The 53,331-nt window shown below is 69.6% G+C and carries 58 protein-coding genes (2 of these 58 running past the window's edge); 31 read left to right on the top strand and 27 right to left on the bottom strand.

The annotated features are described in order from the left end of the window. The 11 genes from ACSQ1L_RS04765 to ACSQ1L_RS04715 all read left to right on the top strand — a co-directional run. On the top strand, nt 1-938 hold the 3' portion of the coding sequence (locus ACSQ1L_RS04765) for a M3 family oligoendopeptidase (protein ID WP_435992446.1). It extends 865 nt beyond the left edge of the window; the window shows 938 of its 1,803 coding nt (coding positions 866-1,803); its start codon lies off the left edge, out of view; its stop codon occupies nt 936-938. 93 nt (nt 939-1,031) lie between these two features. Continuing rightward, entirely contained in the window at nt 1,032-1,283 is a 252-nt protein-coding gene (locus tag ACSQ1L_RS04760) for an aa3-type cytochrome c oxidase subunit IV (RefSeq protein ID WP_435992444.1), read from the top strand. Between the two features lie 99 nt (nt 1,284-1,382). Beyond that, nucleotides 1,383-2,516 (top strand): Re/Si-specific NAD(P)(+) transhydrogenase subunit alpha, encoded by a 1,134-nt coding sequence (locus ACSQ1L_RS04755; RefSeq protein WP_435992442.1) that lies wholly within the window; start codon nt 1,383-1,385, stop codon nt 2,514-2,516. Continuing rightward, on the top strand, nt 2,516-2,821 hold the full coding sequence (locus tag ACSQ1L_RS04750; protein WP_435992440.1) for an NAD(P) transhydrogenase subunit alpha: 306 nt from the start codon (nt 2,516-2,518) through the stop codon (nt 2,819-2,821). Before ACSQ1L_RS04755 ends, ACSQ1L_RS04750 begins: the two co-directional genes overlap by 1 nt. Beyond that, on the top strand, nt 2,818-3,123 hold the full coding sequence (locus tag ACSQ1L_RS04745; RefSeq protein ID WP_435992438.1) for a hypothetical protein: 306 nt from the start codon (nt 2,818-2,820) through the stop codon (nt 3,121-3,123). The genes ACSQ1L_RS04750 and ACSQ1L_RS04745 overlap by 4 nt, the downstream gene beginning before the upstream one ends. Then, entirely contained in the window at nt 3,120-3,407 is a 288-nt protein-coding gene (locus ACSQ1L_RS04740; RefSeq protein WP_435992437.1) for a hypothetical protein, read from the top strand. The genes ACSQ1L_RS04745 and ACSQ1L_RS04740 overlap by 4 nt, the downstream gene beginning before the upstream one ends. A 53-nt stretch (nt 3,408-3,460) precedes the next feature. Then, entirely contained in the window at nt 3,461-3,829 is a 369-nt protein-coding gene (locus tag ACSQ1L_RS04735) for a hypothetical protein (protein ID WP_435992435.1), read from the top strand. 25 nt (nt 3,830-3,854) lie between these two features. Beyond that, on the top strand, nt 3,855-5,273 hold the full coding sequence (locus ACSQ1L_RS04730; protein ID WP_435992433.1) for an NAD(P)(+) transhydrogenase (Re/Si-specific) subunit beta: 1,419 nt from the start codon (nt 3,855-3,857) through the stop codon (nt 5,271-5,273). 4 nt (nt 5,274-5,277) lie between these two features. Continuing rightward, a complete protein-coding gene (locus tag ACSQ1L_RS04725; RefSeq protein ID WP_435992431.1) occupies nt 5,278-6,165 on the top strand; it encodes an alpha/beta hydrolase in 888 nt (295 codons plus the stop codon). Next, on the top strand, nt 6,162-6,674 hold the full coding sequence (locus ACSQ1L_RS04720) for a hypothetical protein (protein ID WP_435992429.1): 513 nt from the start codon (nt 6,162-6,164) through the stop codon (nt 6,672-6,674). Before ACSQ1L_RS04725 ends, ACSQ1L_RS04720 begins: the two co-directional genes overlap by 4 nt. Nucleotides 6,675-6,689: 15 nt before the next feature. After that, nucleotides 6,690-7,112 carry a DUF1801 domain-containing protein gene (locus ACSQ1L_RS04715; protein ID WP_435992427.1) on the top strand — a complete coding sequence of 141 codons (423 nt, stop codon included), beginning with the start codon at nt 6,690-6,692 and terminating at the stop codon, nt 7,110-7,112. On the opposite strand, the gene ACSQ1L_RS04710 is transcribed toward ACSQ1L_RS04715, so the two are convergent. After that, complete coding sequence (locus ACSQ1L_RS04710; protein ID WP_435992425.1) at nt 7,109-8,593, bottom strand: tetratricopeptide repeat-containing sulfotransferase family protein; 1,485 nt, start codon at nt 8,591-8,593, stop codon at nt 7,109-7,111. The genes ACSQ1L_RS04715 and ACSQ1L_RS04710 overlap by 4 nt on opposite strands. Nucleotides 8,594-8,662: 69 nt before the next feature. Further along, a complete protein-coding gene (locus ACSQ1L_RS04705) occupies nt 8,663-8,893 on the bottom strand; it encodes a hypothetical protein (protein ID WP_435992423.1) in 231 nt (76 codons plus the stop codon). A gap of 89 nt (nt 8,894-8,982) precedes the next feature. On the opposite strand from ACSQ1L_RS04705, the gene ACSQ1L_RS04700 reads away from it, so the two are divergent. From ACSQ1L_RS04700 to ACSQ1L_RS04685, 4 genes are all read left to right on the top strand, one after another. Beyond that, complete coding sequence (locus tag ACSQ1L_RS04700; protein ID WP_435992421.1) at nt 8,983-9,972, top strand: helix-turn-helix transcriptional regulator; 990 nt, start codon at nt 8,983-8,985, stop codon at nt 9,970-9,972. Nucleotides 9,973-10,037: 65 nt separating this feature from the next. Continuing rightward, nucleotides 10,038-11,462 (top strand): hypothetical protein, encoded by a 1,425-nt coding sequence (locus ACSQ1L_RS04695; protein WP_435992419.1) that lies wholly within the window; start codon nt 10,038-10,040, stop codon nt 11,460-11,462. Nucleotides 11,463-11,583: 121 nt separating this feature from the next. After that, nucleotides 11,584-13,515 (top strand): PAS domain S-box protein, encoded by a 1,932-nt coding sequence (locus tag ACSQ1L_RS04690; RefSeq protein ID WP_435992417.1) that lies wholly within the window; start codon nt 11,584-11,586, stop codon nt 13,513-13,515. A gap of 91 nt (nt 13,516-13,606) precedes the next feature. Further along, complete coding sequence (locus ACSQ1L_RS04685) at nt 13,607-14,056, top strand: cupin domain-containing protein (RefSeq protein WP_435992415.1); 450 nt, start codon at nt 13,607-13,609, stop codon at nt 14,054-14,056. Between the two features lie 9 nt (nt 14,057-14,065). Here ACSQ1L_RS04685 and ACSQ1L_RS04680 read toward each other — a convergent pair whose 3' ends face one another. Further along, a complete protein-coding gene (locus ACSQ1L_RS04680; protein ID WP_435992413.1) occupies nt 14,066-15,508 on the bottom strand; it encodes a helix-turn-helix domain-containing protein in 1,443 nt (480 codons plus the stop codon). A gap of 154 nt (nt 15,509-15,662) precedes the next feature. Between ACSQ1L_RS04680 and aceA the strand changes: the two genes are divergently transcribed. Together aceA and ACSQ1L_RS04670 are read left to right on the top strand one after the other, a co-directional pair. Then, nucleotides 15,663-16,943: an isocitrate lyase gene (aceA, locus tag ACSQ1L_RS04675; RefSeq protein ID WP_435992411.1), complete on the top strand. Its 1,281-nt coding sequence runs from the start codon at nt 15,663-15,665 to the stop codon at nt 16,941-16,943. A gap of 14 nt (nt 16,944-16,957) precedes the next feature. Further along, nucleotides 16,958-17,167, top strand: coding sequence for a hypothetical protein (locus ACSQ1L_RS04670; protein ID WP_435992409.1), 210 nt, complete (start codon nt 16,958-16,960; stop codon nt 17,165-17,167). Nucleotides 17,168-17,180: 13 nt separating this feature from the next. Here the strand turns inward: ACSQ1L_RS04670 and ACSQ1L_RS04665 are convergent, their stop codons facing one another. From ACSQ1L_RS04665 to ACSQ1L_RS04645, 5 genes are all read right to left on the bottom strand, one after another. Then, nucleotides 17,181-19,481, bottom strand: a complete 2,301-nt coding sequence (locus ACSQ1L_RS04665) for an ATP-binding protein (RefSeq protein ID WP_435992407.1) — start codon at nt 19,479-19,481, stop codon at nt 17,181-17,183. Nucleotides 19,482-19,601: 120 nt separating this feature from the next. Beyond that, nucleotides 19,602-20,228 (bottom strand): M23 family metallopeptidase, encoded by a 627-nt coding sequence (locus ACSQ1L_RS04660; protein ID WP_435992405.1) that lies wholly within the window; start codon nt 20,226-20,228, stop codon nt 19,602-19,604. A 265-nt stretch (nt 20,229-20,493) separates the two neighbouring features. Further along, nucleotides 20,494-22,332 (bottom strand): autotransporter domain-containing protein, encoded by a 1,839-nt coding sequence (locus ACSQ1L_RS04655; RefSeq protein WP_435992403.1) that lies wholly within the window; start codon nt 22,330-22,332, stop codon nt 20,494-20,496. 89 nt (nt 22,333-22,421) lie between these two features. After that, the gene (gene serA, locus ACSQ1L_RS04650; protein WP_435992401.1) at nt 22,422-24,311 is read right to left on the bottom strand and encodes a phosphoglycerate dehydrogenase; all 1,890 of its coding nucleotides are present in this window, start codon (nt 24,309-24,311) and stop codon (nt 22,422-22,424) included. 55 nt (nt 24,312-24,366) lie between these two features. Beyond that, nucleotides 24,367-25,773 carry an SDR family oxidoreductase gene (locus tag ACSQ1L_RS04645; protein ID WP_435992399.1) on the bottom strand — a complete coding sequence of 469 codons (1,407 nt, stop codon included), beginning with the start codon at nt 25,771-25,773 and terminating at the stop codon, nt 24,367-24,369. A gap of 149 nt (nt 25,774-25,922) precedes the next feature. Between ACSQ1L_RS04645 and ACSQ1L_RS04640 the strand changes: the two genes are divergently transcribed. Beyond that, on the top strand, nt 25,923-26,840 hold the full coding sequence (locus tag ACSQ1L_RS04640) for an Hsp33 family molecular chaperone (protein ID WP_435992397.1): 918 nt from the start codon (nt 25,923-25,925) through the stop codon (nt 26,838-26,840). A gap of 148 nt (nt 26,841-26,988) precedes the next feature. Here the strand turns inward: ACSQ1L_RS04640 and ACSQ1L_RS04635 are convergent, their stop codons facing one another. Both ACSQ1L_RS04635 and ACSQ1L_RS04630 read right to left on the bottom strand, forming a co-directional pair. Further along, a complete protein-coding gene (locus ACSQ1L_RS04635; protein ID WP_435992395.1) occupies nt 26,989-27,588 on the bottom strand; it encodes an NADPH-dependent F420 reductase in 600 nt (199 codons plus the stop codon). 43 nt (nt 27,589-27,631) lie between these two features. Beyond that, nucleotides 27,632-28,366, bottom strand: coding sequence for an SDR family NAD(P)-dependent oxidoreductase (locus tag ACSQ1L_RS04630; protein ID WP_435992393.1), 735 nt, complete (start codon nt 28,364-28,366; stop codon nt 27,632-27,634). Nucleotides 28,367-28,560: 194 nt separating this feature from the next. Between ACSQ1L_RS04630 and ACSQ1L_RS04625 the strand changes: the two genes are divergently transcribed. Further along, a complete protein-coding gene (locus ACSQ1L_RS04625; RefSeq protein ID WP_435992391.1) occupies nt 28,561-29,445 on the top strand; it encodes a LysR family transcriptional regulator in 885 nt (294 codons plus the stop codon). Between the two features lie 106 nt (nt 29,446-29,551). On the opposite strand, the gene phoB is transcribed toward ACSQ1L_RS04625, so the two are convergent. From phoB to ACSQ1L_RS04595, 6 genes are all read right to left on the bottom strand, one after another. Further along, entirely contained in the window at nt 29,552-30,241 is a 690-nt protein-coding gene (gene phoB, locus ACSQ1L_RS04620; RefSeq protein ID WP_435992389.1) for a phosphate regulon transcriptional regulator PhoB, read from the bottom strand. A gap of 16 nt (nt 30,242-30,257) precedes the next feature. Beyond that, entirely contained in the window at nt 30,258-30,980 is a 723-nt protein-coding gene (gene phoU / locus ACSQ1L_RS04615; RefSeq protein ID WP_435992387.1) for a phosphate signaling complex protein PhoU, read from the bottom strand. A 10-nt stretch (nt 30,981-30,990) separates the two neighbouring features. After that, on the bottom strand, nt 30,991-31,854 hold the full coding sequence (gene pstB, locus ACSQ1L_RS04610) for a phosphate ABC transporter ATP-binding protein PstB (protein ID WP_435992385.1): 864 nt from the start codon (nt 31,852-31,854) through the stop codon (nt 30,991-30,993). A gap of 4 nt (nt 31,855-31,858) precedes the next feature. Continuing rightward, nucleotides 31,859-33,169, bottom strand: a complete 1,311-nt coding sequence (gene pstA, locus ACSQ1L_RS04605) for a phosphate ABC transporter permease PstA (protein WP_435992383.1) — start codon at nt 33,167-33,169, stop codon at nt 31,859-31,861. Beyond that, entirely contained in the window at nt 33,162-34,406 is a 1,245-nt protein-coding gene (gene pstC / locus ACSQ1L_RS04600; protein ID WP_435992381.1) for a phosphate ABC transporter permease subunit PstC, read from the bottom strand. The genes pstA and pstC overlap by 8 nt, the downstream gene beginning before the upstream one ends. Before the next feature lie 105 nt (nt 34,407-34,511). Then, nucleotides 34,512-35,948 (bottom strand): sensor histidine kinase, encoded by a 1,437-nt coding sequence (locus ACSQ1L_RS04595; protein ID WP_435992379.1) that lies wholly within the window; start codon nt 35,946-35,948, stop codon nt 34,512-34,514. 149 nt (nt 35,949-36,097) lie between these two features. Between ACSQ1L_RS04595 and ACSQ1L_RS04590 the strand changes: the two genes are divergently transcribed. The 3 genes from ACSQ1L_RS04590 to ACSQ1L_RS04580 are packed head-to-tail and all read left to right on the top strand — an operon-like array spanning nt 36,098 to nt 38,861. After that, entirely contained in the window at nt 36,098-37,054 is a 957-nt protein-coding gene (locus ACSQ1L_RS04590; RefSeq protein ID WP_435992377.1) for an ABC transporter ATP-binding protein, read from the top strand. Beyond that, a complete protein-coding gene (locus ACSQ1L_RS04585; protein WP_435992375.1) occupies nt 37,051-38,436 on the top strand; it encodes an ABC transporter permease in 1,386 nt (461 codons plus the stop codon). Before ACSQ1L_RS04590 ends, ACSQ1L_RS04585 begins: the two co-directional genes overlap by 4 nt. A gap of 8 nt (nt 38,437-38,444) precedes the next feature. Next, nucleotides 38,445-38,861 (top strand): hypothetical protein, encoded by a 417-nt coding sequence (locus tag ACSQ1L_RS04580; protein ID WP_435992373.1) that lies wholly within the window; start codon nt 38,445-38,447, stop codon nt 38,859-38,861. 69 nt (nt 38,862-38,930) lie between these two features. On the opposite strand, the gene rpsU is transcribed toward ACSQ1L_RS04580, so the two are convergent. Further along, on the bottom strand, nt 38,931-39,185 hold the full coding sequence (rpsU, locus tag ACSQ1L_RS04575) for a 30S ribosomal protein S21 (RefSeq protein WP_168049186.1): 255 nt from the start codon (nt 39,183-39,185) through the stop codon (nt 38,931-38,933). Nucleotides 39,186-39,373: 188 nt separating this feature from the next. Between rpsU and ACSQ1L_RS04570 the strand changes: the two genes are divergently transcribed. Then, entirely contained in the window at nt 39,374-40,066 is a 693-nt protein-coding gene (locus tag ACSQ1L_RS04570) for a COQ9 family protein (protein WP_435992371.1), read from the top strand. Between the two features lie 33 nt (nt 40,067-40,099). Here the strand turns inward: ACSQ1L_RS04570 and ACSQ1L_RS04565 are convergent, their stop codons facing one another. Then, a complete protein-coding gene (locus tag ACSQ1L_RS04565; RefSeq protein ID WP_435992369.1) occupies nt 40,100-41,176 on the bottom strand; it encodes a 5-(carboxyamino)imidazole ribonucleotide synthase in 1,077 nt (358 codons plus the stop codon). Beyond that, nucleotides 41,177-41,668, bottom strand: coding sequence for a 5-(carboxyamino)imidazole ribonucleotide mutase (purE, locus tag ACSQ1L_RS04560; RefSeq protein WP_435992368.1), 492 nt, complete (start codon nt 41,666-41,668; stop codon nt 41,177-41,179). A gap of 125 nt (nt 41,669-41,793) precedes the next feature. Between purE and ACSQ1L_RS04555 the strand changes: the two genes are divergently transcribed. Next, nucleotides 41,794-42,351, top strand: a complete 558-nt coding sequence (locus ACSQ1L_RS04555; protein WP_435992366.1) for a GGDEF domain-containing protein — start codon at nt 41,794-41,796, stop codon at nt 42,349-42,351. 2 nt (nt 42,352-42,353) lie between these two features. On the opposite strand, the gene ACSQ1L_RS04550 is transcribed toward ACSQ1L_RS04555, so the two are convergent. Genes ACSQ1L_RS04550 through ACSQ1L_RS04540 form a run of 3 tightly spaced genes read right to left on the bottom strand, consistent with a single transcriptional unit; the run spans nt 42,354 to nt 43,695 of the window. After that, the gene (locus tag ACSQ1L_RS04550; RefSeq protein WP_435992364.1) at nt 42,354-42,578 is read right to left on the bottom strand and encodes a YdcH family protein; all 225 of its coding nucleotides are present in this window, start codon (nt 42,576-42,578) and stop codon (nt 42,354-42,356) included. 38 nt (nt 42,579-42,616) lie between these two features. Further along, nucleotides 42,617-43,084 carry a TIGR02444 family protein gene (locus tag ACSQ1L_RS04545; RefSeq protein WP_435992362.1) on the bottom strand — a complete coding sequence of 156 codons (468 nt, stop codon included), beginning with the start codon at nt 43,082-43,084 and terminating at the stop codon, nt 42,617-42,619. Continuing rightward, complete coding sequence (locus tag ACSQ1L_RS04540) at nt 43,081-43,695, bottom strand: UbiX family flavin prenyltransferase (protein WP_435992517.1); 615 nt, start codon at nt 43,693-43,695, stop codon at nt 43,081-43,083. The genes ACSQ1L_RS04545 and ACSQ1L_RS04540 overlap by 4 nt, the downstream gene beginning before the upstream one ends. Before the next feature lie 127 nt (nt 43,696-43,822). On the opposite strand from ACSQ1L_RS04540, the gene ACSQ1L_RS04535 reads away from it, so the two are divergent. Next, nucleotides 43,823-43,996 (top strand): YdcH family protein, encoded by a 174-nt coding sequence (locus tag ACSQ1L_RS04535; RefSeq protein WP_435992360.1) that lies wholly within the window; start codon nt 43,823-43,825, stop codon nt 43,994-43,996. Nucleotides 43,997-44,054: 58 nt separating this feature from the next. Here ACSQ1L_RS04535 and ACSQ1L_RS04530 read toward each other — a convergent pair whose 3' ends face one another. Further along, nucleotides 44,055-44,723 carry a DUF1013 domain-containing protein gene (locus ACSQ1L_RS04530; RefSeq protein ID WP_435992358.1) on the bottom strand — a complete coding sequence of 223 codons (669 nt, stop codon included), beginning with the start codon at nt 44,721-44,723 and terminating at the stop codon, nt 44,055-44,057. A gap of 215 nt (nt 44,724-44,938) precedes the next feature. Here ACSQ1L_RS04530 and ACSQ1L_RS04525 point away from each other — a divergent pair, with 215 nt between their 5' ends. Then, a complete protein-coding gene (locus tag ACSQ1L_RS04525; protein WP_435992356.1) occupies nt 44,939-45,775 on the top strand; it encodes a beta/gamma crystallin-related protein in 837 nt (278 codons plus the stop codon). Here ACSQ1L_RS04525 and ACSQ1L_RS04520 read toward each other — a convergent pair. Beyond that, nucleotides 45,772-46,743, bottom strand: coding sequence for an NAD(P)H-quinone oxidoreductase (locus tag ACSQ1L_RS04520; RefSeq protein ID WP_435992354.1), 972 nt, complete (start codon nt 46,741-46,743; stop codon nt 45,772-45,774). The two genes, ACSQ1L_RS04525 and ACSQ1L_RS04520, sit on opposite strands and share 4 nt — an antisense overlap. 60 nt (nt 46,744-46,803) lie before the next feature. Here ACSQ1L_RS04520 and ACSQ1L_RS04515 point away from each other — a divergent pair, with 60 nt between their 5' ends. The 3 genes from ACSQ1L_RS04515 (at nt 46,804) to ACSQ1L_RS04505 (ending at nt 48,009) form a co-directional block, all read left to right on the top strand. Continuing rightward, entirely contained in the window at nt 46,804-47,028 is a 225-nt protein-coding gene (locus ACSQ1L_RS04515) for a DUF1192 domain-containing protein (RefSeq protein WP_435992352.1), read from the top strand. A gap of 82 nt (nt 47,029-47,110) precedes the next feature. Beyond that, nucleotides 47,111-47,644, top strand: a complete 534-nt coding sequence (gene rcdA, locus ACSQ1L_RS04510; protein ID WP_435992350.1) for a protease adaptor protein RcdA — start codon at nt 47,111-47,113, stop codon at nt 47,642-47,644. Then, nucleotides 47,641-48,009: a hypothetical protein gene (locus tag ACSQ1L_RS04505; RefSeq protein WP_435992348.1), complete on the top strand. Its 369-nt coding sequence runs from the start codon at nt 47,641-47,643 to the stop codon at nt 48,007-48,009. Before rcdA ends, ACSQ1L_RS04505 begins: the two co-directional genes overlap by 4 nt. A gap of 3 nt (nt 48,010-48,012) precedes the next feature. On the opposite strand, the gene ACSQ1L_RS04500 is transcribed toward ACSQ1L_RS04505, so the two are convergent. Both ACSQ1L_RS04500 and rpmE read right to left on the bottom strand, forming a co-directional pair. Further along, nucleotides 48,013-49,575 (bottom strand): L,D-transpeptidase family protein, encoded by a 1,563-nt coding sequence (locus ACSQ1L_RS04500; RefSeq protein ID WP_435992346.1) that lies wholly within the window; start codon nt 49,573-49,575, stop codon nt 48,013-48,015. A gap of 160 nt (nt 49,576-49,735) precedes the next feature. Continuing rightward, the gene (rpmE, locus tag ACSQ1L_RS04495; protein WP_324775138.1) at nt 49,736-49,960 is read right to left on the bottom strand and encodes a 50S ribosomal protein L31; all 225 of its coding nucleotides are present in this window, start codon (nt 49,958-49,960) and stop codon (nt 49,736-49,738) included. A 131-nt stretch (nt 49,961-50,091) separates the two neighbouring features. On the opposite strand from rpmE, the gene ACSQ1L_RS04490 reads away from it, so the two are divergent. Continuing rightward, nucleotides 50,092-51,942, top strand: a complete 1,851-nt coding sequence (locus ACSQ1L_RS04490; RefSeq protein ID WP_435992344.1) for an ABC transporter transmembrane domain-containing protein — start codon at nt 50,092-50,094, stop codon at nt 51,940-51,942. A gap of 11 nt (nt 51,943-51,953) precedes the next feature. Here ACSQ1L_RS04490 and ACSQ1L_RS04485 read toward each other — a convergent pair whose 3' ends face one another. Further along, nucleotides 51,954-52,529 (bottom strand): superoxide dismutase family protein, encoded by a 576-nt coding sequence (locus tag ACSQ1L_RS04485; RefSeq protein ID WP_435992342.1) that lies wholly within the window; start codon nt 52,527-52,529, stop codon nt 51,954-51,956. Between the two features lie 125 nt (nt 52,530-52,654). Between ACSQ1L_RS04485 and gyrA the strand changes: the two genes are divergently transcribed. Then, nucleotides 52,655-53,331 carry the 5' portion of a DNA gyrase subunit A gene (gyrA, locus tag ACSQ1L_RS04480; protein WP_435992340.1) on the top strand. Its footprint extends 2,098 nt past the window's final position, so the window shows 677 of its 2,775 coding nt (coding positions 1-677); it begins with the start codon at nt 52,655-52,657; its stop codon lies beyond the right edge, outside the window.

Genomic DNA, 53,331 nt, shown 5'->3' with positions numbered 1-53,331 from the left:
GCTATTACGCGCTCAAGGCCCGGGCCATGGGCAAGACGACCCTGGACCAATGGGACCGCAATGCGCCGATCGAGACCAGCGCGCCGCGCGGCTACGACTGGGCGCAGGGCAAGGACCTGGTGCTGGAAAGCTTCGGCGATCTGGGCGGCGAGTTCGCCGACCGGGCGCGGGGCTTCTTCGAGCGGCCGTGGATCGACGGCAGGGCGCGGCCGGGGAAGCAGTCGGGGGCCTACGCCCATCCGGTGACCTCGGACCGGCACCCCTATGTGTTCCTGAACTGGATGGGCGAGCGGCGCGACGTGCTGACCCTGGCGCACGAGCTGGGGCATGGCGTGCACCAGACGCTGGCGGCCGGGCAGGGGTCGCTGCTGGCGGATACGCCGCTGACCCTGGCCGAGACGGCGTCGATCTTCGCCGAGGGGCTGACCTTCGACCGACTGCTGAAGACCGCGCCCACGGCCGAGCAGCGCGGCCTGCTGGCCGGACGGATCGAGGACGGGCTCAACACCGTGATCCGCCAGATCGCCTTCCACCGCTTCGAGACCCGCTTCCACGACGAACGCGCGGCGGGCGAGGTGTCGGTCGAGCGGATCGGCGAACTGTGGCTGGAGGAGATGGGCGGCTCGCTGGGTCCGGCGGTGACGCTCAACCCCGGCTATGAGCACTGGTGGAGCTATGTCGGCCACTTCGTGCACTCTCCGTTCTACGTCTACGCCTATGCGTTTGGAGACCTGCTGGTGGCGGCGCTGATGGAGACGCGGGCCAAGGACCCGGCGGGCTTCACGCCGCTGTATCGCGAACTGCTCGCGGGCGGGGGCTCGCGCGGCTATGTCGAGGCGCTGGCGCCGTTCGGGCTGAACCCGCGCGACCCGGCTTTCTGGACCATCGGCACGAAACGGCTGGAGGGGCTGATCGACCGGTTCGAGGCGCTGGTCTGAGGCCAGGCGGCGCGAATTGTCGCCGCCCGCTTGAGCGCGGCGCCGGCCCCGCTATAAGAGCGCCAACCGCTTTTCAGATTCCCGGACCCGATCATGGCCGACCCGCATCACGCCGACGCTCACGACGACTACATTCGCGGCTCGCAGAAGATCGACGAGCAGGCGTCGACGTTCGCCCTGTTCGTCGGACTGGCCAAGTGGGGCTCGCTGCTGACCGCGGCCACCCTGGTGTTCCTGGTGCTGTGGTTCCAGCCCGGCGGCAGCTTCATCGGCGGCGCGATCACCGCCTTCGTGGTTCTGGTCGCGGGCTTCTTCTTCCTGAAGTCGGGCAAGAAGTCCCACTGACAATCCTGTTCGTCTCCGCAAGGAGACGGATTCTGTCTTTTGACGGCCCCCGCTGGATAAGCCTAACCTTCCCCGTCCAGTTCTGACGGAGGGATTCGCTTGGCTGTCGCCATCGCCGTGAGCCGCGAACGCCGTGATGGCGAGACGCGCTGCGCCGTCACTCCGGAAACGGTGAAGAAGCTGATCGCCCTCGGGGCGACCGTCGCCGTCGAGGCCGGGACCGGCGCGGGCTCGTCCATTCCCGATGCGGACTATGCGGCCGCCGGGGCGGCGGTGAAGCCGGACATCAAGGCGGTGCTGGCCGGGGCCGACATCCTGTTGAAGGTGCGCGGACCGACGGCGCAGGAGACCAGCGCGTTGAAGCCGGGCGCGGTGGTCGTGGCCCTGCTCGACGCCTACCGCGACAAGGAGACGGTGACGGCGCTGGCCGGCGCGAACGTCACCGCCTTCGCCATGGAGTTCGTGCCCCGCATCAGCCGGGCGCAGGTGATGGACGCCCTGTCGTCGCAGGCCAACCTGGCCGGCTATCGCGCCGTGATCGAGGCGGCCTACGCCTTCGGCAAGGGCTTTCCGATGATGATGACGGCGGCGGGCACGGTCGCCCCGGCCAAGGTCTTCGTGATGGGCGCGGGCGTGGCGGGGCTGCAGGCCGTGGCCACGGCGCGGCGGCTGGGCGCGGTGGTCACCGCCACCGACGTGCGACCGGCCTCCAAGGAACAGGTCGAGAGCCTCGGGGCCAAGTTCGTCGCGGTCGAGGACGAGGAGTTCAAGGCCGCCGAGACCGCGGCCGGCTACGCCAAGCCGATGTCGGCCGAGTATCAGGCCAAGCAGGCCGAGCTGACCGCCAGCCACATCGTCAAGCAGGACATCGTCATCACCACCGCCCTGATCCCGGGGCGGCCCGCGCCGCGGCTGGTGACGGCGGCGCATGTGGCCTCGATGAAGCCGGGCAGCGTGCTGGTCGACCTCGCCATCGACAACGGCGGCAACGTCGAAGGAGCGAAGGCGGGCGAGGTGGTGACCACGACGGGCGGCGTGCAGATCGTCGGCTGGACCAATATGGCGGGCCGGATCGCGGCGGACGCCTCGGCCCTCTACGCGCGCAATCTAAGCGCCTTTGTCGGCCTGATGGTCAAGGACGGGGCGCTGGCGGTCGATCTGGAGGACGAGATCCTCAAGGCGGCGGCGGTGACCCACCGAGGGGCCGTGGTGCATGAGGGTGTGAAGAGCTGATGGAACACGTCGACCCCACCATCTTCCGCCTGGCCATCTTCGTGCTGGCGATCTTCGTCGGCTACTATGTGGTCTGGAGCGTCACGCCCGCGCTGCACACCCCGCTGATGGCGGTGACCAACGCCATCTCGTCGGTGATCATCGTCGGCGGGCTGATCGCGGCGGCGGCGAGCGGGAACGACGGCTGGGTCGCCAAGGGCGCCGGCGTCGCGGCCGTGACCCTGGCCAGCGTCAACATCTTCGGCGGCTTCATGGTCACCCGGCGCATGCTGGCCATGTACCGCAAGAAGGAACGGCCGAAGTGAACCGGCCGCTCGACACCTATGTCATGATCGCCATCCCGCTTGCGTTGGCCATGGTGCTCGCGCTGGTCCTTTTCAGCGGCCGGATGAAGCCGGAGACCCGGACCGGCGTCGAGCGCGTGATGGCGGCGGTCTTCTATCCGGTGGCGACATTCTACTGGCTGTGGCGCGCCGCTGAATTCCTTGGCGAAGGATCACTGCTCAAGTCGGCCGAGATGGCGATTGTGGCGGCCGTCTTCATCGGGCTCGGCTTCAAGGCCATTCGCGCCGGCCGACTGGCGCCGGGCTCGAAGGCCGGCGAATGACCTTCGACATCCAGCAGTTCGCGGTCGGCGCGTCATGGGTCGCCACGGCGATCGGGGCGGCGCTGTGGCTGTGGAGCTGGCTCGGCGAGAAGAACGCCATCCGCAAGCTGCGCTTTCTCGACTGCGGCGTGGTGCTGCTGTTCTCGTCGATCCTGCTGCGCATCGTGGCGCAGGAGCGGCCGATGAGCATCTGGGACTGGGCCGTGGTTTTCGTCGGTCCGCTGTTCATCGCCGCCGCCCTGTGGCGGCTGGCGCGGACGGCCTGCCCGCCGCCGGGGCGCTGACCATGACGGCCGGGGCTCATGGGATCGATCACAGGCGGACCGGACTCCTGGCCGTGCTCGCGGCCCTCCCTGTTCTCGGCTCCGCCTCTCCGGCGGGCGCGCAGACCTGGGTCGGGGACAGTATCGAAGACGGCATGCACTGGCACGTCTCCGCCCCGGAAGGCGCGAACTGGCGTCTGGTGTGCCGGTTTCCGCCGGTCACCTACTATCGCAGCGTCTACAACCAGAAAGCCTGGATCAACAGGTTCGAGCGCAGCGGCCGCGGACCGGATTCCGGGCGTCTGCCCCTGAACGTCGGCCACTGCCACGTCTGGAAGACCGGCGGCCGCGGCGCGGTCGCCATCGCCCTGTCGCGCCCCGGCGAGACCGTTGCCGACGCCACCCGGGACCCGGCGGCCCCCGCCGCGGTCGGCTTCCTGTGAAGACGCCCCCCTTGAGAGGATCAGCATGAACGCATCGATCGCGGCCCTGGCCTATCTGGTCTCCGGCGTCCTGTTCATTCTCAGCCTGCGCGGCCTGTCGAGCCCGGAGACGAGCCGGCGCGGCAATACGCTGGGCATGGTCGGCATGGCGCTGGCCGTGGGCGTGACGCTGGCCACCCTGTGGTCGAGCGGGACGCTGGACCCGCTGACCCTCGCCCTGATCGCCGGCGGCGTGGTGGTCGGCGGCGGGGCGGGCGCGCTGATCGCGGCGCGGGTGCAGATGACCCAGATGCCCCAGCTGGTGGCGGCCTTCCACAGCCTGGTCGGCATGGCGGCCTGTCTGGTGGCGGTGGGGGCGGTCTATGCGCCCGAGAGCTTCGGCATCGCCACGGCCGCGGGCGGCATCAAGACGATCTCGATCATCGAGCTCAGCCTCGGCGTCGCCATCGGCGCGGTGACCTTCACCGGCTCGGTGATCGCCTTCGCCAAGCTGAACGGCAATATGAGCGGAGCGCCGATCCTGTTGCCGGCGCGGCACCTGATCAACATCGCCCTGGCGCTCGGGCTGGTGCTGCTGATCGGCGTCATGATCGCCTCGGGCGGTACGGCGACCTGGGCCTTCTGGGGCGTGTTCCTGATCGCCCTGATCCTCGGCGCCACCCTGATCATCCCCATCGGGGGCGCCGACATGCCGGTGGTGGTGTCGATGCTCAACTCCTACTCCGGCTGGGCCGCGGCGGCGCTGGGCTTCACCCTCGAGAACATCGCCCTGATCATCACCGGGGCGCTGGTCGGCAGTTCGGGCGCGATCCTCAGCTACATCATGTGCAAGGGCATGAACCGCAGCTTCGTCTCGGTGATCCTCGGCGGCTTCGGCGGAGGGGACGCGGCGGCCGGAGCGGGCGGGGCGGCCGAAACCCGCCCGGTCAAGCAGGGCTCGGCGGAAGACGCGGCCTTCATCATGAAGAACGCCTCGAAGGTCATTATCGTCCCCGGCTACGGCATGGCCGTGGCCCAGGCCCAGCACGCCCTGCGCGAGATGGCCGATGCGCTGAAGGAGGAGGGGGTCGAGGTCAAATACGCCATCCACCCCGTCGCCGGCCGCATGCCCGGCCACATGAACGTGCTGCTGGCCGAGGCCAATGTGCCCTATGACGAGGTGTTCGAGCTGGAGGACATCAACAGCGAGTTCAGCTCCTGCGACGTGGCCTTCGTCATCGGCGCCAACGACGTCACCAACCCCGCCGCCAAGACCGACCCGCAGAGCCCGATCTACGGCATGCCGGTGCTGGACGTGGAGAAGGCGGGAACGGTGCTGTTCATCAAGCGCGGCATGGGCAGCGGCTATGCCGGGGTGGAGAACGAGCTGTTCTTCCGCGACAACACCATGATGCTGTTCGCCGACGCCAAGAAGATGGTCGAGGGGATCGTGAAGGCGCTGTGAGGCTATGACCTCGATCCGTTGGGGACGCGGGGTCCTGTCGGTCCTCGCCGGCATCGTCGCCGTCTATGTGATCGTGCTCGGCGCGATGTTCTTCATGCAGCGCGACCTGCTCTACTATCCGGTCGCGGCGGGGGCTTCGCCGGATCCCGGCGGGCCGTCGATACAGGTCGTTCAGATCGACACAGAGGACGGCGAGCGTCTGGTGGGCTGGTGGCTGCCGCCCGAAGCCGACAATCCGACAATCCTGTTCTTCAACGGCAACGCCGCGGGCTTGGCCGTCCAGGAAGGGCGCTGGCGGCGCATTGCGGACAGGGGCGTCGGCTTCCTCGCCATCGGCTACCGCGGCTATGACGGCTCCACCGGCCGACCGACCGAGGCGGGGCTGCACAAGGACGCCGATGCCGCCTACGAGTGGTTGGCCCGGCGCGTCGAACCGTCCCGGATCGTCATTCACGGCTTCTCGCTGGGCAGCGGGGTGGCCGTCCGGCTCGCCAGCCAGAGACCGGCCCGCGCGGTCGTGCTGGAAGCGCCCTATACCTCGACGGTCGATGTCGCCGCCAAGGCCTATCCGTGGGCGCCGGTGAGCCTGCTGATGCTCGACCAATACCGTTCGCGGGACATCATCGACCGGATCGACGCGCCGGTTCTGGTGATCCATGGCGACGCGGACGAGGTGATTCCCTTCGAGCAGGGATGGGCCCTGTATCGGATGGCCCGACCGCCGAAGGCCTTCGTGCGCATGGTCGGCTCGAACCACAGCACGCTCGTGCGCGACGGCGCCTACGACCATATCTGGCGCTTCCTGGACCTGCCGCCGGGACCGCCGAGCGCCGCCGAGGGCCATCAGGCGCGCTCGGCGATAGTCGCCGACGGGTTGGAGCTCTCGCGATGACCGACCCCGCCGCCCTCGGCTTCCTGAAGCCGGAGAAATACGCCGCGGTGGAGCGGGAGCGGCGCTGGCTGTGCGCGGGCTTGCCCGGTCTGCCGGTGCTGCGGGCCGAGGCGATCCGGGACCTGTATGTCGAGGGTTCGCGCCTGCGGCTGCGCGAGGCGAGGCCGGTCGGGGGCGGTCCGACCATCTACCGGTTGTCGAAGAAGGCCGATCTGGCCCCGGAGCGCCGCCTGATCACCACCCTGTATCTGACCCAAGCCGAGTTCGCCCTGTTCGCCGGCCTGCCGGGGCGTGTGCTGGAGAAGACCCGCCACTATTACGCCGCCGACGGCGCGACCCTGTCGGTGGATCGGTTCGAGGGGGCGCTGGGCGGCCTGTTCCTGGCCGAGGCGGAGTTCGCCGACGATGACGCCATGGCCGCCTTCCCGCACCCGGATTTCGCCGTGCGTGAGGTCACCGACGATCCGCGCTATACAGGCGGGGAACTGGTCCGGGCCGGGGTTCCCTGACCGACGGGGTGATGCATGGCTGCTGAAGCCAAGACCAGGCCGACCGCCGTCTCCGTCGCCGATTTCATCGCGGCGGTGGAGGATCCGAAGCGGCGCGCGGACGCCGAGGCGGCCTGCACCCTGCTGGCCGGGGCGACCGGGGAGCCGCCAGTGATGTGGGGGCCGTCGATCGTCGGCTTCGGCGCGTACCATTACCGCTACGCCAGCGGCCACGAGGGCGATGCGCCGCTGGTCGGGTTCTCGCCGCGCAAGGCCAACCTGGTCTTCTATCTGTCCGGCTGCGACGAGGGACGGGGCGACCTGCTGGCCCGCCTGGGCAAGCACAAGGCGGGCAAGGGCTGCGTCTACGTCAACAGGCTCTCGGACGTGGACCCGGCCGTGTTGAAGGACATGGCGGTCGCCACCGCCGACCAGTTGCGCGCGAGTTATCCCGGCTAGCGGCCGTACGCGTCGAAGAACGGCTTCAGATGCGTCTCATACCGCTTCCACGCCTCCTTGGACGAGGCGTACATCGGCTTCCTGACCTGGGCGAAGCTGGCGGTGGTGACGGCGCGCTCGGTCTTGTGGAAGTCGCGGACCCCTTCTTCCCACTCCAGCCCGGCGTGCTCGATGATCCGCCGCATCCAGGTGTCCGGATCGTCGACCAGCCCCTCGTAGGGCACGGTCAGCAGGCTGTCGCCCAGCACCGCCGACCAGTGGGCGTGCAGCCGGTCCTCGCCCTTGAAATAGGCGGCGATGTCGGTCAGCGAGCGGGTCCAGTCGACCCCCTTGGCGAAACGGGTGCGGTAGCAGGACCAGGCGATCCCGGCGGGGGCGCGGCGCAGCCAGATCAGCCTGGCCTTGGGCAGCACCTGATGGATCAGGCCGAGATAGCGGGTCTGGTTCAGCGTCTTGTCGACGATCCGCCCGGTCTTGCCGAAGCGCTCGTCGACCAGATGCAGATAGGCCCGGGCGATACGGTTGGGCAGGCTCGCCGCGTCAGGCCGGTCGAACGAGGCGCGGACCTCGTCCGGCGTGTAGCCCTTGATGGCCATGGCGGCGGGCCGGAACAGATTGGCCTCGGCCCCGTCGACCACCTGGGAATGGCTGACCAGGATCTGCTCGACCAGGGTGGTGCCCGAGCGCGGCAGGCCCAGCACGAAGATCGGCCGGTCGCTGTCGATCGTGCTCTTTGGCAGGCTGTCCATGAAGGCGCGGTCGTAGCCGCCGACCACGGCGTCGACGAACGCGTCGGCCTGGGCGGCGTTGAAGACGCTGTCGACCTTCTGCAGCCGGGCCGCCTCATCGAAACAGGCGAAGGCGCGGTCCGTCTGACCGGCGTCGTCCAGCGCCTTGCCCAGCGCGTAGAGCATGACGATGCGGCTCTGGCTGTTGGCCGCCGAGGTCCCGATGCGCTCCAGCATCGTCTCCATCTGCGCGAGGTCGGGATCGTCCGGGGTGAATTTCTTGATGTCGGCGAGCACGTGCCAGGCATTCTCGGCCCCAAGGTGCACGGTCGGCAGGGCGATGATGCGGCGAAGGTTGGCGACGGCGGCGTCGTGATCGCCCAGCTGCACCTGGCAGGTGGCGAGGAAGTGCAGGGCGGCCGGGTCGTTGGGCCGCTCGCGGGCCAGGGCCGCGCCCTCGCGCAGGGCGTCCTGCGTCCGTCCGCTCTGGATCAGCAGCTGGGCATAGGCCAGTCGCGCCTCGGCGGTCGGGGTGGCGGCGACGTGTTTGCGCGCGGCGGCCAGCGCCAGGGTGATCTCGCCGATGGTGGCGGCCAGCCGCGACACCGAGGCCCAGCGCGCGCCCAGCGGCGGGTCGGCCTGCACGGCCTTGGCCAGCAGGTAGGCGGCGTCGTCGCGCTCGCGGGCCTGGAATGCGGCCAGCGCGCCGTTGACCAGCTGCGCTCCATCCACCGTCTGCGTCGCCATGCTCATTCACCGTCCTCCCGAGACAGGAGCAGGGCTAGCGGCCCACGGCGCCCGCCGCAAGCCGCACGGCGGAGATCAGGCGGCGATACGGAAGTCCTCGGCCGGGTCGAAGGCCGGACGGGCTTCGTCCCACAGGGCGTCCTCATCGGCGTAGCGGGCCGACAGGCCGGCGTCGATGACGTCGATCACCTGTTCTTCAAGTCGATCCCAGATCACGGCGAGATCGCCGTAGCCGTCGGCCTCGCAGGGCACGATCAGATAGCGGGAGGCGGCGACGGCGGCGTGGGGGGCGAAGGTGCGGGCCATGGAAGGAACTCCTGAAGCGGTGTTTCTGTCGATGGTTGGATCATGCGGCAGCGTTGCGTCAAAATCGGACGTATGCTTCAGTGACCGGCATGAGACACGACAAGGCGGCCATGGTCATCGACCTCGCCCGGCGCATGGCGGCCAGCGCCGAGGGCCTGACGCTGGAGGAGATGTCGCGCGAGCTGGACATGGGGCGGCGCACCGCCGAACGCCTGCGCGACGCGGTGATCATGCTGTTCCCCCAGACCGAGGAGGTCTCGGACCCGCCGAACAAGCGCTGGCGCATCCGCGGCGGACTGTCGGCGTTCGAACAGGCCCCGACCGCGACCGAACTGATCGAGCTGACCAAGGCGGCGCAGGCGCTCCGGGCCAGCGGGGAGCCGGGGCGGGCGGCGGCGCTGGAAGGGCTGGAGCGCAAGCTGAAGTCGGCCATGCGTTCGACCACGCTGAACCGTCTGGCTCCCGACCTGGAGGCGCTGGTGCGGGCCGAGACCATCGCCGTGCAGGCCGGACCGCGGCCCTCGGCCGACGAGGCGGTGCTGGCCGAGATCCGCCAGGCCGTGCTGGCCGGGCGGCCGCTGGGCTTCATCTACAGCCGGCCCGGCGCCGAGGCGCGCCGCCGCAGCGTGGCCCCCTGCGGGGTGATGTTCGGCCGCGCCAACTATCTGGTCGCCGCCGACCGCGAGAGCGGCCGCATCCAGACCTTCCGCCTCGACCGGATGAGCGCCGTCCATGCGGAAGAGGGGGTGGCGTCGCCGCCGCCGGACTTCGACCTGCAGGCCTTCGCCAGCCAGTCGTTCGGCATCTATCAGGACGAGATCGAGGATGTGGTGCTGAGGGTCTCGCCCGACGGCGCGGCCGAGGCCCGCGCCTGGCGCTGGCACCCGACCCAGAGCCTTGAGGACCAGCCGGACGGCGGGGTCGTCGTGCGCTTCCGCGCCTCGGGCATGCGCGAACTGGCGTGGCATCTGTTCACCTGGGGCGAGCAGGTGACGATCGTCGCGCCCGAACGGCTGAAGGCGGCGATGCGGAGCGAACTCGAGGGCTCCGCCCGCGCCCTTGATCGGACCCAAGCCTGACCAAAGCTTAAGCTGACGAACGCCGGTCGATCGGGCTATGCCGCAACCAAAGGGGGGACCTTCGGATGCTCAGGCCCGGACTGGCCGCGCTCGCGGCGTTGACGCTGCCGCTGGGCGCTTGCGCCACGGTCACGTCCGAAGAGGCGACCGCTCCGGCGAGCGCGGGCCCGGCCGTGACCGTGACCCGTGACGGCGAGTCGTGGACCGCCGACTATGTCCTCGACCGCGACGCCCCTGTGTGGGGGTTCTACCGCTCATCATTGATCGACGGATCGCGCCGGCCCTGGCGGCTCGAACAATGGCGCGTGCTGACGCCCGGCGTGGTGCTGGAGCGGATGGGCGACCGGGACGTGCTGCGGGCCGTCGACGGCGGGCCGGTGCCCCGGGCCGTCCGCATCGCCTTTACGCCCAGGGCCGAGAACCTTGAGGCGGACTATGGCGTCCTGGTCTTCTCCGACGGATCGGTGGCCCTGCCCGACGGCCAGTTCGACCTCTTCCCGCTCGCCTCCGTCGAGGCCGTGTCGGCCCTGCCCGACGATCTCAACGGACATCCGATGGACGCCGGCCCGGTCACCGTCACCTGGCGCGACCGCGGGGGGCCGATCCTGTTCCGCGGCCAGCGCGTCGCCGAGGCGACCGAAGCCGGGGCCGACACCTATGTCCTGTTCGGGCGGGCCGACCTGGTCGAGGGGCCTCGACTGACCACGGTGTCCGATCCGGAGCTGCCAGGCTGGATCGGGGGCGCTATCGAGGACTTCGCCCCGCGGGTCGCGGACTATTACGCCGGGCGGCTCGGGCCCGGACAGACGGCGCAGCCGACGATCATGGTCAGCTGGAACGGCCCGACCTCCGAGCTGATGTCGATGGGCGGCAGCGTCATGCCGGGACTGATCGTAATGGCCTTCGAGGGCGAGGGCGTGGTCGAACCGTCCGGGCAGGTGCTGGGCATGGCGCGCTGGTTCATCGGGCACGAGAGCGCGCATTTCTGGCTCGGCCAGACGGTGCGTTACGAGCGGGCGCGGGACGCGTGGATCACTGAGGGCGGGGCCGACCTGATGGCCATCCGCGCCCTGAAGGGGATCGATCCCGTGTGGGACGACCGCCGCGAACTCCAGAAGGAGGTGGATGACTGCGTCGGTCTGGCTGACCAGCCGGTCGCCGACGCCGGCGCGCGCGGTGAGCACCGCGCCTACTACGCCTGCGGCGCGGTCTTCGCCCTGGCGGCCGAGGCGGTCCAGAACCGGGCCACCGGCGGGGACTGGTTCGACTTCCTGCAGCCGTTGATTGCTGACAATCGGGAGGACGGGGTCCTCAGCCGCGACGAATGGCTATCGGCCCTGGACCGCGTCTCGAGCGACCCGGCGCTGCGCCGCGAGATCGAGACCCTGCTGGACGAGGGCTCGGCCGATCCCGCCAGCCGGATCGCCATGCTGCTCGACCGCGCGGGCGTGGCCCACAGGCGGGAAGGCCCGCGCGTCGTCCTTCTCTAGCGCGCCGATCCCGGAAATTCGGTGGCCGGCCCCGGGCGTGGAACCGCTGCGGCCAGCAGACGTTACCGCCTGTTCCGCGACACACCGCCAGCGGGGGCAAGACGTGGGTTTTGAGGAAAAGTTGGCTTCGCTTCCGCCTGTCGAGGACCGCTACCGGCTGCTGGTCGACGCCATCACCGACTATGCCATCTACATGCTGGACGGCGACGGCTTCGTCACCAGCTGGAACGCCGGGGCGCAGCGGTTCAAGGGCTATGCCCCGGCCGAGATACTCGGCGAGCATTTCTCCCGCTTCTACACCGACGAGGACCGCGCGGCGGGCACACCGGCGCGGGCGCTGCGAACCGCCGCCGAAGAGGGCCGTTTTGAACAGGAGGGGTGGAGGGTCCGCAAGGACGGCGCGCAATTCTGGGCCCATGTCGTCATCGATCCGGTGCGTTCGCCGTCCGGGGAGCTGGTGGGTTTCGCCAAGATCACCCGTGACCTGACCGAGCGGAAGAAGGCGGAGGAAACCCTGCGCCGCAGCGAGCAGCAGTTCAAACTGCTGATCCAGGGGGTGACCGACTACGCCATCTACATGCTGGATCCGACGGGCCGGGTGAACAGCTGGAACGCCGGCGCGGCGCGGATCAAGGGCTATGCGCCCGACGAGATCATCGGCGAGCATTTCTCACGGTTCTACACCGAGGAGGATCGCGAGGCCGGCGATCCGGCCAGGGCGCTGGCCACCGCAGCCGCCGAGGGTCGGTTCGAGAAGGAGGCGTGGCGGGTCCGCAAGGACGGCAGCCGCTTCTGGGCCCATGTGGTCATAGATGCGATCCGGGACGACGAGGGTGACGTCATAGCCTTCGCCAAGGTGACCCGCGACATCACGGAGCGGATGGAGAACCAGCGCGCGCTGGAGGAGGCGCGCGAGGCGCTCTTCCAGTCGCAGAAAATGGAGGCCATTGGCCAGCTCACTGGCGGTATCGCCCATGATTTCAATAACCTGTTGATGGCGGTGCTGGGCAGTCTCGAACTGGTCAAGAAGCGGACGCCCTACGATCCCCGCATCACGCCGTTGATCGACAACGCCATGCAGGGGGCCCAGCGCGGCGCCGTCCTGACCCAGCGGATGCTGGCCTTCGCCCGCAAGCAGGAGCTGAAGATGGAGGTGGTCGATGTGCCGTCGCTGGTCCGTGGCCTGATGAACTTCCTCGACCGCACCATCGGGCCGAACATCGAGGTCAACATGCGCTTTCCGGGCGACCTGCCCCGGGCGCACACCGATCCGTATCAGCTCGAGGCGGCGCTGATGAATCTGGCCGTAAACGCCCGGGACGCCATGCCGGCCGGCGGCTCCATCACCATCAGCGCCAAGGCCGAGCGGCTCGGCGACCACGCCACCCTGGCGCCCGGAGACTACGTCCGGCTCACCGTCGCCGACACGGGCAATGGCATGGACGCGGAAACGCTGGCTCGGGCCACCGAACCCTTTTTCACCACCAAGGGAGTCGGCAAGGGAACCGGGCTCGGCCTCTCCATGGTGCACGGCCTGGCCGCCCAGTCCGGCGGCTGTCTGTCGATGACCAGCCGCCCGGGGGAGGGCACGCAGGTAGAACTCTGGCTGCCGGTCGCGACCGCGGCGGGCCTGGGCGTCCCGGCCGTTGAGGCGCAGGATTCCCTGGCCGGAACCGGACGGCGGCTGCTGATCCTCGCCGTCGACGACGACAACCTGGTGCTGACCAACACCGCCGCCATGCTGGACGACCTCGGCCACGAGGTCATCGTCGCCTCGTCGGGCAGGGAAGCCCTCGAGATCCTGCGCGGCCGGCCCGATATCGACCTGATCGTCAGCGACGAAGTGATGCCCAACATGACCGGCTCCCAGTTCGCCCAGGCCGTTCGGCGCGCCCATCCTGGCCTGCCGGTCATCATCACCTCCGGCTATGCGGACCTTCCCCCCGACGCGGCGAGCGCCGGCCTGCCGCGTCTGGCCAAGCCGTTCGGCCAGACGGACCTGGCGCTTTTCGTCAACGAGATCATGGACCGTCAGGTCGCCGGGGCGGCGTAGGCGCGCGCGATTCAGTCCCTGAACTGGAGTCGCCCCGGGGGCGGGTGAAGGATGGAGTTTCCGATCGCCACACGGCGTCGAGGAGGATCCCATGAAAGCGCCCCGCACCATGATATTCGCGGCCCTCGCCCTGCTCGCGAGCGTCGCGTCCGCCGCGACTGAACGCCCGCTGGCCATAGATCCTGCCGACCCCGCTCTCGCCTGGTCCGGCTGTCCGGCGATCTTCCCCGCGGGTTGCGAACTGTCGGTGCTGCATGGCGATCCGGCCCGTCCGAACGCCGACCTGCTCCTGCGCGTTCCCGGGGGCTCCGCCCTGCCGGCGCACAGCCACACCAGCGCCGAGCGCATGATGCTGGCGGCGGGTCGCCTGAGCGTGAAATACCTCGGTGCGCCCGAGCGGACCCTGACGGGCGGAACCTACGCCTACGGTCCTGCGGGCCTGCCGCACAGCGCGACCTGCGTCAGCGAGGAGCCCTGTGTGCTGTTCATCGCCTTCGAGGGGCCGGTCGACGCGAACGCCTTCGCGGGTTCGCTGGACTAGAGGGCGTTTTCAGCCCTCGGCGAACGGCCAGGGGCTGACCGACTTGGACCAGTCGTCGACCGTCAGCGGCCGGTCGACCGGCGGCGCCGCGCGTTCGGCGCAGGGGTGGCGGTGGCACAGGCGGCAGGCGGGGCCGATGGGAGTCACCTCCGGGGCGGCGAGGTCGAGGCCGCGGGCGTAGGCCAGTCGGTGCGCGTGCTTCAGTTCGCAGCCCAGGCCGATGGCGAGGTCGTGCCCCTCGGTGAAGGCGTCGTGGCCCTGACGGTCGACGGTGCGGGCGAGGGTGAACCAGCGCTGGCCTTCCTTGCCGTCCTCGGGCGGAGTCTCGATGATCTGGGTTATGACGCGACCGGGCGTGCGGAAGGCGCTGTGCAGCCGCCAGCGCGGGCAGGCTCCGCCGAAGCGTGAGAACGGAAAGGCTCCGGAGGCGAAACGCTTGGAGATGTTTCCGGCCTGGTCGACCCGCATCAGGAAGAAGGGCACGCCCCGGGCCGTCGGTCGCGACAGGGTGGTGAGACGGTGAGCCGCCTGTTCGAACGACACGCCGAAGCGGGCCTGCAGCCGCGCCAGGTCGTTGCCGGTCTCCTCCGCCGTCTGCTGGAAGGCGGGGTAGGGCATCAGCAGGGCGGCGGCGAGGGTGTTGGTCAGGGACACCTTGAGCAGCCGGCGGGCGGGCTCGTCGGGCGGCGCCGCCGCCTCGGTCAGGGCGGTCAGCTCGGCGTCATGCTCGGACAGGGCCAGCTGGAAGGCCACGGCGAAGGCGCGGGAGGAGGGACCCAGCGTCTCGGACAGCAGCAGCCGCTTGCGGTGCGGGTCGTAGCGGCGGGTCCACTCCACCATGACCTCGGCCGGCAGGGTGCGGACCGCGAGGCCGTGGCGGGCGAGCAGGCGGGCCCTCGCCCGCATCTCGAACGACTCCCCCGGCGTCTCGGCCTCGAGGATGTCGGCCAGCGCCTCACCCAGCGCATCCAGTTCCGGGAAGTGGTTGCGACGGCCCTGGACGTATTCGCGCACCCAGTCGGCGGGGCTGTCGTCGTCGCCGCCGCCGGTGATGTCCGCCTCGGCGCGGTCGCGGGCGCGGCGGTCGGCGAAGGCGCGGTAGAGCCGCAGCAGGGCGTCGGCGGCGGCGGGCTGGTCCTCGGCCAGCTGGACGATCTCATGGCGCGGCACCGGCAGGCCCTGGAACAGGGGATCGGCGAAGGCCTCGGCCAGTTCCGACTCGGTCGCGGGACCACCGGACTGGCCGAGCGTGCGCAGATCGACGTCGTAGGTGTCGGCCAGACGCAGCAGAAGTTGCGCCGAGACCGGTCGCTGGTTGCGTTCGATGTGGTTGAGATAGCTGGGGGAAACGCCCAGGTCGGCGGCCATGGCGGTCTGGGTCAGCGCCAGGTCGCGTCGTAGCCGCTTGAGGCGGCCTCCCAGGAACAGCTTGCGGTCGGCGGTCGCTTCCATGATCGCATCATGTCATAAAATGACTTAACGGTAAGTGTCATATCATGACTCAGTGACACGAAAGGCGTCTCTCATGATGTGTCATTCGTGACTGGCGCGTGTTTCCCTCTGGATCACCCGCGGCCGATCCGCCGCGACCAGGCAGGGCCCGACCATGACCACATTCGCCGATCTCGTCCCTTCGCCCTACGGCCGCTTCGACGGCATAGAGCGGCCCTATACGCCCGAGGACGTCCAGCGCCTGCGCGGCTCGGTTCCCGTCACCCACACCCTGGCGACGCGCGGGGCCAACCGGCTATGGGAGCTGCTGCAGGACGAGCCGTTCGTGAACGCCCTGGGCGCGGTCACCGGCAACCAGGCCATGCAGATGGTCCGTGCCGGGCTGAAGGCGATCTACCTGTCGGGCTGGCAGGTCGCCGCCGACGCCAACACCGCCGGGGCCATGTACCCGGACCAGTCGCTGTATCCGGCCAACGCCGCGCCCGAGCTGTGCCGCCGGATCAACCGCACCCTGCAGCGCGCCGACCAGATCGAGCATGCGGAGGGCGGGGCGAAGCGCGACTGGTTCGCTCCCATCGTCGCCGACGCCGAGGCCGGCTTCGGCGGGCCGCTGAACAGCTTCGAGATCATGAAGGCCTTCATCGAGGCCGGGGCCGCCGGCGTCCATTTCGAGGACCAGCTGGCCAGCGAAAAGAAGTGCGGCCATCTGGGCGGCAAGGTGCTGATCCCCACGGCGGCGCACGAGCGCAACCTGATCGCGGCCCGCCTGGCCGCCGACGTCATGGGCACGCCGACCCTCACCGTGGCCCGCACCGACGCCGAGAGCGCCCAGCTGATCACCTCGGACGTCGATGAACGCGACCATCCCTTCATCGCGCGGGACCAGCGCACGCCGGAAGGCTTCTTCCGCCTGAAACCGGGAACGGGCCTCGACCACTGCATCGCCCGCGGCCTGGCCTATGCGAAATACGCCGACGTGCTGTGGTGGGAGACCTCCCACCCCGACCTCGACGACGCCCGTCGTTTCGCCGAGGCGGTCCAGCGCGAGCACCCCGGCAAGCTGATGGCCTATAACTGCTCGCCGTCCTTCAACTGGAAGGCCAAACTGGACGACGCCACCATCGCCAAATTCCAGCGCGAACTGGGGGCCATGGGCTACAAGTTCCAGTTCGTCACCCTGGCGGGCTTCCACGCCCTCAACAACTCGATGTTCGAGCTGGCCGACGGCTACCGCGACCGCGGCATGGCCGCCTATTCCGAGCTGCAGCAGCGCGAGTTCGCCAACGAGGCCGCCGGCTACACCGCCACCCGCCACCAGCGCGAGGTCGGCACCGGCTATTTCGACCAGGTCGCCACTGTCATCTCCAACGGCCGGTCCTCGACCACGGCGATGAAGGAATCCACCGAGGCCGCTCAATTCCTCGCGGCCGAATGACCAGGAGACTCCCCATGGAACCCATGTCCCGACCCCAGGCCATCATCGACTTCTGCCTCGACCCGCTGAAGCTCGACACCGGATCGGAGGCCGAACGGGAGGTCCGCCGCCGGCTCGAGCACGTCATCAAGACCTTCCAGCGCAAGCTGGCCCAGCCCGTCGCCGTCGACTTCTCGTCGATGCCCTCACAGGTCATCAACGAGACCGCTCACGGCTACGAATAGGCCGGCGCGTCCGTCAGGCCGCCATCGACTTGGCTACCGCCCGCGGCAGGGTGACCAGCAGGTTCAGCAGGTCCGCGGCGTCGAACGGCTTGGCCAGGTGCAGGTCGGCGCCGGCGGCCTCGGCGGCGGCGATATGTTCGGCCAGGGCGTTGGCGGTGAGCATGACGATCGGCGTCCGCGCCAGGCCCATGGCCGTCTCGTGCAGCCGGATTTCCCGCGTCGCAGTCAGGCCGTCCATGACGGGCATCTGCATGTCCATCAGGATCAGGTCGTAGTCGGCGTCCCGCGCCGCCTGGACGGCCTCGGCGCCATCCTCGACGGAGGTCAGGGCCACGTCGGCCTGGGCGAGGATCATTTCGACCACGCGGCGGTTCACAGGATGATCGTCGGCCAGCAGCACGTGGAGCGTGCGGCGCTCGCCCGCCTCGTCCTCGGCCAGCGCCGCGCCGGACATCGCCGGCGCCTCGGCCGCCCGGAACGGTACGGTCAGGAGGAAGGCCGAGCCGCCGCCCGGCTCGCTTTCGCAGTCGAGGTCGCCGCCCATCATTTCCGCCAGCTGACGCGAGATGGCCAGGCCGAGGCCCGAGCCGCCGAATTTCCGGGTGATCGCCCCGTCGGCCTGTTCGAAGCGGCTGAACAGCCGCTCGCGGGTCTGGCGGTCGAAGCCGATGCCGGTGTCCTCGACCGAGAAGCGCAGGGTGGGCGCGCCGTCCCGCGCCGGGCCGGCCGCGGCGGTCAGGCTGACGAGGCCCTCATCGGTGAACTTCACCGCGTTGGAGACCAGATTGGTCAGGATCTGCTTCAGCCGCACCACGTCGCCGGCGATCCAGCAATCGGCTTCGGGCGCGATCTCGACGAAGAACTGCAGGCCCTTCTCCCGGGCCGAGGCCTCATAGAGCTGGGCGGCGTCGCGCACGGCGCGGCCGAGGTCGAAGGCTTCGTCCGACAGCTCCAGACGCCCGGACTCGACCCGCGCCAGGTCGAGGATGTCGCTGAGCAGCACCTGGAGCGTCCGCCCCGATGACTGGATCAGCTCCAGCATTTCCGTCTGCTGCGCCGACAGGTCGGTGCCGGCCAGCGCCTGGGCCACCCCGATGACCCCGTTCAGCGGCGTGCGGATCTCGTGGCTCATATTGGCCAGGAACTGGCTCTTGGCGGCGTTGGCCGCCTGGGCGGCGTCGCGGGCCTCGGCCAGGGCCCTGGCGTCGTTCTTGAGGTCCGTGATGTCGGTGCAGACGGTGACGATGCCCCCGGCCGCGGTGCGCCGGTCGGCAACGCGCAGCCAGCGGTCGCCGGCGATCCGCTGTTCCATCATGGCGGAGAGGGCGCGGCGCGAGTTCATGCGCTCGACGATCCAGGCCTCCTCGCGGCCCTCGGCCTCCGCGTACAGGCCCTCGTTCAGGCCGATCTGGATGATCTCGCGAAAGGTCATGCCGGCCTGAAGATTCGACGACAGCTCCGGATTCACCTCGTCATAGCGGTTGTTCCACAGCACCAGCCGGTCCTCGGCGTCGAAGAAGGCCAGGCCGTCCGGCATGGCGTCGATGGCCTCGCGGATCTGGTTCAGGGCGCTGGCCCGCGAGAAATAGCCCATCCAGGCGACAGCGCCGGCGACGGCGACGATGCCCATGACCATGACGGTCAGCACGGCCAGCATGGCGGAGGCGGAGAAGCTCGGGCCCAGGCCCCCGGTCGCGGCGAGCGCCCCGGCCGTCGGCGTGACCGCCATGGCGCTCATGGCCGTGAAATGAAGGAAGATGATCGATGACGCCCCGGCTGCGCAGGTGGCGGCGAACCGGACGGGGCCCCGGCCGTAGACGAGCGCGCCGGTCAACAGCGCGATGGCCAGGCCGCCGACGACGGCGAGGGCCGCCAGCATGGGATCCCAGCCGATCGATCGGCTCGGCAACTCCAGCGCCGCGACGCCGACGAAATGCATGGCGGCCACGCCCGACAGGCCGACCATGCCGCCGAACCCGCGGTACAGCCGATTGGCCTTGATCATCAGAATGAGAGAGCCGAGCGCCACCCCGCCGACGCCGAGGGCCAGCGAGGCGAGCGTCAACGACAGGCCGTAGCGAACCTCGCCGCCGGCGTCATAACCCTGCATGGCCACGAAATGGGTGGAGAAGGCCGCCACGCCGCCGACGACGGCGCCGACCAGGGCGACTTCACGCCGACGGGCGCGCTGGAGGCCCTGGGCCTCGACGAGCAGACGAAAGGCGGTCCCGAGTCCGAAGATGCACAGCGCTGCGGCCGCCAGCGTCCAGCGCCAGTCGTGCTCGATCGTCAGGCAGTACAGGATCCGGTCCAAATCGATCCCCTTCGGCCGGAGAGCATCCGGCAAAGGGGTGAAGAAACCGTGGCCGTGGCGGCGCGCGGCGGGAGCGAACCCGGTCCTTGCCGGACGCCGTCCGGCAAGGCCTTTTTCGCCTTAGACGGCGGCGGGATCGACCTTGATCTCGAAGGCCTGGCCCAGCACCGTGGTCGGATTGACCTGGGCGCTGTTGCGACGGACTTCGAAATGCAGGTGCGGGCCGGTCGAACGGCCGGTCGAACCGACCAGACCGATACGCTCGTCGGCGCTCACGCGATCACCGGTGGCGACGTCGATGCGGCTGAGGTGAGCGTACAGCGTGCTCATGCCGTTCGGGTGGGCCACCTCGATGAAGCGGCCGTAGCCGCCGGCGTCATAGCCGGTGCGCAGGACCTCGCCCTCGCAGGCGACGAAGACGCTGGTGCCGGCCGGGGCGGCCATGTCGACGCCCTTGTGATGGCGCGCCCGGGCCTCGCCGGCGAGGCGACGCAGGCCGAAGGCGGAATTGATGGCGTAGCCCTTCAGCGGAGCGACGAAGGCGATCAGTCGGGTGATCGGGCCGGCCGGCTGGGCCACGGCGGTCACCGGCGGCGCCTCCGGCACGGCCAGCACGGCGTCGGACGGCGCGTAATAGGGCTCCGGCGCCGGAGCGGCGGCCATGGCCAGCACGGCGACCGCGCTCAGGGCGGCGGCTTGGCCAGAGTGAAACAGGAACGACCGGGCGGTCGGCAACAGGCGTCGCATGGCGGCGTCAGCTCCGTCTTTTCGGCTCAAATTGAGCGGTGAAGGCGCCGGCGGGCCGCGAAACACGCGACGCTCGCGGCCGACGACCGGGAGGACGGTCTTTCTACGGGCCGGGCTGGGCGACTTTGGGGCCGAAAAGGTTCCCCCGGGGTGACAGGAGGTCGCAGCTGTGCCGCAAAAAGTCGCATGAATTCAACGAAATCGCGCACACGAAAAAGGCGCGCCGCTCAGGAGCGACGCGCCTGATCCGCAATTCCGCGCTCGATTACTGGAGCGGCAGGCGGAAGGTTATGGCGCCGACGTGACTGTCGGCGGCGTCGCCGAAACGACCCCGATAGCCGATTGACACCGTGCCCGGACCGACGTCGGCCTCAAGCCCGGCCGAGGCGATCATCGACCCGCCGAACGGATCGTCGATGTCGCGCTCGAGCACATGGGCCGGGTTGCCGGCGATGCCGACCCGGACCGCGTCGCTGCTGTCGCCGAAGGTGTCGCGGTAGCCGCCCTCGATCCAGAAGCCGAGGCCTTCGCCGCCGCCCTCGGCGCGCAGCGAGACTTCGCCGCTCGCCGCTTGCACGGTGCGGTCCTCATACTGGTACTGGGCCGCGACGCCCTGTTCGACGTAGCCGTTGACGTCCGTGGACACGAAGCTGACCGCTGCGCGCGGCGACAGGGCGATGCCGCCCATCTCGAACCACGTCCCGGCCTGCAGGCGGGCGCCGAGGCTGCCGCCGTCCGTTTCGCCCGTGTGGACGATCGGCGCCAGCGCCGTGACACGGGTGATTTCGTCATACTGGTCGATCGAGCCGCCGGCTGTGGCGTTGACGAACACGCCGCCCGAGCGCCAGCCCGCGTAGATGTCGAAGGCGTAGGTCTCGACGTCGAACGCCGTCGGCCCGGCCTCGACGTCGGCGGTGCGGAAGGTGCCGGCCATGCCGAAGCGCAGGCTGTCCGACATGACGTGGTCCAGGCCGACCCGGCCGCCCCAGCCGGTGGCTTCGGTCTCGGCCACGACGCCGCGGGCGTCGGTCTCGACGCTGTCGGCGATGGCGCCGAAGGTCATCTGGGTGCCGGCCTGCCAGGATCCCCGCGCCGACAGACCCTCGCTGGCGAGGTCCAGCAGGTCCTCGCGCTGGCGGAAGCCGGTCTCGGCCTGGACCGTCGATTGGGCCCCGAGGTCGCCGTAGTAGAGGTAGTCGTTGGCCAGGGCGGCGATCAGCCGGTGCCCCGCGGCGGTGGGATGCACGCCGTCCCAGTACAGGTAGCTGTCCGGGTTGGCGCAGACCGTCACGCCGTTGAAGCAGGAGTCGTGGGCGTTGGTCAGGCCGAACGCGCCCGGGTTGCCCGCCAGCGGGTCGCTGATCTTGTAGAGGTCCATCAGGATGATGTTGGAGCCGGGGTTCGCCGCCGCGACGCCGAACAGGCCCGCCGACAGCGCCGAGTTAAAGCTCGTTCCGGCGAAGTCCGCCAGCGGCCCCAGCGGCGCGGCCGGCCCCTGGTTGAACTGCGGCGTGATGCCGAGCCGCGGCAGGTTCGACACCAGGATGGTGCCCGCGCCTGCGCCGGCCACCGAGTTGACGATGAAGTTGATGTCCGCAGCCGCCGCGATCGCCGTCGGCTGCATGAAGGCCTGCGGGTTGGTCACGGCCTGTTGCGCGGGCGGCAGGATCGCGAAGGCGTTGAGCCGCTGGAAGATATTGTTGGCGCCGCCGAGGATGCTGACCAGGTCGTTGGAGCCGAACGTGCCGCCGGCGCCGGTGTAGGCCAGAAGCTGGTTGCGCATGCCGGGCGGCATGGCCGACATGTCCGTCCGGGCGCCGCCGAAGGCGTAGTTGACGCTGCCGGTCACCGGCGCCCCGGCGGTATAGCGGCCGGCGTCGAAGCCCAGCAGTTCCGTGAACACCGGGCCGTTCGAGAACCGGCCCTGATAGTAGGGCGGGGACGTGGGCTGGCCCGCTATGGCGTACAGGTTGCCGTTGTCGCTCAGGCTGTCTCCGAACACGACCAGGCGGTCGTAGCTCTGGGCGCTGGCGGTCGAAGCGACCGCACCGACGGCGGCGACGGCCAGCGCGGCGGCGGCCGCGTTGCGCAGGAAACGAGACATCGATGATCCTCCCTCGGCCGTCATCATGCGACCGTTGCGGGTACTCTGCGCCCGTTTTCGACGTGCGCAAGATGCCGCCGGGGAAGCTTTCAGTGCAGCATCCGGAAGCGCAGCGTTCCGGCCACACTCCTCAGCGCCCGCAGCGCGGCCGGGTCGTAGTCGCGATCGACGTCGGTGATGACGTAGCCGGTGCGCTCGTCGGTCTTCAGATGCTGGCCGAGGATGTTCAGTCCCGCCGCCGCCAGCGCCCGGTTCAGCTCGGCCAGCACGCCCGGCTGGTTGCGGTGGATGTGCAGGATCCGGTGCGCGCCGGAAACCTCGGCCAGCTGCACGTTCGGCAGGTTGACGCAGAAGGTGGTGTCGCCGCGGTTCAGATAGCCCAGCAGCCGTTCGGCCGCGAACTCGGCGATCGCCTCCTGCGCCTCTTCGGTCGAGCCGCCGATATGCGGCGTCAGGATGACGTTCTTCAGGCCGCGCAGCGGACTGTCGAACGGATCGGCGTTGGTCGCCGGCTCGTCCGGGAAGACGTCCAGCGCCGCCCCGCCGATCCGGCCGGCGCCCAGCGCCTGGGCCAGGGCGCCGATGTCCACGACGTGACCCCGCGACAGGTTCAGCAGCAAGGCTCCCGGCTTCATTCGAGACAGCTGCGCGGCGCCGATCAGGGCCGTATTCTCGGTGCGGCCGTCGACATGCAGGCTGACCACGTCGCTCTCGGCCAGCAGGGCCTCCAGCGACGGCGTCCGCCGCGCGTTGCCCAGCGCCAACCGCTCGGTCAGGTCGTGGAAGATCACCCGCATGCCCAGCGCCTCGGCCAGCACTGACAACTGCGAGCCGATGGCCCCGTAGCCGATGATGCCCAGGGTCTTGCCGCGCAGCTCGCGCGAGCCGGTGGCCGACTTGTTCCATTCGCCCCGGTGCATGGCCGCCGACTTGTCGGTCACGTCGCGCAGCAGGGCAATGGTCAGGCCCACCGCCAACTCGACCACCGAGCGGGTGTTGGAGTAGGGCGCGTTGAACACCGCCACACCGCGTTCGGCGGCGGCGTCGAGGTCGATCTGGTTGGTCCCGATGCAGAAGGCGGCCACCGCCATCAACCTGTCGGCAGCGTCCAGCACCCGGGCGCTGACCTGCGTCTTGGAGCGGACGCCCAGCACGTGCACGCCCTTGATGCGTTCGATCAGCGCGCTCTCGCCGAGCGCGCCCTTGACCGTCTCGACCTGGTAGCCGGCGTCCCCCAGGCGCTCGACCGCGGCCGGATGGATGTTCTCGAGCAGCAGCATCCGCATGCGGCTGCGCGGGTACGACCAGCGACCGGTCAGGCCCTCGATGTGCAGCAGTTCGTCCAGCGAGCGGACCTCGGCGTCGGCGGCGGCCACGACCGGCGGGCGGCGGACGATCTCGGTGAAGGCGTAGAAGCGGTCGGCGGCCCCAGCCTGCCTGACCTCGGCGTCGGTCCAGCCGTCGCCGACCATGACCACCGGGGCGGCGAGGTCGAGCGCCTTCAGCGCCTCGGCCTTGCCGCCGGCGCGCGACAGGGGGTTGGCCTCGTCGACGCCCGTGACGCGATCCTCGGCGTCATAGACAAGGTCGTTGCACAGCACGCGTTCCGGCCCGACGCCGAGCCGTTCGGCGACAGGGGCGATGATCTCGCGGAAGCCGCCCGAGACGATGACGATCCGCCCGGGGTTGTCGCGGAAGAAGGCGAGGTTCTTGCGCACCGACGGCGTGCCCTCGTCGAGTATCCGCCCGGCCAGGGTCCGGACGTGGTCCCGCGTCAGCGGCAGCAGGGCGAGACGGCGGCGCAGCGCCTCGCCGAACTCGATCTCGCCGGCCATGGCCTGGTCGGTCAGCCGTCCGATCTCGGCCCGGACCGCTTCCGCGTCCGGCGACCCGGCCAGGGCGAGATCAGCCAGGGCCTCGAGCGTCTCGATCCGCACGAGCGTGGAGTCAAAGTCGAAAACATAGGTCGCGTCGGCCATGGCGGGACCTTGGCCGACGTTCGCAGTTGCAGCAATGCCCGAACGTAGGGCGCGGTCAGAACCGGCCTAGGCTGCGCAGCCTGCTGTCCGGCCGCCGGGCGTCGAGCGCCGCCGCGCCGACCGCCGCCGCGATGGTGGCCAGCGCCAGGATCGCGCCGCCTTCCTTCGCATGATCCCGCGCATAGACGCCGGCCTCGCCAGCGTAGTGGCGGGCGCGCTTGCCGTGCTTCTTCAGGGCCTTGCGCGAGGCATGGCGGGTGTCGTGCAGGAAGCGCCGCGAGCGGTGGCTGGCCTCGTCGCCCAACTCCGCGGCGCGTTCGCCGGCCCCGGTCAGGCCGTGGCGCATCGTTTCGGTCAGATCCTCGAAGCGGGTGCGCAGGCCGCTGGCGTCGACCCACCGGCCCGGGCTCACCCGGCCGCGCAGGGCCTGCAGCCGGGTCGGCCCGGTACGCTGATTGAGCAACAGGGTGGCCAAGCCGACGCCGGCCAGGATGGCGACCACGCCGGCGGTGACGCCCGGATGCTTGCGGACTTCGGCGAGGGCGGAAAACTGTCGGACCATCGGATAATAGACCTCTTCATCGAGACCGTCCTCGGTCGGGTCGTAGAGCCCGTCCTCGTCCGGCTGCCACGCGGAACGCCTGTCCCGCATAAGGCTAGGAGCGAACCGGGCCATAAGAGGTTCCGCCACGCCCGGCAGCACCGAATAGAAACTGGCGATCAGCCGGCTGCCGCCGCCGACGGTGATCTCGCGGATCGGATGCTCGGCGCAGTACAGGATGGTGTCGGCCACCACATGGGTCGCATAGACGGGCTGCGGGTTGTGCATCGCGTAGCCGGTCAGGTTGCGGGCGTGCTTGTTGTAGGGCGTGTCGATCGCCCCCGGCTTGACCAGGCTGACGGTGATCGGGGCTTCCTCGCGCATCAGCTCCATGCGCAGGGCGTTGGTGAAACCCTTCACCGCGTGCTTGGAGGCGGAGTAGGCGCCCTGGATCGGGATCGGCGCGTCCGACAGGATCGAGCCGACGTTGACGATGGCCCCGCCGCCCGGCCGTTCGCGCAGATGCTCGGCCGCGACCAGCGACCCGTTGACCACGCCCCAGTAGTTGGTCTCGAACAGTCGCCGCTGGTCCTCCAGCGTGGTCTCGCGCAGGGCCCCGAAGATCGAGATGCCGGCGTTGTTGACCCAGGTGTCGAAACCGCCGAACAGCCGCCGGCACTTGTCCGCCGCCTCGGCCAGGGCGTCGTAGTCGGCGACGTCGGCGACCGCCCAGGCCGCTCGCGCCCCACTGGCCTGCAGCTCCTCGGTCAGCGCCTTCAGATCGCTCTCGCCGCGCGCGATCAGGAAGACGCAGGCTCCCGCCCGCGCCGCCCGCCGGGCCACCGCCAGTCCGATGCCCGAGGTGGCGCCGGTGACCACGATGGCCTGCTGTTTCAAGGGCTTGAGCGTCGCTTTGGTCATGAAACCGCCGGCTGGATAGGGTCTGTGAGAGGCCTTCAGGAACGGGGCCGCGACCCCGCCGGTTCCTGCTCTAGCATGCCGCCCTTACCAATCGCGATACGGGCGCCTATCTTGCGGCGCTTCCGCACAACCCCCTTTCGAGGACCGCCGTGACCGATCACGCGCCCGCCGCCGCGCCGTCTGACAATCTCGCCGCCGCCTTCCAGATCGAGGGCTGGCCGGTGCGCGGCCGCCTGGTCCGTCTCGGCTCGACCATTGACGCCATCCTGTCGGCCCACGCCTATCCCGAGCCGGTCGCCGCCCTGCTGGGCGAGGCCTGCGCCCTGGCCGCCCTGATCGGCTCGGCCCTGAAGTTCGAGGGCCGGCTGATCGTCCAGGCCCAGGGCGATGGCCCGGTCCGCTATGTCGTCGCCGACTACGACACCCAGGGCCACCTGCGCGGCTACTGCCGTTTCGACGAGGCCGAGGTCGCCGCCGCCTCGCAGGGCTTTTCCCGCCCGGGCGCGAAGACGCTGCTGGGCGAGGGCGTGTTCGTCATGACGCTGGACCGCGGCCCCGACTTCGAACGCACCCAGGGCATCACCCCGATCGAGGGCGAGAGCCTGTCGCTGGCCGCCGAACACTATTTCCAGCAGTCGGAGCAGATCCCGACCAGGGTCCGGCTGGCGGTCGGCTCGGTCACATCGGATGCGGGCACGGCCTGGCGGGCCGGCGGGGCGCTGATCCAGCTGATCGCCGGCGACGACGCCCGGGGGTCGACCGAGGAGGCGTGGGACCGGTCGCGCGCCCTGTTCCAGACGCTGGCCGACGACGAGCTGATCGACCCGACCGTGTCGCCCGAGACCCTGCTGTTCCGCCTGTTCCACGAGGACGGCGTCCGCCTCGAGGACGCCCGTGCCCTGGAGGCCGTCTGCCGCTGCTCGAAGGACCGCATCGGGGCTGTGCTGGCCTCGTTCGGACCGGAGGAGCGCGCCGACATGGTCGAGCCCGATGGCAAGATCCGCGTCACCTGCGAATACTGCGCGACGGTGTATGAGCTCGAGCCGGAGGAGATCGTGGCGGGGTGACCCACTGCGGGAGGCGGACGAGCTCAATGTCCGCAATGGGTGGAAAGCGGACATTGACGCCGTCGTCGCTCCCGGACTCCGGACCATGACCGGGCCGCCGTGACTCTCATGGACGGGGGCCGGGCGGCACCAGCGGGCGGCAGACCCGTTACGGCTCCTTCCTGAACAGGTCCTGGAAGATCAGCGGGCCCCAGGTGCGGTCGCGTGCGTGAACCAGCGCGCCACCCTCGTTGAGCTTTCCCAGTTCGACAGGTGCGAACCCGAGTTCTCTGGCCAGGGCCGCCACGGGAACGGTGGCGCCGTCGTCGTCGCTGGACAGGAAGACGACCCGATGGCCGCCCTCGACGACCGGATCGGCCGCCAGGGTGGCGGCGAGCAGGTGGTTGAAGCCCTTGACGAGTTTGGCGCCGGTGAAGGCCTTCGCAACAACGGCGGAGGACGGGAGACCGTTCAGCTCGTCAGGGACCGGAAACAGGTTCATCGCGTCGACGATGGTCTTGCCGGCCCAGCTGGGCAGGGCCCTGGCGACATCCGGGTGGGCCTCGAAACGGACCGCCAGGAAGATGGTGTCGGCCTTGACCGCTTCCGCCAGTGTTTTGGGGATGATGGTGGGGCCGATGGCGGCCGCTTGGGCTGCGAAGCTTTCCGGGTCGCGCGTGGCGGCGACGGACACTTCGATGCCCTTGCGGGCGAAGGCGTGGGCGAGGGCCTGGCCGATCTTGCCGAAGCCGATGATGGCGTAGGTCATGGGAGATCTCCTTGGTTTGGGGGGTGGGGTTTGGGGGTTGGGGTCAGATTTGCGCCAGGCCGCCATCGACGGCGACCTCGCTGCCAGTCATGAAGCTGCTGTCCGATGATGCGAGGAAGGCCGCCGCCGCCGCGACTTCCGACGGGTCGCCCATGCGCTGGAACGCCGTCATCGAGCCGTAGACCTGCAGGCCCTCAGCGCCGAGCGCTTCCCTCACGAGTTCCGTCGCCGTCGCTCCGGGCGACAGAACGTTGACGCGGATGCCCGTGCCCTTCAGGTCCTCCGTCCAGGTTCGCGCGAGGTTGCGCACCGCCGCCTTGCTGGCGCTGTAGGCGGTGAAGGCCGGGGCGCCCGTCGTGCCGGCGCTGGATCCGGTCAGGATGATCGAACCGCCCTGGCCCATCAGCGGCAGCGCCTTCTGGACCGTGAAGATCGTACCCTTCACATTGACGTCGAAAGTTTCGTCAATGTGCTCGGCGGTGATCTTGCCGAGCGCAAGCTGGCTTCCTACCCCGGCATTGGCGAAGACAATGTCGAGGGTTCCACGCTCGGCCTTCACCGCCGCGTACAGCCGATCCAGGTCGGCCTCATCGGAGACCGAGCCCCTCACCGCGCGGGCATTGGGCCCGAGGTCAGCCACAGCGGCGTCGAGCGCGTCCTGCCGACGACCGAAGATGAAGACGACGGCGCCCTCCTCGATGAAGCGCTTTGCGGCGGCGCGGCCGATGCCCGTAGCGCCGCCGGTGATCACCGCGGTCTTTCCATTCAGTCTGGTCATGACTGCATCCTTCCTTGTCCGGGGTCGTCCCGAGGCGATGGAAGTGGGTCTGCCGGTGTCAGGCGTGGAGTGCGGAAGCGCGCACATCTGTGGTGCAAAAACGATCCGACCAAGGCATGAAGTCCGCCCGTGCGGAGGTTGGATGTGCTAGCAACATGCGTTGGAAGGGGCGCCATGCGGTGCCGAATTGCACCATGATCGACTGGGATGACGTCCGCTACTTTCTCGCCGTCGCGCGCGGCGGCTCGGTGCGGGCCGCCGCCCAGCGCCTCGGGGTGAACCACTCGACCGTGCTGCGGCGCATCGCCCAGCTGGAGAAACGTCTCGGGGCGCGGATGTTCGAAAAGCGGCCTTCGGGCTATCGCCTGACGGATGCGGGCGAGGAGGTCCTCGAGCTCGCCAACCAGATGGAAGCGTCGTCGCACCAGCTGGAGACCCGTGTCTTCGGTCGCGACCAGAGTGTGCGCGGGCTTTTGCGGGTGACCTTGGCGCCGACCCTCGCGACCCACCTGCTCATGCCGGACCTCGCCGATTTCGCGCGTCTGCATCCGGACATCGAACTGGACATCCTGTCGTACGGCGAACTGGCGAACCTGACCAACCGGGAGGCCGATGTCGCGCTCCGCGTCGTCTACGACCGCAAGACCCTCCCGCTCAATCTTCACGGCCTGAAGGGGCCGGAGCTATTCGGAAGCGTCTACATGTCTCGTGATCGACTGGCCGCGTGGCGTGCAGGGGTTCTCGACGCCATCCGATGGATCGTCATTAGCTCTGACGGAATCCAGGACTGGGCCCGTGGGGGTGAGGTTGGCGCGACGGGGGCTCCGTTCAGGGTCACCGACGGCGAGGCGCAGATCGTCGCGGTCCGGCAAGGGCTCGGGATCACGACCCTTCCGTGCTTCGTTGGAGACGCCGACCCCCAGTTGGTGAGGGTTCCGGGCGCTGGCCTGCACCTGTACGGAACGCTCTGGCTTCTCACACAGGGGGAGACTCGCAAGACGAAGCGCGTCCAGCTCTTTACCGAGTTCGTATCCCGCAGGTTGGCTGTCTACGCCCCGCTTCTCGCCGGGCTGCGCTGAGAAGAACGAAGGCATGGCGGTAGACGGTGCTTCGGCAGCTGTGGGTCTGCGGTTACGATGAACCCCTCGGGCGATGGGCAACGGCCCGTCCGGTCGGTCCGCTTTCTCAACCCCCAAGGTCCAGGGAATAGCCCGCCGAGCGCACCGTCCGGATCGGGTTGACGGTGCCCTCGATGTTCAGCGCCTTGCGCAGGCGGCCGACATGCACGTCGACGGTGCGCGCCTCGACATAGACGTCCGAGCCCCACACCGCGTCGAGCAGCTGTTCGCGGCTGAACACCCGGCCGGGGTGCTGCATCAGGTGGTCGAGCAGGCGGAACTCGGTGGGCCCCAGGTGGATCTCGGTCCCGGCCCGGCGGACCCGGTGGGCGACGCGGTCGATGACGATGTCGCCGTGGTTCAGGCGGTCGTCGGCCAGACCGGGGCGGATGCGGCGCAGCACCGCCCGGATGCGGGCGTTGAGCTCGACCATCGAGAACGGCTTGGTCATGTAGTCGTCGGCGCCGGTGTCCAGCCCGCGCACCCGGTCGGTCTCCTCGCCGCGCGCGGTCAGCATGATGATCGGCAGATTACGGGTCTCGGCCTTGCCGCGGATGCGGCGGCACACCTCGATGCCCGACAGCTTGGGCAGCATCCAGTCCAGCAGCACGAGGTCGGGTAGCCGCTCCTCGATCTGCAGCATGCCCTCCTCGCCGTCGGCGGCGACGACGACCCGGTAGCCTTCCTTTTCAAGGTTGTACTGGACGAGGGTCGCCAGGGCGTCCTCGTCTTCCATCACCAGAACATAGGGCTGCACGGCGGTTCTCCGGAATTCAGGCGGGCGTCGGCGGTTCGGGGGACTCTTCGGCGGCGTCGGGATTCCAGCGTGGGCGTTCGCCGGTGAACTCCTGGCCGGTGACTTCGTAGTAGATGGTCTCGGCGATGTTGGTGGCGTGGTCGCCGATCCGCTCGAGGTTCTTGGCCATGAACAGCAGGTGGGTGCAGGCGCTGATCGTGCGCGGATCGCCCATCATGTAGGTCAGCAGCTCGCGGAACAGGCTGTTGTAGTGTTCGTCGACCTCGTCGTCGGTGTTCCAGACCGCGACGGCCCGGTCGATCTCGCTGGCGGCGTAGGCGTCCAGCACGTCGCGCAGCCGCATCGAGACCAGCTTGCCCATCCGCTCGATCGAGCGGGTCAGCGGCTGCATCGGCTGGCCTTCGGCCAGGACCAGGCCGCGCTTGGCGATGTTCTTGCCCAGGTCGCCGGTGCGTTCGAGGTCCGTGGCCAGCTTCATGGCCGACAGGGTGCGGCGCAGGTCCGAGGCGACCGGCTGGCGCAGGGCGATCAGGCGGATGGCCTTCTTCTCGATCTCGCGGTGCAAGGCGTCGAGCTTGTGGTCGCGCTCGATCACGGCGCGGCCGAGGGCGACGTCGCGGCGGGCGACGGACTCGATGGCGTCGGCGACCTGGGCCTCGGCCAGGCCGCCCATGCGGGCGACCTCGGCGGTCAGCTGGTCCAGTTCGTCTCCATAGGCCTTGACGGTGTGCTGGGTCATGGGCGGGCTCCTAGCCGAAGCGGCCGGTGATGTAGTCGAGCGTGCGCCGTTCGCGCGGGTTGGTGAAGATGTCCTCGGTGTCGCCCATCTCGATCAGCCGGCCAAGGTGGAAGAAGGCGGTGCGCTGGCTGACCCGCGCCGCCTGGGCCATGGAGTGGGTGACGATGACGATGCAGTAGCGCTCGCGCAGCTCGTCGATCAGCTCCTCGATCCTGGCCGTGGCGATGGGATCCAGGGCCGAGCACGGCTCGTCCATCAGGATGACCTCCGGCTCGACGGCGATGGCGCGGGCGATGACCAGCCGCTGCTGCTGGCCGCCGGACAGGCCGGTGCCGGGCGAGTGCAGGCGGTCGGCGACCTCGTCCCACAGGCCGGCGCGCTTCAGCGAGGCCTCGACGATGCCGTCCAGCTCGGCCTTGCCGTCGGCCAGGCCGTGGATGCGCGGGCCGTAGGCGACGTTCTCGTAGATGGTCTTGGGGAAGGGGTTCGGCTTCTGGAACACCATGCCGACCCGGGCGCGCAGCAGGACGGGGTCGACCGACTTCGCATTGACGTCCTCGCCGTCGATCTCGATCCGTCCGGACACCCGGGCGCCGGAGATGGTGTCGTTCATGCGGTTCATGGTCCGCAGAAAGGTCGACTTGCCGCAGCCGGACGGGCCGATCAGGGCGGTGACGGTCTTGTCGGCGATGTCGATCGAGACGTCGAACAGGGCCTGCTTGTCGCCGTAGAAGACCGACACGTCGCGCGCGGCGATCTTGACCGGCGCGTCCGGGTCGGCGCTGTGCAGGACGGGCGGCGGGGCGATCACCGCCTCGTCGGCGGGGGAACCGCCCGAGGCGCCGTCGGGGGCACGAAAGAGCTTGAACTTCATAGGACTACCACCGGCGTTCGAAGCGGCGCCGCAGGAGCACGGCGGCGGCGTTCATGACGACCATAAAGGCGAGGAGGACGAGGATGGCGGCGGCGGTGCGCTCGTGGAAGGCGCGCTCCGAGGCGTTCTCCCAGATATAGACCAGCGAGGGCAGAGCGCCGGTGGGCTCGGTCAGGGCGTGGGGGATGCCCGGCACGAAGCTGACCATGCCGATCAGCAGCAGCGGGGCCGTCTCGCCCAGGGCGTGGGCCATGGAGATGATGGCGCCGGTCATCACGCCGGGCATGGCCAGCGGCAGGGTGTGCTGGAACACGGTCTGGGTCTTCGACGCGCCCATGGCCAGCGCCGCCTCGCGGATCGACGGCGGCACCGCCTTCAGCGACGAGCGGGTGGCGATGATGATGGTCGGCAGGGCCATCAGGGCCAGCACCAGCCCCCCGACCAGCGGGCTGGCCCGCGGCAGGTGCATCCAGTTGATGAACAGGGCCAGGCCGAGCAGGCCGTAGATGATCGACGGCACGGCGGCCAGGTTATTGATGTTGACCTCGATCAGGTCGGTCAGCCGGCCCTTGGGCGCGAACTCCTCCAGATACAGGGCCGCGCCGACGCCGAGCGGAATGGCGATGACGGCGGTGACCAGCAGCATCAGGGCCGAGCCGATCACGGCGCCCAGCACCCCCGCCAGTTCCGGCTCGGTGGAATCGCCCTTGGTGAACAGGGCGGTGTTGAAGTGGCTCTCGACCCGGCCGTCGGCCTGCATCTGGTCCAGCCAGGCGATCTGCTGGTCGGACAGGCGACGCTGGGCGGCGGGTGTGTCGAGCGAGATCTCGCCCTTCAAATACAGGTCCGCGTCGTCCGACAGCGGCGCGGTGATCGATACGGTCTGGCCGACCAGATCCGGGTTCTGCTCGATCCGCCCGGCGGCGATGAATTTGAGCTCGGACGAGAACAGGCCGCGCATGGCCGTCGCCTTGGCGCCCTCGGCGTCGTCGGGGATCCCCAGCCGCGCCAGCGCCTGCTCGGCGGCCAGCAGCTCGAAATTGGTCCCCTGCGGGTAGGACCGGTCGATGCGGGCGGGGTCCATGTAGACCGGCACGGTCATGGAGTGGGCGTAGAAGGCCGTGTGGCCCTGTTCGATGATCCGGCCGAGCAGCAGCAGCAGGAAGGCCACCGCCACGCCGATGGCCAGCAGGCCGTACAGCTTGAACCGGCCCTCACGGGCGTAGCGCCGCTTCAGGCCGGCGCGCAGCCGGTCTGTGCGGACGGAGCCGTTCGCGCGGGCCGTCTCCGGCGGGGTCAGGGTCGCCTCAGTCATACTGCTGCCGATAGGTCTGGACGATGCGCTGGGCGACGATGTTCAGCGCCAGCGTCACCAGGAACAGGGTCAGGCCGAGGCCGAAGGCGGCGAGCGTCTTGGGGCTGTCGAACTCCTGGTCGCCGGTCAGCAGGGTGACGATCTGCACCGTCACCGTGGTCACGGTGTCGAGCGGATTGAGCGTCAGCCGCGCCGCCAGGCCCGCGGCCATGGTCACGATCATGGTCTCGCCGATGGCCCGCGACATGGCCAGCAGCATGGCGCCTGCCACGCCGGGCAGGGCGGCGGGCAGCAGCACCCGCTTGACCGTCTCGGACTTGGTCGCCCCCATGGCGTAGGAGCCGTCGCGCAGGGATTGCGGCACCGCGTTGATGATGTCGTCCGACAGCGAGCTGACGAACGGGATCAGCATGATCCCCATGACGCCCCCGGCCACCAGGGCCATCTGGTTCTGGACCAGCATCAGGTACTGGCCGAGTCCGTCCAGCGGTCCGCCGACCAGCTGGCTCCCGATGCCGTTGAAGAACTCCCGGAACGCCGGTCCCACGGTCAGGGCGGCGAAGAAGCCGTAGACCACGGTCGGCACCCCCGCGAGCACCTCCAGCACTGGCTTGACCGTCGCGCGGAACACCGGACCGGCGTACTCCGACAGGTAGATGGCCGCGAACAGGCCCACCGGGGCGGCCACGGTCATGGCGATGAGCATGATCAGGAAGGTGCCGGCGAACAGCGGCAGGGCTCCGAACGCCCCGCTCGAGCCGACCTGATCGGCCCGGATCGCCGTCTGCGGGCTCCACTGGGTCCCGAACAGGAATTCGCCGATCGGCACCGAGGCGAAGAAGCGCAGCGAATCGAACACCAGGGCGGCGATGATGCCGACGGTGATCAGCACGGCGATGGCCGAGCTGGCGAACAGCAGGCCGACGATCCACGCCTCGACCCGGTTACGGGCGCGCAGTTCGGGCCGGATGCGGCTGAAGGCGAACAGGGCGCCCAGCAGCGCTGCCAGCGCCGCGCCGGCCGCCGTCGCCGCGGCGCCGACGGAGGGGGTGAGGATGGCCGCGCCGACCAGCACCGCCAGCGCCGGAACCACGGCCCAGATCAGCGCATAGGCGCCGTGCTGGCCGGGGCGCGAATGGGCCCGCTCCCCCTGTTGTCGCCGACGCGCAAGCGCGCGTCCGCCCACATAGGCGGCGACGGCGGCGGCGATCAGCAGCGGCGGGAAAAGCCAGGTCATGTGGATCCGGAACCGGGAATCGGAACGCGCCGGTCGCCCGGTTCGTACCGGGCGGAAACTGCCTGCGAATGGTCAGCGGATTACGACGACGCCATGACAGTTCTGTTACGGTGTGCGGCCGCCCGTTTCGGCCTCTCCGGCCATGGCCTTGCGCGTCGCCACCGGGAAGTAGGCGGTGAAGGCCGCGCCCTCGCCGGGGGCGCTCTCCACCGTCAGCCCGCCGCGGTGGCGGTTGACGATATGCTTGACGATGGCCAGCCCCAGCCCCGTGCCCGCCCGTTCGCCGCTCTTCTGGCCCTCGACCCGGTAGAACCGCTCGGTCAAGCGCGGCAGGTGCTCGCGATCCATGCCCGGCCCGTGGTCGCGCACGGTGACGGCGGCGTAGCGGATCCCCGGCTCGCGATCCGGCGTCACCAGCGGCAGCCGCGTCGCCCCTTCGCCCCGGCTGCCCCCGGACCACGGGGCCGAGACCTGGTCCAGCGTCACCGTCGGCTGGATGACGATCTCGACCGTGTCGCCCCCGGCCGAGTATTTGATGGCGTTGTCGACCAGGTTCTGGACCACCTGCACGATTTCATCGCGGTCGCCGTGCACCGGCGCGCTGGTCGCCCGGTCCTGCAACACGACCCGCACCTGGCGCTCCGCCGAGAGCACGCTGACCGCATCGACCACGTCCGAGGCGGCCAGGGCCAGATCGACCCGGCCGGCGGGCGGGATGTGCTCGTTCAGCTCGATCCGGCTCAGCGACAGCAGGTCGGCGACCAGCCGCCCCATCCGCTCCGCCTGCGTCGCCATGATGTCGAGGAATTTGTCGCGCGCCTTCGGATCGTCCCGGGCATGGCCCTTCAGCGTCTCGATGAAGCCGGCCAGCGAGGCCAGCGGCGTGCGCAGCTCGTGGCTGGCGTTGGCGAGGAAGTCGACCCGCATCAGCTCGATGCGCCGCACCTCGGTCTCGTCGCGCAGCACCATCAGGGCCAGCGCCCGCCCGTCGGTCGAGGGAAGGGAGCGGGTCAGGGCCCGCCAGTGGCGGGCCTGCGCCCCGACGCCGCCGTAGTCGGTGCTCCGCGCCACGCCGCCGAACAGGGCCTCGTCGACCGCCTCCAGCACCGCCGGGTCGCGCAGGGCCGAGACCAGCAGCGCCCCCTCGCGTGGAATCCGCAGCAGCTCCCGCGCGGCGGCGTTGGCCAGCACGACCCGGCGATCTCCGATGTCGTCCGCCTCGCCCCCCGACACCACCAGCACCGGGTCCGCCAGCGCCTCGAACAGGCTGTCGAGCAGGGCCCGGTCCGCGGCCGATTCGGTCCGCGTCGCTTCCGACGCCGCCCCCGCCGGCCGGGCGGGCCGATCGGCCATCCGCCGCGCCACCGCCCAGGTCGTCAGCCCCACCAGCGCCGCTCCGGCCAGCAGATAGCCGGCGCTGTCCGGTTGCAGCACCGCCACCCCCAGCAGCACGGCGATCGACACGCCCGCGCTGGCCCCCGTCGTCCACAGGCGGGATCCGGAGGGCGGCGCGACAGGCGAGGGCGGGGATTCGTAGGGCATTCAGGATTCCGGTCGGCTCGCCGCCTCTATCGCCCGAACATGACACGGATTTCATGACAAAGGCACAGCCGGCGGGGGTCGGGGCGGTTGTCAAACGTCCTTTACAACCCTACCACTGTCCGCACGGATCGACATGGGGCGGGACACATATGGCGGCGGCATTGACGCTCGACGGGGTCAGCAAGCGCTACGGCGACTTCCAGGCCGTGCGCGACCTCAGCTTCCAGGTCGAGAAGGGCACGATCTGCGGCTTCCTGGGTCCCAACGGCGCGGGCAAGACCTCGACCATCCGCATGATCCTCGGCCTGCAGGCCGTCACCTCGGGCCGCATCACCATCCTCGGCGCCGACGATGGCCGCAAGGTCCGCGACCGGCTGGGCTTCCTCCCGGAGGAGCGCGGGCTCTACAAGAAGATGACGCCGGTCGACGCCATCGCCTTCTTCGGCGCGCTGAAGGGCCTGCCGACCGGCGAGGGCCGCCGCCGCGCCCGCGAGATGCTCGATGCCCAGGGCCTCGGCGACGCCAAACGCAAGAAGATGAAGGAACTGTCCAAGGGCATGTCGCAGAAGGTGCAGCTGATCGCCTCGGTGGTGCACCGGCCCGAGTTCGTCATCCTCGACGAGCCCTTTTCCGGCCTCGACCCGGTCAACCAGCAGGGGCTGGAAGAAGTGATCCGCCAGTTGGCTGCCGACGGGGCCACCGTGCTGTTCTCGACCCATGTGATGCAGCACGCCGAGCGGCTGTGCGACAAGGTCGTTCTGCTGGCCCGGGGCAAGAAGGCGTTCGAGGGCACGGTGGCCGAAGCCCGCGCCACGGCGCCGCGTTTCCTCGAACTGGAGGGCGCCATCGCCCCGGAGCAGGCGTCCGGCCTGCCGGGCGTCAGCGGCGTGCAGGTGATTTCCGACGTCGATGGCGTCCGGGTGCTCAAGGCCGCCCTTTCTCCCGGCGGCCGGGGCCAGGACGCCCTCAAGGCCGCCTTCCTCGGGGGTCTGGACGTGCGCCGCTTCGAACTGCGCGAGCCCGGCCTGCACGACGCCTTTATCGGCCTGACCGGCGACAACCCCGATCAGGACCAGTCCGTCAAAGCCGCGGAGGCCGCCCGATGAAACGCACCCTGCTGATCGCCCGCCGCGAGTTCGCCGCCTATGCCAAGACGGTGGGCTTCTGGCTGTCGCTGCTGGCCTTTCCGGTCTTCGGCGTCCTCGGCGGCGCCGTTCCGATCCTGATGAAGACCAGCGAGCCGATGCGCGAGGTGGTGGTGATCGAGGAGGGGCCGCAGGCCGCCGGCCTCGCCGCCGCCGTCCAGACCGCCCTGCGCGAGGACAGCGAACGCCGTCAGCGACGCAGCCGGGAGGCCGCCGCTGAGGCGCAGAAGACCGGTGGCCAGTCGGGAGCCGCCGCCGCGGGCGGCGCCCTCGATCAACTGGGGGCGCTGAAGATGCGCATCGTCGCCCCGCCGGCTGATCTGGCGGCCGCCGCGCCCGGACAGGCCCGCGAGGACCTCGCCCGCCACTATCTCGGCGATGAGGTTCCGGAAGAGGCGCGGCTCGACTCCGTGGTGCTGCTCGACCGGACCGACGGCAAGCCGACCGCCCGGGTGTGGACGCGCCGCGCCACCGACGACACGGTCGAGGATTTCGTGCGGGAGGCCCTCAAACAGGCCAACCGGCGCGAGGTTTTCGCGGCCGTGGGCATCGATCCGAGCGTGGTCGAGGCGGCCAACCGCTTCGAGCCCGAGGTCACCGCCCTGTCGCCGAGATCCTCCAGCGGCGGGGAGGTCTCCTTCCGCGACCAACTGCCCGGCATCATCGGCCTGGCCTCCGGCTTCATCCTGTGGTCGCTGATCATCACCGGGGCCTCGATCCTGCTGAACAGCGTGATGGAGGAGAAGTCGAACAAGATCCTCGAGGTGCTGTTGTCCTCGGCGTCTGCGACGGAAATCCTCACCGGCAAGGTGCTGGGCGTGGCCCTGCTGACGATCACCGTGCTGCTGGTCTGGGGCGGCATCGCCGCGGCGGGTCTGATCGGGGGCCTGCCGCAGTACGCCGGCATGGTCGGGGAGGTGCTGCTCGAGGGCGGGCTGATCGGCTATTTCCTGGCCTACGCCGTGGGCGGCTATCTGATGTACGCGGTGCTGTTCGCCGCCATCGGGGCCTTCTGCGAGACGCCGCGCGACGCCCAGACCCTGATGGGGCCGATCATGATGATCCTCATCGTGCCGCTGCTGGTCATGCAGCTGGCCATCCGCACGCCGGACGCGCCGGTGGTGCAGATCATGTCGTGGGTGCCGTTCTTCACGCCGTTCCTGATGAGCGCCCGGGCCCCGTCCGAGCCGCCGATGATCGAGATCGTCGGCACCATGGCCGGCATGTTCGCCTTCGCCCTGCTGATGGTCTGGATCGCCGGCCGGGCCTTCCGGGCGGGCGCGCTGTCGGACGTGAAGCTCAGCTGGAAGGCGTTCGCGGGCGCGATCGGCCGGGGGCGGTAGGGGTTACGATGGTGCGCTTCTCTGCGACTATTGCGGCATGCTTGGCGGCCATGTTGCTGGCTCCCGGAACGTCTCACGCCGAGGATCAGTGCAGACTCCTGTCTCGCTATGATCCGGCAAACCCGCCTCCGCCGACGCATCTTGTTTCTTTCATCTTCACCGGGGTGGAAGACGAACTGGTCGTGCTGAATGTTGATGAGGCGCCCCTATTCGAGGCCCAGCTTACGACTAAGGACTGGTCGACGGAATTCTCGGGCGCGACCCAATGCCTGATGGCGGGGCGATATTGGGTTAATCTGAAGATCGGAGGGGCGGAGGGAAATCTCCACTTCGAGGTCTTCGAGAACACGACCCTCTATCTCTCGGCGCGTGATGGCGTCCTGACCTTCAATATCTGGGGGCCGGACGCACCCGGACTCGACTGAGATTCCGCATGGAAAAGGCCGCCCCGGGTTCCCGGGGCGGCCTTTTGATCTTCAGTTCGTAACGTCGGCTTAGCCGCGGGCCGGACCGGCGCCCGGGACGCGGGGCTTCGGCGGCGGCAGCAGGCCTTCGCGCTGGGCGCGCTTGCGGGCCAGCTTGCGGGCGCGGCGCACGGCCTCGGCCTTCTGGCGGGCGCGCTTCTCCGAGGGCTTCTCGTAGTGCACGTGGCGCTTCATCTCGCGGAAGCTGCCTTCGCGCTGCATCTTCTTCTTGAGGGCCTTCAGTGCTTGATCGACGTTATTATCGCGAACGAAAATCTGTACCAGGTTGAACTCTCCTTTGGCCGCCCGCCGCGTCCTGTGAGGGAGACGGGCAGACAAATAAATCTCATCCTCGTCAGACGGGGGTCCGCGAGTGAAGGCGGGCTGATACACGAGCGGCCCCGCCCTGTCCAGATCGTCGCGGCAAGATGTGAAGGGTCGAAACGCCCGCCGGACGGGCATATGCTGGCGCCATGACCGACGCGCCACACCTGTCGAACGACCGGCCGGAAGGGGAGGCTCCCAAAGCCGACTGGGCCGACCGCATGGAGCAGGCGGTGCTGGACGCCGCCGTCGAGCGCGCGCCGGGGCTGGGCTGGAACGGCCGCATGGTCCGCGCCGCCTGCGACGCGAACGGCTTGTCGCTGGGGGACGAGGAGTTGCTGTTTCCCAACGGGGCGCGGGATCTGGCCGCCCTGCTGTCGCGGCGACATGACGACCGGGCGCTGGCGTCGCTGGCGGAGATCGATCCCAAATTCCTGAAGATCCGCGAGCGAATCGCCCGCGCCGTCTCGGCCCGCATGGAGGCCGGCGCCGCCGATCTCGAGGCCACCCGCCGCTGCGCCGTCTTCCTGGCCCTGCCGGTCAACGCCGATCTGGGGCTGAAGCTGGCGTGGGAAACGGCGGACGACCTGTGGAACTGGGCGGGCGACACGGCCACCGACTGGAACCACTACTCCAAGCGGGCGATCCTGTCGGGCATCCTGATCCCGGCCCTGACGATGCGCTGGTTCGACGGCAGGGACGCCGCCGAGGTCTTCGTCGCCCGCCGCATCGAAAACGTCATGGCCTTCGAGAAATGGAAGGCCGGCAAGGACTTCGACGCCCCGCTCCGGAAGGTTGCGGATGCGCTCAGCCGGATGCGCTACGGCGCGAAGGTCGAGTAACCCTCTCCCAACGGGAGAGGCTCTGAAGCAGGGTCAGACCAGCGGCTTCACCCGATTCACATGCCCCATCTTGCGGCCCGGCCGGGCCTCGGCCTTGCCGTAGAGGTGCAGGCGGGCGTCGGGCTCGGCGGAGAGCGCCGTCCACTGTTCGACCTCGTCGCCCAGCAGGTTGGTCATCTCGACCCGGGCGTGCGCCGCGGTCGGCCCCAGCGGCCAGCCTGCGATGGCTCGGACGTGCTGCTCGAACTGGTCGCAGGCGCAGCCGTCCTGGGTCCAGTGGCCGGTGTTGTGGACGCGCGGCGCGATCTCGTTGACCAGCAGCGCGCCGTTTCCGAGGTCGAACAGCTCGACGCCCAGAACGCCGACGTACTCGAGGCCCTCGAGAACGGCGGTGGCGATGGCGCTTGCCCGCGCTTCCGTCGTCGCATCGACCCCGGCCGGCGCGATCGTGGTCTTCAGCACGCCGCCCGCGTGGACGTTCTCGCCCAGCGGATAGACGGCGATGGCGCCGTCCCGGCCTCGCGCCGCGATCACCGACAGCTCGCGCGTGAAATCGGCCTTCGCCTCCAGGATCGCCGGGCGCTCGCCGATGGCTTGCCAGGCGTCGGCGGCCATCTCCGCCGAGCGCACCCAGACCTGGCCCTTGCCGTCATAGCCCTCGCGGCGGGTCTTCAGCAGGGCCGGCGTCCCCAGCCGCTCCAGACCGGCCAGCAGGTTGTCGAGGTTGTCGACGGCGACGAAATCGACGGTGGTGGCCCCGACGCCGTTCAGGAAGGTCTTCTCGTCGACGCGGTCCTGCGCCACGGCCAGGGCCTTGGGGCCGGGCGCGACGAGGGCGCCGCCCTCGGCCAGCGTCGCCACCGAGGCCGCGGGCACGTTCTCGAACTCGAAGGTCACCGCCTGCGCCACCCGGCCCAGCACGGTCAGGGCGGTGGGATCGTCATAGGCGGCGACGATCTGGCCCTGCGACACCCGGGCCGCCGGGCAGTTCTCCTCCGGATCGAGGATGACCACGTTGAAGCCCAGCCGGGACGCCGCCTGGCTGAGCATCCGCCCCAGCTGGCCGCCGCCGAGAATGCCGAGGGTCGATCCGGGGGGGAGAACCGCCACTCAGTCCTCGACCGTCTCGTGAACCGCCTCGGTCTGGGCCTCGCGGAAGGCCGTCAGCCGGCCGGCCAGCACCGCGTCCGAGAGGGCGAGGATCTGGGCCGCCAGTATGCCGGCGTTCTTCGCGCCGGGCTCGCCGATGGCCAGCGTCGCCACCGGCACGCCGCCGGGCATCTGGGCGATCGACAGCAGGCTGTCCATGCCCTTCAGGGCCTTGGATTCGACCGGCACGCCCAACACGGGCAGTTCGGTCATAGAGGCCGCCATGCCGGGCAGGTGGGCGGCGCCGCCGGCCCCGGCGATGATCACCTTGTAGCCTGCGGCCCGGGCTCCGGTGGCGAAGTCGAACAGGCGCTGCGGGGTGCGGTGGGCGCTGACCACCCTGGCCTCCCAGGCCACGCCCAGCCGGTCCAGCGCGTCGGCGGCGTGCTTCATCGTCGGCCAGTCCGAGCGGCTGCCCATGATGATCGCCACTTGAGGCGTCGCAGTCGTCATGAGTCGTAGCCCTTTCCGACGAAAGCGGCGCGATACAGGACTCGCGTTGCGCCCGCAACCGACGGCGTTAGGCTGAACGCAGGTCGGCGCCCGGTGAGTCGCCGGCCGGGGGAGCCTATTCGACCGTGACCGACGTCATCGATCCCATCGCCGAGATCGAGCGCCTGCGCGCCGAGGTCGAGGCCCTGCGCCGCCGCGCCGAGGCGGCGGAGGCGGCGGCCGACCACGACGTCCTCACTCCCGCCCTGAACCGCCGCGGCTTCGTCGCCGCCATGAAGAGCGCCATGGCCTTCTGCCAGCGCCACGACGTGCCCGCGGTGCTGCTCTATCTCGACCTCGACGGCTTCAAGGGCGTCAACGACAGCCTCGGCCACGCCGCCGGCGACGCGGCCCTGATCCACGTGGCCGAGATGATGCGGTCCAACCTGCGCGAGTCCGACGCCGTCGGGCGGCTCGGCGGCGACGAGTTCGGCCTGCTGATGCTCAGCGCCGGCCTTGAGGAGGGCCGCGAAAAGGCTCGCCGGCTGGCCGAGACGCTGGAGAAGGTCCCGTTCGAATGGGAGGGCCGGTCGGCGGGGCTGGGCGGTTCGTTCGGCGTCCGCGCCCTCGCCGGTCACACCGATCCCGAGGTCTGGCTGGCCGAGGCCGACGCCGCCATGTGGGTACGCAAGAAGGGCCGCTGATCTCAGGCGATGATGTCGGGCAGGACGATGGCCTCGATCTTCACGATCTCGTCGCGCAGGGTGAGCTTCTTCCGCTTCAGCCGCGCGACCATCAGCTGGTCCGGTTGCGGCAACCGCAGCAGCGCCTCGATCGAGGCGTCGAGGTCGGAGTGTTCGAGGCGCAGCTCCTTGAGCCGGGCGTGAAGCGCCTTTTCTTCCTCGCTTAGAAACGGATCGTCGTCATTCATCATCGGGCCCCGAACGCGGGCTTATAGCGCGCGCCGGCTCACGCCGGAAGCCGTTCGGCCAGCTCGACCAGGCCCGCCCGCGGCGTCATCGGCGACCAGCGCCGCGCGACCGCGACCAGCGCCTCCAGCACCGGGGCCGGCGCGGCTCCGGGCGGCGGCGAAAGCGCCTCGAGCGCGGCCAGCAGACGACGCTCCGCCTCCAGTTCGACGGCCTTGACCTGGGTCCGCACCGCTTCCCGGTCGGCGTTCTCCAGATCCGGATTGGGGCCCTTCAGCGTGCGGCGCACGGCGCGCAGCGGCGCGATGGCCGCGTCCTGCCAGGCCCGGGCGATGTCGCAGCCGGCTTCCAGCGTGTCGGCGTCCGGGGTCCGCCCGGTGCGCGCGGCCCACGCCGCCCACAGCAGCAGCGGCGCGTTCTGTCCGGCCGCGTCCTGCAGATGCAGGCAGGCGTCGCTGACGCCTTCGGCCGCGTAGGCCCGCACGGCCCAGTCCCACAGGTCGCTCATTCGGTCGTCACGCCTTTCAGCCCCGCCCAGCGGCGCACGCCCGACCATTCGAGCCCGAACAGGTCCAGCGCCCGCCCGACCGACTGGTCGACCATCTCCTCGATCGACGCCGGTTTCGCGTAGAGGGCGGGCAGGGGCGGGGCGATGATCGCGCCCATCTCCGTCAGCGCGGTCATGGTGCGCAGATGGCCCAGGTGCAGCGGCGTCTCGCGCACCATCAGCACCAGCGGCCGCCGCTCCTTCAGGACGACGTCGGCGGCGCGGGTCAGCAGGGTCGAGGTCACGCCGGTGGCGATCTCGCTCATGGTCCGCACCGAGCAGGGCGCGACGATCATGCCCATGGTCCGGAACGAACCCGAGGCGATCGAGGCGCCGACGTCGTTCAGCCGGTGCGTCACGTCGGCGCGGCCTGTCAGGTCGTCGGCGGACAGATCGGTCTCCTGCGACAGGGTCAGCAGGGCGGCGCGGGTGACGACGAGGTGGCTCTCGACCCCCAGTTCGCGTAGCGCGTCCAGCGTCCGGACGCCGTAAGCCACGCCGGACGCACCGGAAATTCCGACGACGAGGCGTTGGGGGTTCGAGGGGGGCGGGGTCCGCGCCGCTCCGTGCACATCTTCGGCCAATTGGGGCTCCAGGGTGGTCCGTGTCCGGACGCCGGCGGGTCACCGGAATGTGATTCTACAGCCGGTTCAGCCGGGCGCTCAATCTAGTGGTCCCTTAGACATGGAGGCGCAAGCCATGACCATCGAAGCTCGTATCCGCGAACTGGGAAACCGTCACCGCAACCTGGATGAAACCATCCAGCGCGAAATGACCCACCCGGCGGCGGACTCGCTTCGCGTCAGGGAGCTCAAGCAACAGAAGCTCCGGCTCAAGGAACAGATCACCAGCCTGGAGGCCCGAGCGCACTAGCGAAGGCCTCCCGCACAAGGAAAGACGGCCCCGGAGCGATCCGGGGCCGTTTTCATTTTCAGTCCTTCTTGCCGAAGACCGACTCGGCGGTCGGCTCGGCGCCGCGGCGCTCGCGGGCTTCCGGCACGAATTCCGGCTCGGCGGGCTCGGCGGCGTCGGCGGGCTGCAGGGTGGCGCCGCCCTTCTTGGCGTCGTCCTTCGCCTTCTTGTCGGCGGCCTTCTTGACCAGTTCGTCCAGCGCCAGCTGCCCGACCAGGCCCAGCGTCACCGGATCGACCGGCTTGATGTTGGCGCTGTTCCAGTGGGTGCGGTTGCGCACGCTCTCGATGGTGGACTTGGTGGTGCCCAGCAGCTTGGCGATCTGGGCGTCGGTCACCTCGGGGTGGTTGCGCACGAACCAGGCGATGGCGTCTGGGCGGTCCTGACGGCGCGACACCGGCGTGTATTTCGGGGCCGGCTTGTGGCTCTTCAGCAGTTCGGCGTGGCGGCTGACCACGGCCTGCATGCGGTAGCTGGAATCGTTCTGGGCCTTGTCCAGCTCCTCGCGGGTCAGCTGGCCGTTGACCAGCGGATCGGCGCCGCGGATGTCGCGGGCCACGTCGCCGTCGGCGATGCCGCGCACTTCCAGCGGGTGCAGGCCGCAGAAATCGGCGATCTGCTCGAAGGTCAGGGAGGTGTTGTCGACCAGCCAGACCGCGGTGGCCTTGGGCATCAGAATGTCGGTCATGGGCGTCTTCTGCTTCTTGGTTGGACCCGCCGCGGCAGGTTCCGGATACGACGGCGCCCGACCTTTCGGCCGGGCGCGGAAGTCACCGATATAGGCTTATTCGCGACAAAAGAAAACGAAAGCCGACATCATCATACAGCCAAGGTTCATCCGGGCTGCTGAACAGTGGCCCCGCAGACGCGTTGTGCGTCCATGAAACCCCATGGGAGGGACCCATGCTGATCGAAACACTCGCCGCCATGGCCATGATGTCCGGCGCCACCACCCAGGAACTCGGGGTGCGTGTGGCGCCACGAGGCGACTATCGCGACAGCTGCAGCGGCGAATACGTCAACCGCGGCCGGCTGTACGCCGACTGCCGCGACGACCGGAACCGGATTCGCGGCACCTCGATCGAACTGAACCGCTGCTCGGACTACGAGATCCGCAACCGCGACGGCTTGCTGGTCTGCGGTCCCCATCGCGGTCAGTACGAGGATGGGTCCGGCGGCGACGACTGGAACCCGGGCGGTCCTGGGCCGGGACGCGGCGAGATCGTGGTCTATCGGGACGACGGTTTCCGCGGGCGGTCCGAGTCGTTCCGGGGCGCCATGCCCGACCTTCGTCGCTCGGGCATGGAAAACGCCATCAGCTCCATGCGGATGCGGGGAGACTGGATCGCGTGCACCGACGCCAACTTCCGCGGTGAGTGCCAGACCTTCTCCGGCGACGTCAGCAGCCTGCGGGCGGCGGGCATGAACGACCGGATATTGTCCCTGCGTCCGGGTCGCTACGGCGGTGGCGGCGGCGGCGGCTGGGGGAACATGTCGATCACCGTCTACGCCGACGCCATGTATCGCGGCGAATCCGAGAGCTTCAGCCACGAAATCCCCAACATGCGCAACAGCGGCCTGAACGACCGCATCAGCTCGATCCAGGTCCGCGGTCCGTGGCAGGTCTGCACGGACGCCTACTTCCGCGGCCAGTGCCAGACCATCAACGAGGACGTCTGGAACCTGGAGCAGTGGCGGATGAACGACCGCATCTCGTCGATGCGCCCGCTCGCCCGCTAGGTCGTCAGCACGATCTTGCCGACGTGGTCGCCCGCCTCGAGCCTGAGGTGGGCGGCCGACGCCTGCTCCAGCGGGAAGGTCGCCTCGACCGGCGGCCGGACCAGCCCCGCGGCCACCCACGGCCAGGCGGTCGCCTCGACGGCTGCGATCAGCCGCGCCTTCTCGTCGGCGGGGCGACTCCGCAGGGTCGAGCCGGTCAGGACGATCCGCTTCATCATCAGCCGGGCCAGATCGACCTCGGCCAGTGAACCGGACAGGGTGGCGATGACCACCCAGCGGCCGAAGGGCTTCAGCACAGCCTGATGCAGGGCGGCGTAGTCGGCGCCGACCATGTCCAGCACCACGTCGACGCCGCCGAACGCCTTGATCGCGCCCTCCAGATCGTCGGAGCGGGCGTCGAGGCTGAGGTCGGCGCCGAGCGCGCGCGCCGCCTCGGCCTTGTCGGCGCCGCGCGAGGTGGCGACGACCCGGGCGCCGGCCGCCCGGGCCATCTGGATGGCGGTGAAGCCGATGCCGCTGGTCGCGCCGTGGATCAGCAGCGTTTCGCCGGTCTTCAGCGCGCCGGACTCGAATACATTGGCGAAAACGGTGCAGACCGTCTCGGGCAGGGCGCCGGCCTGGATCAGGTCGAGGCCGGCCGGGACGGGCAGGGCGTGGCGGGCGTCGACCACGGCGTACTCCGCATAACCACCGCCGCCCAGCAGGGCGCAGACCTGGTCGCCCGGACCCCAGCGGCCGACGCCGTCGCCGATCTGGTCCACCTCGCCGGCGACTTCCAGGCCCAGGATGTCGGAGGCTCCGGGCGGAGCCGGGTATCGACCCTGGCGCTGCGCGATGTCCGGCCGATTCACGCCGGCGGCGCGAACGCGGATGCGAATCTGGCCGGGACCGGCGACCGGGTCGGGACGTTCCGCCGGCGTCAGGGCCTCGGCGGAACCCGTTCCGCCGGAGATTTCAACAACCCGCATCCGCTTCCCGTTCTTGCAATCGTCCGTATCCGGGCGTTCAGATAGGCGCTTGCCTGTCGCTTGGCCAAGAAGGAGGCGGTGATGTTCGAGGATCTGGAGCCCCGTCCGGCGCGGGGAGCGCCCCTGATCGCCCTCACGCGCGAGGACCTGGACGGCTATTCGGTCGAGGACCTCAAGCAGCGCATCGCTGGTCTGGAGGCGGAGATCGCCCGTTCCAAGGCCGCTATCGAAGGCAAGTCGTCCCAGCGTAACGCCGCCGACGCCATGTTCAACTTCCGCTCCTGAATCAGTCTGTTGGCATGGCCGTTGCAGACGCCCTGAACACCGCGCGAAACCGTGCCGGCCGTGATACGGATGCGCCTGCCACATGAGTCTGACCGAGTTGATGCCCAGCGACGAACCCATCCCCTCGCCCGCCGGACGCAGCCGCGCGGCCGTGGTCGACGATTTCGCCCGGTCGGAGCTGTTCGACCGGACCTTCCGCGAAGGCATGGAGCTGGTCGAGGAGACCGCCGCCTATCTCGACGGGGACGGCCGGCGGGAATCCAAGCTGCTGTCCCGGGCCACGGCCCTGGCCTACGCCGGCGAAAGCATGAAGCTGACCACCCGGCTGATGCAGATCGCCTCCTGGCTGCTGGTCCAGCGCGCGGTGCGCGAGGGCGACATGACCGCGACCACGGCGTGCGAGCCCCGTTATCGCCTCGCCGACCGGAGGGTCGAGACCGAACCGACCCATCCCGAACTGCCCATCGCGCTGATCGAGTATGTGGTGCGGGCCGAGAAGCTCTATGATCGCGTGCTGCACCTCGACCGGCGCATGTACCAGGACGCGCCCGAGGAAGAGGCGGTCAATCCGGTGCAGAGCCAGCTGGACCGGCTGGCGGCCGCGTTCAGGCAGTGAGGAAGCTGCGCTGGCTGCTGGTCGCAGTCGCCGTAGCGGTGACGGGCGTGGTCGTTGCGGCGGGCTCTCTGGTGGTCAGCGAACGGTCGCTGATTATCATTGAGAACCGGAGCAACTCAGCCGTTGAGCTGTCTATCGGGATGGCCAATCCGGGCCAATTTTCCTGGGCGGGCAGGCTGCGACCGGGCGAGCGCGTCATCCGGACCAGCCGGTTCTCCGACAACAGCTTCGTGACGGCCTGCCGGGATGAAACCGGCGTCCACCAATCGGAGGGCGGCTACGTCACGAACGGCTGGCCCCAGCGGATAGATATCGTGGTGGACGGCTGCCCAGCGGTGTCCGTCGACGTCGAAACCCTGCCCTAGGCTTTACGGCCCGACGTCGTTGGCCACGTTGCGGCCGTCGTCGACCGGCTTGGGCAGGCTGACGGCGATGCCGAGCGCCTCGGCCAGCTTGTCGTCGCGGCCGTAGACGTCCTCGCGGAAGGCGACGCGGCCCTGACCGTCGACGAAGGCGGTCCAGTACAGCAGGCGGACGGTGATCTCGCGGCCGGTCTGGATGCGCTTGGTCTCGCGCGTGTCCTGGGCCTCGTCGAAATCGGCCAGCAGGGCGGGATCGGGCGACAGCAGCAGGCGGGCGAAGTCGACGGCGTTCTCGACCCGCACGCAGCCGTGGCTGCGCTGGCGCATGGCCAGGTTGAAGGCGGCCTTGGTCGGCGTGTCGTGCAGGAAGATGGCGTAGCTGTCGCGCAGCTCGAATTTCACATAGCCCAGCGCCGCCGTCGGTCCGGCGCGCTGCACCACGGTGCCCGAGTCCGTGATGAACATGTTGTTGGCGCGAAGGTAGCCGGGCCCCTTGGGCAGGATCTCGGCACGGGCGATCGAGGCGGGCACGTACCAGGGCGGATTGGCCACGACCGAGGCGAACTGCTTCTCGAGGCTGGGCGTCTGGTTCGAGGGCGAGCCGCAGACGACGCGGTTCGAGTGAACCGGCTTGCCGTCCTTCCAGTAGACCATGATGGCGGCGGCGGTATTGACCTCGATCCGCTCGGGCGCGAGGTCGCGCTTCAGCCAGCGGCGGCGCTCGAGGTTCAGGGCGATCTGCCGGGCGCGGTCCTCGGACGAGGCGGACAGGGAGCGCTGGGTGCCCGTGCCGATGCGGCCGTCGGCGCCCAGGCCATGCCGGACCTGGAAGCCCTTCACGGCCTGCTCGAGCTCGGGTCCGTAGACATTGCCCATTCCGGCGAGGCGGGCCCCGTCGGCGGCGGCGAGGTCTCCCTCGGCGACCAACCGTTCGATAAGAACGGGAATGCGCGGATCGCTCGCGCCCGGCTCGATCGTCGGACCGGCCTGGAACACCGGCCAGCTGCGGCCGTCGCGGATCATGCGGCGATAGCGCACATAGCCCGCCGAAAGGTTGGAATAGCCGATGTCGGTCGGGGCCAGCCCCTCGAACCAGTCCACCAGCCGGTTCTGGGCCAGGGCGTCGTTCAGCCCGACGGGCAGGTCGACGCGGTTCTTCTGCATCTCCCACAGGTCTTCGACTGTCTCGGGCCGCACCCGGCCTTCGGCCAGCACCCGGCCATAGCCCAGGGCCGCAGCCGTGGTCCGCATCTCGGCCGCGGCGCGGTCGGCGGCCAGCGCCTCGAAATTGAAGAAGTCGCCCTGCGACAGACCATGACGCTCGGCGCGTCCGGCCGCGCTCCGGAGGCCTTGCAGGCGTTCCGGCGTCCACACCGGCCGCCAGCCGTTCAGCTCATAGAAGGCGCGGACGTCGGGCTGGATCGTCGCCGGCAACCGGGCCAACTGGTCGTTGAAGCTGTCGTAGAAGGCGACCGACGACGGATCGCGGGTCTGCGCCCTGGCCGCGAAGCCGCTCGCCGACGCGATAGCCGCGGCGGCCGCGCCCAGACCCAGTTGTCGTCGATTCATCACTGTTGCTCTTCGCCCGATTCCACGCAGGATCTGCGTTCACGCCCAAGTGGCCCAACGCGGGGATGTTATCGGCGTTCCGGACAAACAGAAAGGCGCCGGTCCGGGGACCGACGCCTTCGTGATCGTCCTGGCCGTTACTGTGGCCCAAAAGCCAAAGCTACTTCTTGATGAAGCCGCCGAACTTGTTGTTGAAGCGCGAGACGCGGCCGCCGCGGTCCATCAGCTGCTGGTTGCCGCCGGTCCAGGCCGGGTGCGTCAGCGGGTCGATGTCGAGGTTCAGGACGGCGCCTTCCTTCTGGTAGGTGGAGCGCGTCTTGTAGGTCGTACCATCCGTCATCGTCACGGTGATGAAGTGGTAGTCGGGGTGCGTATCGGCCTTCATGGTCGTTATCCGGTCTCTGCGCGATGACGATGCCGACCGTCGGTGCGCGAAAATGAGAAATCCCGCCAAGGGGGCGGGAATGAGCGGCGGCGTTTACACCGGGGGCCGTTCCGGGGCAAGAGGCGCGCGCCATGACAGACACGACCGCCCCCGCTCCCGACGTCGCCGACCTTCACGGCCGGCCCGGCGCGGGCGCCCTCCTGATGGAGCAGATGAGCGACGCGGGCCAGCGGCGGGCCAGGCGGCGCGACATCCGCCCGCTGGCTCGGCTGCTGCCCTACGCCCTGCGCCACAAGGGCCATATGGCCATGGCGGTCGTCTGGCTGATGTTGTCCACCGCCGCCTCGCTTGCCCTGACGGTTTCGGCCCGCGGGGCCATCGACAACGGCTTCGAGAACGGCGGCGAGCGGCTGAACCTGTGGTTCATGGTGCTGGCGGCCAACGCCCTGTTTCTCGGCCTCGCCACCGCGGTCCGCTACTTCTACGTCACCAAGACGGGCGAGCGCGTCATCGCCGACGTCCGCAAGGGCCTGTTCGGGCGCATCCTGACGCTGGATCCGTCCTTCTACGCCACCATGCGCACCGGCGAGGTGCTGTCGCGCCTGACCACCGACATCGCCCTGGTCGAGACGCTGCTGACCACCTCGGTGTCCTACGCCCTTCGCAACTTCCTGACCCTGATCGGCGGCGCCGTGCTGCTGTTCGTGGTCAGCCCCAAGCTGACCGGGCTGGTCCTGCTGGTCGTGCCGCTGCTGCTCGGGCCGCTGTTCCTGTTCGGGCGCAAGGTCCGGCGGCTCACCGTCGCCTCTCAGGACCGGTTCGCCAACGCCGTCGGCTTCGCCGGCGAGAGCGTCGACGCTATCGAGACGGTGCAGGCCTTCGGGCGCGAGAAGAGCGCCATCGCCCGCTTCGGCGACGCCGTCGAGGCGGCGTTCGGCGTGTCGCTGGTCCGGATCAAGGCCCGCGCCGCCATGACCGCCATGGTCATCGTGGTGATGTTCGGCGGCGTCACCCTGGTGCTGTGGCTGGGCGCGCAGGACGTGATCGCCGGCCGGATGACCCCGGGGGCCCTGCTGCAGTTTGTTCTGCTGTCGGTGTTCGCCGCCGGCGCGGTCGGCGCGCTGGGCGAGAGCTGGGGCGACGTCCAGAAGGCCGCCGGCGCGATGGAGCGGATCGACGAGCTGATGCGGGCCACCCCCTCGATCGCTCCGCCCGCAACGACGCACGCCCTGCCGTCGCCGCCCGTCGGCGAAGTGTCGATGTCGGCGGTGCGGTTCAGCTATCCGGGACGGCCCGACCTGCCCGCGCTGAAGGGCTTCTCCCTGACCGTGCGGCCGGGCGAGACGGTGGCGCTGGTCGGTCCATCCGGGGCCGGGAAGAGCACCGTCTTCCGCCTGCTTCTGCGCTTCTACGATCCGCAGTCCGGCGTCGTGTCGGTGGACGGGGTGGACGTGCGCGAGGCCGATCCGGTGGCGGTCAGGGACCGCTTCGCCTGGGTGTCCCAGGAAGCGCCACTGTTCTCAGTATCAGCCAGCGAAAACATTCGCTTCGGACGTGAAGCGGCGACACTAGATGAGGTCCGCACCGCCGCCGAGGAAGCCCAGGCCCTGAGCTTCATCGACGCCCTCCCGGAGGGATTCGAAACCCCCCTCGGCGAACGCGGCAAGAGCCTGTCGGGCGGCCAGCGCCAGCGGCTCGCCATCGCCCGGGCGCTGGTCCGCGACGCGCCGATCCTGCTGCTCGACGAGGCCACCTCGGCGCTCGACGCGGAGAATGAGCGTCTGGTCCAGGCGGCGCTCGACCGGGCCATGTCGGCGCGCACCACCCTCGTCATCGCCCACCGCCTCGCCACCGTCCTGAGGGCCGACCGCATCGTGGTGATGGAGGATGGCCGGGTGGTGGAGGAGGGGACCCACAACGCCCTGATGGCCCAAGGCGGCCTCTACGCCCGTCTCGCCGAGTTGCAGTTCCGCGCCGACTGAACCGGCCGGCGCTATCCGGCGGCCATGACGCCGCAGGCCACGCGGGCGCCGGCGCCGCCGATCGGCTGGCTGGTGTGGTCGTCCATGGCGGCGTGAATCACCAGCGCCGAGCCGTCGGCGTCCCACAGCCACTGGCCGGGGCCCTCGCGGGCGATTCGGGCCTCGGTGGTGAAGACCTCGGCGCGGACCCGCCCCTGGGCGTCGGCGAAGACGTTGGGCAGGTCGCCGTCGTCGGGCCCCCCGGCGTTCAGCAGGCCGTGCGGCGCCTTAGGGTCGCCGTGGTTGATATGGCCGCCCGCCGAGGTGAACGGCGCGGCGCACTCGCCGGTGGCGTGGATATGGGCGCCGTGCCAGCCGGGGGTCAGGCCATCCGCCTCGATGCGGATCAGCAGGCCGGTCGGACCCTGAGTCAGTATGGCCCGGCCGACATTCGCCCCGGCGGCGTTCACCAGCGTGGCCTCGCCGAAATCGCCGACGGCCGCCCGCTCCGGCGTGTCGGAATAGTCGTTGGCGGTGACGCTGACGCAGGCGCCGAGGGCGGCTGCGAGGGGCAGGGCGGCGAGGGCGGCGAGACGGGGAGCGCGCATGGTTCAAAATCCCTGTGTAGAGGGGACGTCGATCGGCGGCTTCGCTTTGCCACCCCAGCCCCCGGATGCTAGAAAACTCGTTAGCGGATCACGTTCCGATTCCGGCCATTTAAAGCCCGATTTCCTTGACCGACGACAGCTACAACAACGCCCTGCCCCCTTCGTCGGGCGCAGGCGGCGACATCTCCACCATAACCATCGAAGACGAGCTGCGTCGTTCGTATCTCGATTACGCCATGAGCGTCATCGTGTCGCGCGCCCTGCCCGACGCGCGCGACGGTCTGAAGCCGGTTCACCGTCGCATCCTGTACTCGATGCACGATCTGAAGATGACGCCGGACCGCGCCTATTCGAAATGCGCGCGCGTCGTCGGCGACGTGCTGGGCCGCTTCCACCCGCACGGCGACGCCTCGGTCTACATGGCCCTCGTGCGCATGGCCCAGCCCTTCTCGATGGGGCTGATGCTGGTCGACGGCCAGGGCAATTTCGGCTCGGTCGACGGCGATATGCCGGCCTCGATGCGATACACCGAGGCCAGGATGGCTCCGGCGGCCTCGGCCCTGCTGACCGACATCGACAAGGACACCGTCGATTTCCAGCCGAACTACGACGAGAAGGAGCTGGAGCCCGTCGTCCTGCCGGCGCGGATCCCGAACCTGCTGGTCAACGGCGCGGGGGGCATCGCCGTCGGCATGGCCACCAACATCCCGCCGCATAATCTCGGCGAGATCATCGACGCCTGCGTGGCCCTGCTGGACGATCCGAACATCGGCGACGATTCGCTGCTGGACATCGTTCCGGG

This window comes from Brevundimonas sp. LjRoot202 (assembly GCF_964253355.1).
Taxonomy (GTDB): domain Bacteria; phylum Pseudomonadota; class Alphaproteobacteria; order Caulobacterales; family Caulobacteraceae; genus Brevundimonas.
The sequence above is the reverse complement of the archived record's forward strand: the minus strand, read 5'-3'. Positions and strand labels throughout refer to the sequence as shown.

What these genes read in the sequence shown, in the direction of transcription:
- ACSQ1L_RS04520 (WP_435992354.1), bottom strand. Translation starts at nt 46,743, where the DNA reads ATGCGGGTTGTTGAAATCTCCGGCGGAACGGGTTCCGCCGAGGCCCTG.
- ACSQ1L_RS04570 (WP_435992371.1), top strand. Translation starts at nt 39,374, where the DNA reads ATGACCGACGCGCCACACCTGTCGAACGACCGGCCGGAAGGGGAGGCT.
- pstB (WP_435992385.1), bottom strand. Translation starts at nt 31,854, where the DNA reads ATGAAGTTCAAGCTCTTTCGTGCCCCCGACGGCGCCTCGGGCGGTTCC.
- aceA (WP_435992411.1), top strand. Translation starts at nt 15,663, where the DNA reads ATGACCACATTCGCCGATCTCGTCCCTTCGCCCTACGGCCGCTTCGAC.
- ACSQ1L_RS04730 (WP_435992433.1), top strand. Translation starts at nt 3,855, where the DNA reads ATGAACGCATCGATCGCGGCCCTGGCCTATCTGGTCTCCGGCGTCCTG.
- ACSQ1L_RS04525 (WP_435992356.1), top strand. Translation starts at nt 44,939, where the DNA reads ATGCTGATCGAAACACTCGCCGCCATGGCCATGATGTCCGGCGCCACC.
- ACSQ1L_RS04655 (WP_435992403.1), bottom strand. Translation starts at nt 22,332, where the DNA reads ATGTCTCGTTTCCTGCGCAACGCGGCCGCCGCCGCGCTGGCCGTCGCC.
- ACSQ1L_RS04530 (WP_435992358.1), bottom strand. Translation starts at nt 44,723, where the DNA reads ATGACCGACATTCTGATGCCCAAGGCCACCGCGGTCTGGCTGGTCGAC.
- rpmE (WP_324775138.1), bottom strand. Translation starts at nt 49,960, where the DNA reads ATGAAGGCCGATACGCACCCCGACTACCACTTCATCACCGTGACGATG.
- purE (WP_435992368.1), bottom strand. Translation starts at nt 41,668, where the DNA reads ATGACGACTGCGACGCCTCAAGTGGCGATCATCATGGGCAGCCGCTCG.
- phoU (WP_435992387.1), bottom strand. Translation starts at nt 30,980, where the DNA reads ATGACCCAGCACACCGTCAAGGCCTATGGAGACGAACTGGACCAGCTG.
- ACSQ1L_RS04625 (WP_435992391.1), top strand. Translation starts at nt 28,561, where the DNA reads ATGATCGACTGGGATGACGTCCGCTACTTTCTCGCCGTCGCGCGCGGC.
- ACSQ1L_RS04550 (WP_435992364.1), bottom strand. Translation starts at nt 42,578, where the DNA reads ATGAATGACGACGATCCGTTTCTAAGCGAGGAAGAAAAGGCGCTTCAC.
- ACSQ1L_RS04645 (WP_435992399.1), bottom strand. Translation starts at nt 25,773, where the DNA reads ATGACCAAAGCGACGCTCAAGCCCTTGAAACAGCAGGCCATCGTGGTC.
- ACSQ1L_RS04500 (WP_435992346.1), bottom strand. Translation starts at nt 49,575, where the DNA reads ATGAATCGACGACAACTGGGTCTGGGCGCGGCCGCCGCGGCTATCGCG.
- ACSQ1L_RS04635 (WP_435992395.1), bottom strand. Translation starts at nt 27,588, where the DNA reads ATGACCTACGCCATCATCGGCTTCGGCAAGATCGGCCAGGCCCTCGCC.
- ACSQ1L_RS04595 (WP_435992379.1), bottom strand. Translation starts at nt 35,948, where the DNA reads ATGCCCTACGAATCCCCGCCCTCGCCTGTCGCGCCGCCCTCCGGATCC.
- ACSQ1L_RS04545 (WP_435992362.1), bottom strand. Translation starts at nt 43,084, where the DNA reads ATGAGCGACCTGTGGGACTGGGCCGTGCGGGCCTACGCGGCCGAAGGC.
- ACSQ1L_RS04685 (WP_435992415.1), top strand. Translation starts at nt 13,607, where the DNA reads ATGAAAGCGCCCCGCACCATGATATTCGCGGCCCTCGCCCTGCTCGCG.
- ACSQ1L_RS04585 (WP_435992375.1), top strand. Translation starts at nt 37,051, where the DNA reads ATGAAACGCACCCTGCTGATCGCCCGCCGCGAGTTCGCCGCCTATGCC.
- ACSQ1L_RS04715 (WP_435992427.1), top strand. Translation starts at nt 6,690, where the DNA reads ATGGCTGCTGAAGCCAAGACCAGGCCGACCGCCGTCTCCGTCGCCGAT.
- ACSQ1L_RS04725 (WP_435992431.1), top strand. Translation starts at nt 5,278, where the DNA reads ATGACCTCGATCCGTTGGGGACGCGGGGTCCTGTCGGTCCTCGCCGGC.
- ACSQ1L_RS04705 (WP_435992423.1), bottom strand. Translation starts at nt 8,893, where the DNA reads ATGGCCCGCACCTTCGCCCCCCACGCCGCCGTCGCCGCCTCCCGCTAT.
- pstA (WP_435992383.1), bottom strand. Translation starts at nt 33,169, where the DNA reads ATGACTGAGGCGACCCTGACCCCGCCGGAGACGGCCCGCGCGAACGGC.
- ACSQ1L_RS04485 (WP_435992342.1), bottom strand. Translation starts at nt 52,529, where the DNA reads ATGCGCGCTCCCCGTCTCGCCGCCCTCGCCGCCCTGCCCCTCGCAGCC.
- pstC (WP_435992381.1), bottom strand. Translation starts at nt 34,406, where the DNA reads ATGACCTGGCTTTTCCCGCCGCTGCTGATCGCCGCCGCCGTCGCCGCC.
- rcdA (WP_435992350.1), top strand. Translation starts at nt 47,111, where the DNA reads ATGAGTCTGACCGAGTTGATGCCCAGCGACGAACCCATCCCCTCGCCC.
- ACSQ1L_RS04700 (WP_435992421.1), top strand. Translation starts at nt 8,983, where the DNA reads ATGAGACACGACAAGGCGGCCATGGTCATCGACCTCGCCCGGCGCATG.
- ACSQ1L_RS04750 (WP_435992440.1), top strand. Translation starts at nt 2,516, where the DNA reads ATGGAACACGTCGACCCCACCATCTTCCGCCTGGCCATCTTCGTGCTG.
- ACSQ1L_RS04695 (WP_435992419.1), top strand. Translation starts at nt 10,038, where the DNA reads ATGCTCAGGCCCGGACTGGCCGCGCTCGCGGCGTTGACGCTGCCGCTG.
- ACSQ1L_RS04660 (WP_435992405.1), bottom strand. Translation starts at nt 20,228, where the DNA reads ATGCGACGCCTGTTGCCGACCGCCCGGTCGTTCCTGTTTCACTCTGGC.
- ACSQ1L_RS04720 (WP_435992429.1), top strand. Translation starts at nt 6,162, where the DNA reads ATGACCGACCCCGCCGCCCTCGGCTTCCTGAAGCCGGAGAAATACGCC.
- ACSQ1L_RS04670 (WP_435992409.1), top strand. Translation starts at nt 16,958, where the DNA reads ATGGAACCCATGTCCCGACCCCAGGCCATCATCGACTTCTGCCTCGAC.
- serA (WP_435992401.1), bottom strand. Translation starts at nt 24,311, where the DNA reads ATGGCCGACGCGACCTATGTTTTCGACTTTGACTCCACGCTCGTGCGG.
- ACSQ1L_RS04740 (WP_435992437.1), top strand. Translation starts at nt 3,120, where the DNA reads ATGACCTTCGACATCCAGCAGTTCGCGGTCGGCGCGTCATGGGTCGCC.
- ACSQ1L_RS04710 (WP_435992425.1), bottom strand. Translation starts at nt 8,593, where the DNA reads ATGAGCATGGCGACGCAGACGGTGGATGGAGCGCAGCTGGTCAACGGC.
- ACSQ1L_RS04535 (WP_435992360.1), top strand. Translation starts at nt 43,823, where the DNA reads ATGACCATCGAAGCTCGTATCCGCGAACTGGGAAACCGTCACCGCAAC.
- ACSQ1L_RS04680 (WP_435992413.1), bottom strand. Translation starts at nt 15,508, where the DNA reads ATGGAAGCGACCGCCGACCGCAAGCTGTTCCTGGGAGGCCGCCTCAAG.
- ACSQ1L_RS04580 (WP_435992373.1), top strand. Translation starts at nt 38,445, where the DNA reads ATGGTGCGCTTCTCTGCGACTATTGCGGCATGCTTGGCGGCCATGTTG.
- ACSQ1L_RS04490 (WP_435992344.1), top strand. Translation starts at nt 50,092, where the DNA reads ATGACAGACACGACCGCCCCCGCTCCCGACGTCGCCGACCTTCACGGC.
- ACSQ1L_RS04590 (WP_435992377.1), top strand. Translation starts at nt 36,098, where the DNA reads ATGGCGGCGGCATTGACGCTCGACGGGGTCAGCAAGCGCTACGGCGAC.
- ACSQ1L_RS04630 (WP_435992393.1), bottom strand. Translation starts at nt 28,366, where the DNA reads ATGACCAGACTGAATGGAAAGACCGCGGTGATCACCGGCGGCGCTACG.
- ACSQ1L_RS04760 (WP_435992444.1), top strand. Translation starts at nt 1,032, where the DNA reads ATGGCCGACCCGCATCACGCCGACGCTCACGACGACTACATTCGCGGC.